Here is a 40,523-nt window from a genome sequence, read left to right as displayed (position 1 = left end):
GCTGCGGGCAAAGCATGACGAAGTCGGTTTGCCGGCCGGCGACCAGAATATGAGTCAGAATTGGAAACGGACGTGAGCGTGCCATTGAAATTGTGCATCAAGACGGTGCCAGCGCTGGCGGCAAGCCTGTTGCTGCTAGCCTGTTCGTCCTCGCTTCCGCCGATGGCGCCCGAGATTACGCGACTGAATCAGCAAATGCTGCCTCCGCCGGCGCGGGTCGATCTAACGCCCGATACCGACACATATCTGCTCGGCGCCTATGACGAACTACGGATCGACGTCTTTGGGGTCAGCGCGCTGAGTGGCCAAGTCATTCAGGTGGACACGAGCGGTAAGATCGCGTTCCCGCTGGCAGGAACAATCCAGGCAGCCGGAAAAACCCCCGCCGAGGTCGCGACGCTGATAGAGAGCCGTTTACGCGCCGCCTACGTTCGCGATCCCAAGGTCACCGTCAACCCGACCAAGATCGTCAGTCAGACTGTCACGGTCGAGGGGCAGGTCGGTGAACCCGGCATCTATCCGGTCTCGACCAGGATGACCTTGATGATGGCGGTCGCAGCAGCGAAGGGCACCACCGAGTTCTCCAAGCTGAGCGACGTGGTGATCTTCCGGACGGTGAACGGGAAGACGTTTGCCGGGCTCTACAATCTGAAAGCCATTCGGAACGGTTCCTACGAGGATCCGCGGATATACACTGGTGACATCGTAATGGTGGGCGAATCGCGCGGACGTCGTATCTTCAAGGACTTCCTGCAGATCGCACCCTTGCTGTCGACCCCCATCATCGTCGCGCTGCAACGGAACTGATCTCGTGCCGCACACCATATATTCTTTTAAAGCTTTCCGCTGACAGGTTTGATGACAAGATGAACAAGATCGTCAACATAGAGCCTGTGCCATCCGCCTACTCGTCGGGTGAAACGGCAGCGGAAAGCGCGCAGTCGCGCTTTCTGCCACCGGTCCTGCTCCAGTATTGGAGCAAGGTGCTTCGGTGGCGCTGGATCATTCTCGCAATCATCGGTGGTTTCCTGACGGCAAGCATCGTCATCACTCTGCTGACCGCGAAACGCTATACGGCACAGTCGCAGATTGAAATCAGTCGCGAGCAAAAGCAGATCACCAAGGTCGAAGGGTTGGACTCGCAGGAGGCTGATCGCGACATCGAATTTTATGCCACGCAATATGCGCTGCTGCGCACTCGCCCGCTTGCCGCACGGATTGCCAACGACCTGCGGCTTACCTCTAGTCCTGATTTCTTTGCTTCACAGGGTAAGGAAAGCCGATATGAGGAACTGAAAGAAAGCGGAAACACCGCTCGCCTCAACACCGAGACGGTGGATCTGTTGTTGCGCAATGTGGCGATCGATCCGGTCCGCACGTCGAGACTAGTGAACGTCCGCTTTACCAGTCGTTCTCCCGAGCTGTCGGCGGCGATCGCGAATGACTGGGTGAAGGCTTATATCGCCACCAATATTGACCGTCAGTTCGCCTCCACGGCGGATGCGCGACGGATCCTTGAGGATCGTCTAGGCGCGCTACGCGCGCGTTTGGAGCAGTCAGAGCGACAGGTAGTCAATTATGCAACAAACCGTGGGATCGTCACGCTCGATCAGGTGCGCGATGAATCGGGTCGTTCGCAACTGGGCCGCACGCTAACGGCATCTGATCTCGACGCCTTCAACACCGCACTAAACAAGGCGACCGAAGCTAGAATCCTCGCCGAGAGCCGCACAGGCTCCGACGCCAATGTCGCCGCCGAGCTCGCCAGCAATCAGGGACTAGCCTTCATTCGCCAGCAGCGCGCGGAAGCCGCCAGCGATCTGGCCCGTCTACTCGTGCAGTTCGAACCGGGCTATCCGGAAGCGCGGCAGGCCGCCCGGCGGGTTCAGTCGCTCGATAGTGCGATTGCGCGGGAAACCGCGCGTGTGACCGGTGCACGCGATCAGGAGTATCGCGAGGCTTTGCGCCGCGAGAACGATCTGCGCGCGAGAGTCCAGAAGCTGAAGGCCGGGCTCGACGCGCAACAACGCGCCAGCATCCAATATGCGATCTATCAGCGCGAGGCGGATACCAACCGTCAATTGTACGACGCGTTGTTGCAACGCTATAAAGAGATCGGCGTCGCCGGCACTGTGGCCGCCAGCAATGTCGCCATTGTAGAGCCGGCGGAAATCCCAACCCGTCCGTCGGCACCTAGCCTGCTAATCAACATGACCGTCGCCCTGCTGCTGTCGTTCGCCGTAGCGGCGGTAACGGTCTTCGCTCTCGATCAGATCGATGAGGGTATTCACGATCCGAGCGAGGTAAAAGGCCAGTTGGGCATCCCCCTGCTTGGCTATACACCGATGTTGCAGCAATCCGTGCAGCAGGAACTAGTCGATACGAAGTCATCGTTCTATGAAGCCTTTTTCACCGTGCGATCGAACCTTGGTTTCGCTACGGCTAAAGGCTTCCCCAAGTCCCTGATGGTCACCAGTACGCGCCCGGCGGAAGGAAAAAGCTCGAGTTCACTTGCGCTGTCAGTCGTCGTCGGGCGAACCGATCGCCGCGTCCTGCTCATCGACGCCGATATGCGCTCGCCCTCCATTCATTCGATGGTGGGAGGTGAGAACGACCGGGGCCTCAGTAACGTGCTAGCCGGACAGGTGGACTGGCGGACTCTCATTCAACCTACCCCCTACAAAAACGTCTGGCTGATACCGACGGGACCGACTCCGCCCAATGCCGCCGAATTGCTAAGCAGCCCCGGCCTTGAGCGCTTCCTGTCGGAAGCTGCCTCGGAATATGACCACCTTATCCTCGACTCGCCACCGGTTCTCGGTCTGGCTGATGCGCCGCTGCTGTCTCGTTCGGTAGAGGGCTGTCTACTGATTGTCGAAACGAAGGGCGTGGCGGTTCGCGCGATCATGAATTCGATCGAACGTCTACGCATGGCGCATGGCACGATCTTCGGCGCGGTGCTCACCAAGTTGCAGCATCGCGAAGGCTATGGCTACGGGCGCGACTATGGCGATGGCTACAGCTACGGCGGTGGCGATCGGGGCAAGAATGCCTGACGCGCCCGCCCGCCGGGGCCGTCAGCTACGCATCACGCCGGGTGCTGCCGTAACGGGCCTGACTACCATCATCGTCGCGCTCCTCGCGATGCGTGACGCGGCCGTACAGGTCACCGCCCGCCAATATCCCCAACTGGCTGTCAAGCTTGCGCCCGCAAATGCCACCGCCATCACGCGGATCTTCGATACAGCAATCCTTGGGCCGGAAGGACTATCGCAAAACAATCAACGCTGGGCTGGTGCGGCGCTCCAAGCGCTTCGCGCCGATCCGCTGAACGGCAGCGGCTTGCGACTGCTGGCTTATGTCGACGATCTGGAACAGAATGGATCGGATCGAGCGCGGACGCTCATGTTGCTATCGGAGCGTGCGTCCCGCCGCGACCTGCTGGCCCAGATCTGGCTGATTGAGGACGCCGTCAGACGCGGTGACATCGATGGAGCGCTGCAGCATTACGACCGCGCCCTTTCGGTCAGGCCCGCTTCCGCCGGGCAGCTTTTTCCAATTCTAGTCGCCGCGACCACGGAACCGGCGATCCGGCAGGCGCTTGTTCCCTACCTCCGTGCCAATCGCCCCTGGGTTCCCTCGTTCCTTTCGGTACTCGTCGAAAAGTCGCCCAATCCCGCCGCCGTCGCCGCACTGTTCCAACTGTATAGCGGTGCCCGGGCGGTGCCTTCGCACGCTGTATACGAAAGCACCCTGTTGAAGCGATTGGTATCGACCGGTGATCTGGCGACCGCTCGGAGCTTGGCTAGCCATATCGATCCGCGCCCGCAGATTTGGGCGTTCGGCTTCGACCCGGCAACGACGCAGGCGAGACTTCGGCCCCTTACCTGGGCGCTTTACGACGGCGCCGATGGAGCAGTCGTTCTTGATGAGAAGGGCGCGCTCGCGATTTCAGTCGGCCCAGAACGCCGGATCGTGGCCGCTTCGCGCATCCTTTCCGGCTTGCCGCGCAACGCTCGACTGCAGCTATCGCTGACCTATCCCGATCCAGCAGTGGCCCCCCTGATCACGTGGCGGGCCTATTGCCGCCATGTGGGACGCGGACCACAGCAATTCTGGGTACGCGATCTCCCGGCGACCGCGGGTAAGATCACAATGGAAGGGCGGATCACCATCCCCGACGACTGTCGCGGCGTGCAAGTTGACGTGGAGGCGACAGGGGCCAGCGGGACTTCCGATTCTAGGGCAGTTATCGACCGCGTTTCCCTCGCGGCGAGCTAAGCCAACCATGCTGCGTTTCGTGGATCCGGCGGTAGGCGTCGTCCGCTCGCTCGTCGGCGGCTACCGTCGTGAAATCGCCAACATGAGCTGGCTTTTCCTCGATCGGTTCGTGCGCGTCCTCGGCAATTTCATCATCGGCATTCTCGCCGCTCGCTTGCTCGGACCTGCCGATTACGGCGGCATCAGCTACGCCCAAGCACTGAGCGCTCTGCTTCTGTTGCTGGCCTCCCTGGGTCTCAACCAGGTCGTCGTCAAACGGTTGATCGACGACCCCGGCAGCGCCCGCGAAACGCTCGGCGCCGCCTTCGCGCTACAGACGATTGCGACGATCGCGACCATGACGGTCACCATAGCTATCGCGACCTTGAGCCGCGAAAGCGATCGTTACGCGATATTGGTGGCCATTGTCGCTATGGGGCTGATTCTTCGACCGACCGAGGTATTCCGCTACTGGTTCGAAGCGCATGTCAATGCCAAGCGCGCGGTGATCGCGGACAATATCGCCTTCTTCCTTTCGGCAATAGCGAAGCTCGGCGTTCTCTACGCTTTCCGAACCGTCGAGAGTTTCGCATGGACTCTGGTCGCGGAACAGGTGCTGATGGGTGCCTGCCTGGCAGTGGCATATCGCACCGATCGCCAACGTTCAGGACTCTGGACCGTGCGGGTCGAGGTCGTGCGGCGCCTCGCTATGGATGCGTGGCCGTTGTTCTTGTCGGGCATGGCGATCGTCATCTACATGCGGGTCGACCAGTTCGTTATCATGGCAACGCATGGCGCGGCTGAGACCGGCATATATGCCGCAGCGGTTCGCCTCAGTGAGATATTTTACGTCCTTCCCACCATCGTGGCGACCAGCTTTTTCCCCCGGTGGCAAGGCTTGCTCGCACAGTCGGGGACGGCTCACCATAGCGCTGTCCGCTCTGCCATGACAGCGATGGTCGTGGTCAGTGGCATGATCGCGCTTGTGGTTTCCCTCGCGGCCGGGCCGTTCGTCCACCTCCTCTACGACCGCCGTTATGACCCGGCCGTGCCGGTGCTGGCGATCCATATCTGGACGTCGGTATTTGTCAGCATGGGTATCTTGGGCAATCAATGGTATCTATCGCACAACCTACAGAGCCGGACGTTGCTGTTCACGCTGCTGGGGGCCGGGGCGAACTTCCTCATCAATCTCGCACTCGTCCCTTCGATGGGCGCGACCGGCGGCGCGATAGCTTCGCTCGGCGCGCAGATGATCGCGGCGTTCCTGGCGGACGCCTTCAGCGCCCGAACACGCCCCCTTTTCGCGATCAAGGTGGCGGCATTGTGTTGGCCGGTTACGGCATCCTGGCGGCGGCTGACGAGCCGGCCGGCTGCGGCCGACCAGCATGGATGAGCTCCCTATGAACCACGAAACACCCCCGATCCTCTTCATCATCTTCAATCGCCTCGATTCAGCGTTGCAGGTGCTGGACGCCATCGCCGCGGCGCGTCCGAAACGCTTGTATGTCGCTGCGGACGGACCTCGGGCGAATCGACCCAATGAGGCGGAGCTTACCGCGAAGGTACGCGACGCCGTCCTCGCCAGGATCGACTGGCCCTGTCAGGTGGAAACGCTTTTCCAGGAGCGCAATCTCGGATGCCGGCGGGGCGTCATCACTGCGATCGATTGGTTCTTCGATCGTGAGGCGGAGGGCGTGATCCTCGAGGACGATGTCGTGCCGTCACCCGATTTCTTTCCCTATTGCGGCGAGATGCTTGAGCGCTACCGCGACGATCCGCGCATCATGATGGTTTCTGGAACCAACCAGCTCGGCGCTGGCGTGGCGTCGTCGCATTACTTCTATTCCAGCCTTGGATCGATATGGGGATGGGCGTCATGGCGTCGCGCCTGGTCGCTTTATGATGAAGGTATGTCGCGTTGGGGACCCGACATGTCCGCCATGCTGATGAGGCGCCACGGCCAACAGACTGCCCGTTATCTGGCACACGTCTTCAACTTCCACGTGCGGAACCACGTCGACACGTGGGACACGCAATGGCTGTATACCATCCAGCATGCCGAAGGGCTGGCGGTAATGCCGGAGGCCAACCTGATCCGCAACGTCGGCATCATCGGCGCGCACTCCAACATCGAGACAAGCAACCATAATCTAGCCCACGGCGCCCTTACCTGGCCCCTTGCCCCGAAGAATTCGGAAAAAGCGGACAACGCAGAGTATCGCTCCCGGATGGTACGGGAGGTCTTCACCCCGACCATGACGATCTCGCGCGCATCCCATCTCGCCCGTACGTTCGGGCTCCATGGTATCGCACGTGCGGTCTACCGATGGGTGTGGCATCAGAAGCAGCATCGGGGTAGCTGAGGGGCCGTGTCGCACCCCCTCGTCAGCCGGCCTCGGAACCGAACGATCCATGATCACAGGTGACTAATGACCAAACGCGCCTTTATAACCGGGATAGGCGGTCAGGACGGATGGTATCTAACCCGCGTCCTGAACGAAAAGGGCTATGAGGTCCATGGCCTAACCCGTCGGCAACTAGATGACGAGGTGATCGGCGACGCCAGTCGGGGCCGTGAACGGCTGAATGCACATTTACATTTCGGCGATCTTACCGATTCGGGGAATATCGCGCGCCTGATTCGCGAAATCGAGCCCGATGAAGTATACAATTTGGGCGCTCAAAGTCGCGTGGCCGCAAGTTTTCACGCACCGCAGTATACGGCCAACGTGGATGGTCTGGGCACGTTGCGCCTGCTTGAGGCGATCCGGTCGTGCGGATTTGCGCAGCGCACCCGCTTTTATCAGGCTTCCACAGCGGAACTGTTTGGCATGGTCAAGCAATCTCCGCAGTGCGAGGCGACACCTTTCTATCCTCGCTCCCCCTATGCCACCGCCAAGCTATTTTCCTATTGGACGACAGTAAATTACCGCGAAGCGCATGGGATGTTCGCGTGCAATGGCGTCCTGTTCAATCACGACAGTCCCCGCCGCGGCAAGGAATTCGTCACACGCAAGATCACGTCCGGTATCGCGCGGATAGCGTGCGGACTGCAGCAGGCGATCGCACTCGGCAATCTCAATGCGAAGCGAGACTGGGGGCACGCAGCGGATTATGTCCGCATGCAATGGCTGATGCTGCAAGGCGATGAGCCCAAGGATTACGTCATCGCTACGGGGGAGCAGCATTCCGTGCGCGATTTCGTCACCTGGGCAGCGGAGGACGTCGGGCTGGAGATCGAGTTCGTCGGTGCCGGTGTCGACGAGCGCGGGATCGTGACCCGCGTACATGGGGAGGTCGCTGAGCATGTCGCGGTGGGACAGGCGATCGTCCACGTCGATCCCCGCTTCTTTCGGCCGACCGATGTCATCGATCTGGTGGGAGACGCGCGCCGCGCGCTGACCGAACTGGGGTGGGCGCCAGAGGTTTCCGCCCGGGCGATGTGCGCCGAGATGGTGCAACACGATGTAATGCTGGCGCGGCGCGACGCGCGCAATGCTACCTGGGAGCGCTAGAGATGAGCACGCAATTGGGTGAGCGGATTTTCCTGGCGGGACACCAAGGCTTGGTGGGATCGGCGATCGACCGGCAACTGCGCGCGCGCGGCATCGAGGCGATCACGCGAACGCGCGCGGAACTCGATCTGCTCGACCAAGCGATGGTTATGCGGTTCATGCGCGATGAAAGGCCTGACACAGTCATTCTCGCGGCTGCGAAGGTCGGCGGAATCCACGCCAACGAAACCATGCCGGCAACCTTCATTCACGACAATCTGCTAATGCAGTGCAATGTGATCCATCAGGCGTTCGCCGCGGGCGTCGAGCGCCTGCTGTTCCTCGGGTCTTCCTGCATCTACCCCCGCAACGCACCCCAGCCGATGCCGGAGGAGGCCTTGCTTACGGGCACGCTAGAACCCACCAACGAACCTTATGCGATTGCCAAGATCGCCGGCATCAAGATGTGCGAAAGCTACAACCGCCAATATGGCGTCGATTACCGCAGTGTCATGCCGACAAATCTCTACGGCCCCGGCGACAATTTCCACCCGGAAAACTCACACGTCCTACCCGCTTTACTCCGTCGTTTCCACGAAGCGGTCCGCGAAGGACGGAGCGACGTGACGATCTGGGGGTCGGGACAGCCACGGCGTGAATTTCTTCACGTTGACGACATGGCTGCCGCCAGCCTCTTCGTGCTGGCGATCGACAAGGCGTTGTATCAACGGCACACTTCCCCGATGCTCAGCCATATTAACGTCGGGACGGGCAAGGATATCGCCATTGCTGACCTCGCCGCCTTGATTGCAAACGTGACCGGTTTTACCGGAACGATCGCATTCGACCGGTCGAAGCCAGACGGCACGCCGAGGAAGCTGCTTGACGTCGCGCGACTGGAGGCGATCGGCTGGCAGGCTGCAATCCCGCTTGAACACGGCCTCCGCCAGACTTACGACTGGTTCAGAGAAAACCAAAGCAAGTTGCGGACCGCCTGACGTGGCCACGGCAATTCATGGCTCGCCGCCGTCGGCCGACAAATCGACCGCGCGTTGGCTAAACTTTCATAATTTTTTGCTGGCTTTGTGCATAGCGACGTTGAGCTATCGTCTTTATACGGTAATCATCGGTGGCGGTTGGGAAGATCGATCGCAGTTTTTCGGCGATGGCGAGATTCGCCCTAACCTTATAGACTTCATATACAACGAAATATTCGTCAACTATTTGATTCTTAGGGTGATTGCGTTCAAGTACAATCCTATCGTCTTATTGCTAGTCGTTTTATCGGCGTTTGCTTACTTTACTAGATTACCGATCACGCTTCTGTTCTTCGCGATAATATTTTCTCGATCGATATCTTTTCGAACGAAACTTCTGCTTGCTAGTATATCGTTGGCGCTCTCTTTTCTGGTCCTGTACCTGCGGTTCGGTGAAGATCTGCTGTACGCCGACACGTCATCCGTATTCTATTTGACCTACCCCCTAGTAGGTGTAGGGCGACTGTGGGGAACGACGCAGGAATATGGCACGACAGCACTCCAGTACTTATCGCTATTCCTTAAACCGTTAGACGCCGTTCTCTTTGTACTAGACTATATTGGTCAGCGCGCCGGTGAGCTCTCGACAGGTCGGCATGTAGGATTGGAACTCAGCCGGTTCGTATATATTCAGTCGCTGGAGGGTGCCTATAATGCATTCGGCACGATTCTATACCCCTTCATTCTTATTGCTGGCTGGATAGTTGGCCCAATCCTTTTTATATTTTTTATCGTTTTTCAGTATCTCCAATATCGATTCGTGACGCAGGATCGGCAACTTAGCCTACGCTATATTTATCTGTTAATGAGCACCGGAGTTCTATTCTCTTGGACATCGCCGTTCGTGTGGCTCGTTCCATTCATGTTCGCGAAGATCCGCAACCGATAGAGTCGATCAGGATGCCGTCAGCCTGCGGCCATTTCCATCCGGCACAAGGTCCCTCCGCATGCCCCAACTTGCTCTCGACTCCATCATCTTCGGACTACAGCGATTTGGAGGCATATCGAACTTTTGGCGGCGCCTGATTGAAGCTGCCGTTAACCACCCTAATATTTCTGCCGAACTTCTTATGCCGACAACCATTAGGGCGGCGGATCTGCCGCGTATGGCAAAGCATGAAATTTACCTCGACGACTTCCCCACTTCGCTGGCACGTTACCTCCCTGCGCGCGTATGGAACAGGAAGGCTATTTTTCACACCTCTTATTATCGGATCCCGCGCCGCGGAGTCGATCGGTACATCACGTCCGTCTATGATTTCACGTACGAACGATACTTTTCAGCGTTGCCAAAGCTTATACATCATCAGCAGAAGCGGATCAGTATAAGCTGCGCCGACTTGGCGGTCTGTATCTCAAGAGCTACGCGAGATGATTTGCTGAATCAATTTCCGAAGATCGACCCGGCAAAGGCAGTTGTTATACCGTTAGGGGTTGATACGACGCACTTTTATCCCGAACCAGGGCAGGTCCTAGCCGGTCCTTATGTTCTATTCGTTGGGCAACGAGCCGGTTACAAACGTTTCGATCTGGCAGCTTCCGCCGTAGCGCGCATCAAGGACGTATCATTAATGATCGCCGGACCGGCACTCACAGAGGAGGAAAAAACGTCGCTTGAGAAGGTGCTGCCTGGACGCTGGATTGAAGAGTCAAACGTCAGCACCACCAGGCTTCGTCAACTTTATAGCAACGCCTTCGCTTTTCTTTTTCCGTCGGATTATGAGGGCTTTGGTTTACCAATTCTCGAAGCGATGGCCTGTGACTGCCCGGTCATTGCAGCGAACCGATCTTCCTTCCCGGAGGTTGCGGGAGATGCTGCGTTGCTAGTCAGCAAACAAGACCCGGAGGCGTACTCCGAGCAACTGCGCTCGCTCGAGAATGCGGAGCTTCGAAGTCGATTGATCATTGCCGGTCGAAAACAGGCGGGTTGCTTCACTTGGGATCGCACTTTCGCCGAACTGTTCCATCTTTATGGCCTGCCTGATGACGGGGGTATGAGGTGATACATCTGATCTATCCCCATCGACCACGGATTTCGGCCCCCGATGTCATCGGAGCGACGTTGCTACGGGAACTGAGCAAGCAAAATGATGTCGTGGCGCACGATTTCGATCGGATGTATGCGATCGATCCTCGCCCCGGTGATGTGCTGATCGGGCATGCCCATCCGATCGCCACAACCGTATTCCGTCGTTCCGCGCGACGTGCCGGCTGGGGTCGGCGTATCCTGCTGGAACCTTTCAACGCGGACTGGCGGCAGGTCGGATTTATCGACGACGTGATCGATCGGTGCGATTTGTTTCTGGCAATCACGGGCCGGCACTGGTTCCGACACGATGAGGGTCCCACGGCACGATGGAAGCCGAAGATGATCCACGTGGACCTCGCGATTGATCGCGAGGCATTCCCAAGGGTTCGCGCGGTGGTTTCGCCACCCGGGCGGCGTAAGATCCTTTATATCGGGAATGATCACCCCGGAAAAAACCTCCCTTATCTTGATGCAATCGCGGGAGCGTGGGCGGGGGGAACGATCGACTGGATCGGGCGTGGTCCGCCGCTTCAACATGTCCGCTCGCTGGGATTTGTCGACTTCTCGTCAGAGGCGGGGCGACGAATCGTGGCCGACTATGACTTTCTCATCACCGTGGGCAAGGCGGATGCGAATCCAACGACGATCCTCGAAGCGATGAGTTGGGGCCTCACCCCTATCTGCACCCCCACCAGCGGCTATGTCGATGAGGAAGCTATCTTCAATGTGCCCAATGACGACGTTGCGGGCACTTGTGCGATCCTCGATGGCTTGCAGAAGATCGATGAAGCCGAACTGCTTCGGCGTCGGGCGATTGGCGATCGGCGGCTGGCCGAGCATTACCATTGGGACCGTTTCGTCGGGCAGGTACGCGACGCCATCGCGTCGCCGGCCTCCCCCCCGCTCCCCGCTCGAAACGCCTCCGCACCACCGATCCCGCGCGGATCGATCACCGCCACCGGAAAACTGGTCGGCAGGAATCTGATCTACGAGCTTGAGCATCGATGGCCGGCCCTGGGCCTGCACGGCAGCGTCCTGACGCGTGCGCGTAACTGGATGCGCCGCTGAGAAGCGCGTTTTTCGCTTCCCGCGTTACAGAAAGCATACTAGCCCAAAGCACGCATGATCCCGCGTTGGGGGAATTTATCAAGACCATGCAGTGGCCGGTTGTACAACGCCTCAAACGAAGTTGAGTGGAGAAAAATGAGCAAGGTTGCGCTGATAACGGGCATCACTGGGCAGGACGGATCATATCTCGCCGAGTTTTTGATGGAGAAGGGCTATGAGGTTCATGGCGTCAAGCGCCGCTCCTCCTCGCTAAACACGCAACGTATCGATCACATCTATCGGGATCCCCATGAAACGTCAGCCGGTCCGATCCTTCACTACGGCGACCTGACGGATTCCTCTAATCTCGTTCGTATCCTTGAGCACGTACAGCCGGATGAGGTGTACAATCTTGGCGCGCAAAGCCATGTGGCGGTAAGTTTCGAGGCTCCGGAATACACGGCCGACGTTGACGCGATGGGAACGCTCCGCTTGCTGGAGGGAATCCGTCTCTTGGGCCTGTCCGGGAAAACCCGGTTCTATCAGGCTTCGACGTCGGAGCTTTACGGACTGGTACAAGAGACACCGCAGCGCGAGACAACGCCTTTCTATCCTCGCTCGCCCTATGCGGTTGCCAAACTGTACGCCTATTGGGCGACCGTCAATTATCGAGAAGCCTATGGAATCTATGCCTGCAACGGCATATTGTTTAACCACGAGAGCCCCCGCCGTGGCGAAACCTTCGTCACGCGAAAGATCACGCGCGGTTTGGCAAATATTTCGCAAGGACTTGAGTCATGTCTGTATATGGGGAATATCGATTCTCTTCGTGACTGGGGTCACGCCAAGGATTTCGTTCGTATGCAGTGGATGATGCTGCAGCAGGACGCACCAGAGGATTTCGTAATCGCGACAGGGAAGCAATATTCTGTGCGCGAATTTTTAACATGGGCCGCGGAAGATCTTGGCATCACTCTCCGGTTTGACGGTCGTGACGAACAGGAATGCGGTATCGTCGAAAAGGTATCTGGCGATAAGGCCCCTGCCGTCGCACCCGGCGACGTGATCGTTCGCATCGATCCTCGCTACTTCCGACCAGCTGAGGTGGAAACGTTGTTGGGCGATCCGTCGAAAGCGAAGGCAAAACTGGGGTGGGAGCCTCAAATCACCGCCCGCGAGATGTGCGCCGAGATGGTCGCGCATGATCTAGACGCGGCAAGGCGCCAGTCCTTGTTGCGCGCTCACGGCTTTTCGGCCCCGGTCGCTCCATGACGACAGCCGTACATACAGGGACGCCGGGCGGCATAGATCAACCGATCCGTTGCCGTTTGTGCGGCGGGTCGACGGCACCTCGCTTCACGCTCGATCTGATCCACCGCCATCGAGTGCAATTCCATGAATGCGCGGATTGTGGCTCGCTGCAGGCCGATACGCCCCATTGGCTCGACGAGGCCTATTCGAATTCGAATCTGGCGCGGCTGGATACGGGCGCTGTCCAGCGCAACCTTACCAATCTTGCGGCGGTGTATGCCTGGACAAAGGTGACGGCCGCACGAACGGTCGTTGATATCGGGGGCGGCGACGGCCTGTTGTGCCGTTTGCTGCGAGATTACGGTATCGATGCGCGGATTGAGGACCGCTACGCTACTAACAGCTACGCGCAGGGATTCGACGGTGGCGAACGGCAGGTTCCAATCGTCTATACCGCATTCGAATTGCTCGAACACTTCGCAGATCCGGCGCGCGACCTTCACGCACTGTTCGACGCTCGCCCCGATTCGCTTGTTGTTTCGACCGCTCTCTATCATGGTCAGGGTGCGGACTGGTGGTATCTCACACCGGATTCAGGACAACATGTCTTCTTTTACACGCCCAAAGCGATGGAAATGATTGGCAAGCGATTCGGCTACGCGGTCGCCTTCATGGGCAATTACACCGTGTTCATGAGGGACGCGCGCCTTTCATCATTCAAGATGGCGCTGGCACGGATGGCGATGGGATCGATCGGAAGCCGGCTTTTGCGCAGCGCACTTATGCTCTTGCCGGCCCGGGGCGCGGTGAAGGATTTTCACTCCATCGCGGGCCGCGGCATTTGAACCTGGCAACAGTGTAGCGAAAGAGCATCGGCTAGCAGGCGTGCCCTCATCTACTCCGGCGCGCCTGCGAGGGCGCGGCCGCGACCAGAACACGCGGCGAGGCCGAACGTGGCGATGATCACTGCGAGCATGATCAGTCGCGCGTGAAAGAAGACGCCATCCACCATCGACATGATCAACAAGGTATCGAATGCCATGACGAAGGGCAGACGGTCCGTCGTCATCGTGCCCCGCCGGTTGAGCGCCCACCAAATCCGCCCAATCATGAACAGGGCCGCAAAGGCGGCGGGGAGACCCCAGGCTTGCAGCATCTGTAAAATCGCATTGTGCGGCTGCGCCACCACGGCGCCCTTGAGAGAAAAAAGCCAGATGAACGACCCGTCTCCCCAGCCAGTCAATGGCCGCTGCATGATGAGCCGCAGCGCAGCGGTCCAGATTTCGACCCGCCCGGCGGAATAGTCTGCTTTCAGGCTGTGTTCGACAATTCGGAATCCGAACGCGGGGTCGGGCGGCAGCATGAACGAACTTGCTGCACCGCCCGCAACGATGGCCATCACCACGGCGCAAACGACGCTCCAGCGAGGTAGCGGGCGACGGAAGAAGGCGGTGATTATCACGGCTCCCGCGACGCCGAATACCGCACTCCTGGTCCCTGACCAGCAGAGCAAGCACGCCGCAGCGGTGATCAGGAGCATATTGATACTCGATCTCGGCGTAACGTCGGCTTCGCGCCAGACCAAACCGAGCAACAACGTCAGAATGACGCCGATCTCCATCCCGAAGATCCTCACGCTCAGATATCCCGGCAGCGACGACGCCCAGATAACGGCACCATAATGGAGTGACGCTCCCGGCGGCGCGGTCAACAAATGATACGAGAGGAGTGGCAGGTACGCGGCATATCCAGCGCAGAGGATGAAGATAAACGTGCGCGCTGTGATGGGGCGATGTTTGTGGAGGAAGTGCCAGAGAGCAACCGCGAACAGGATGTGAATGGGCCACCCCGCGGCCCTGACCAGGGAATAGGTCAGAAAGCGGCTGTGCAGCAACGCGCCAATCCAAAAGGTAGCCAAGAAAAAGATCAGCGCACGGCGCGTCTGAACCGGTAACCGACGCAAAGATTGGCGATAGTCCATCCCATCTCGGCGAGCGCAGCAAATGGTAACGATCTCGAGAGCGAGGATCACTAGGTCGAGCTGACGACTGACCTCAAACCACGAAGGAAATACCTCATACTGGTATGTCCGGTAAAGCGCGCCCAACAGCAACGGCAATGATGCGAAAAGAACAGCGATAAATAGGCCACCCGAGCACCGCCCCAAGCGCGCACGAAATCTTGTCGCTTCCAGTGGTAATGTCACCATGGCACGCATGTTGCCATATGTGCCGATAAGAACTGGTAAACGAACATAAGGCATAATGGCGCGTATGCCGGCCTTCGTCGATGTTCGCCCCCTCCCACCGGTATCGCGCTGTGCATCGGCGCTGTGGGAGAAGTGGTGGCTGTATGTCGTGATCGTGGTAGCGGCGGTCCTTATTCGCGCTCCGACGTTCGGCAATCCAAACTACCATATAGACGAGGGCTTCTATCTGCTCGTCGGCGATCGAATGCGCGGCGGCGCACTACCCTATGTGGATATATGGGATCGCAAACCGTTCGGGCTGTTCCTGCTCTATTGGCTGATCGCGGTTGTCGGACGAGGCAACATGCTGGCGGTGCAGATTGCCGCGTGCATCGCCGCCACGGGAACCGCGATGGGGATCGCCGCGATAGCGCGGCGGTGGGTCGCCCCCCTGCCTGCGCTGTTGGCCGCGCTGCTGTATCTGGCCGGGCTGGAGATGCTGGCAGGCGGCGGGGGGCAATCGCCGGTCTTCTATAATGGTTTGCTGACCGCGATGGCTTGGGCAACGCTGAGTGCGGGGGCGGAGGCGACGCCAGACCGCGCGCGGCGACTGGCCGCCCGCGCTGCATTGTGCGGCGGGTTAGCGCTCACGATTAAACCGACCGCGCTTGCCGAATGTCTGTTCCTCGGCACACTGCTGGCGCGCCAAGAGTGGCGACGCGTACGCACTCCAGCGGCGTTGCTCCGCACTCTGACGTCCCTGGCGGCGCTGGGTATGGCGCCGACGCTGCTGTGCCTCGGCTTCTTCACGGCGCGGGGGTATGCGGGGGAATATCTGTTTGCGACGGTCGCCTCCAATTTCGCGAGAATGCCGATGGCGGGGACCGAGCGGTTGGCACTCGCGGCATATCTCGTGCCGCGAGTGGTACCGCTAGTGCTGCTCGCGCTGGCGGGCGCTGCGGTGCTAATGCGGCGGCGCGAACGCGCCGGGGCAGGGTTCGTAGTCGGCTGGGTCTGCGCGGCAGGTCTGGGCTTTCTGATGGTGCCCAATTTCTATGATCATTATGCCTTGCCGCTGTTGCCGCCGCTGGCGGTGGCCGCCGCGCCGATGATCGCGAGGCGTCCGCTCGGCAGTGCAATCGCCACCGGCCTAATCGGCTGGTCGCTGACGCTGGCGAGCTGGCCGGCGGTCGGGCGCACCATGACGGCGCAGGCGGCCATGGCGCGCGCGGTGCAGGCGATCGGCGCGGCTGGCGGCACACGGTCGCTCTACGTCTATGATGGGCCGCCGCAGCTCTATATGCTGACCGGCGCGCCACTGCCGACCCACCGGGTTTTCCCGGAACATCTGTCGACCGCCGAGGAGCAACATGCGACCGGCATTGACGCCACGCAGGAGGTCGCCCGGATTCTTAGCACGCGCCCGGCGGTGATTGTCACGACCCTGGGCGAGGGGCCGCGACACCCCAATCCGGCAAGCCGCCTGCTCATCCGGGCGGCGATTGCGCGTGATTACCGGCAAGTGGCGGTGGTGGCGCTGCCGTCGTTCGGAATGACGCAAACGATCGCAATCTTCGCGCAGCGGTCGAAGTAACCGATCAGGAACGCGCGCCCCTCAAACATGCAGTACGCGCCCGCTGTGCGGCAGAACGATCTCGGCGCGCAAGCCGCCCCTGGGCCGGTTGGACAGCGTCAGCGTGCCGCCCTCCAGCGATACCGCCAACTGAACGATCGGCAGCCCCAGTCCGAACCCCACGGTGTCGCGCCCGCGTGCCGGATCGAGCCGGACAAACGGCTCCAGCACATGCTCCAGCTCGTCGTCGGGAATGCCGGGCCCGTCGTCCTCCACCCGGATCGTGATGGTCTCGCCGCCCGGCAGCAGCGTGATCGTGACGCGTTCGCCATAATGCAGCGCATTGTCGACGAGGTTCATCAGCGCCCGCTTGAAGCCGACGCGCCGCACGCGCCATTCGCAATGATCCGGGCCGACATATTCGGCATCGCGCCCGCGATCCTGCGCATCGTCCGCCAGCGTGGCGCACATCACCGCCAGATCGACCGTCGTCGGCGTTTCCGGGTCGGCATCGCCCCCCCGAAACGCCAGCAGCGAGGTGATCATCGCCTCCATTTCCTCGACGTCACGCGCGATCGCCTCGCGCGTATCGGCCTGCGGCAGCGATTCGATCCGCAGGTGCAACCGCGCCAGCGGCGTGCGCAGATCGTGCCCCACCGCCGCCAGTGCCTGCGTCCGCCCCGCGATCAGCGCCTGAATGCGATCCTGCATACGATTGAACGCGACGATGACGCGACGCACCTCGCCGGGGCCATCCTCCTGCACCGGCACCACCGCCCCGCGCCCCACCTGCTCCGCCGCCCCCGCTAGCCGACGCAACGGCAACAGCACGCGCCGCAGCAGCACCCCGCCCAGCACCATCAGCGCGATCGCGGGCACCATCGCCAGCGCGATCCGCTCGAACGCCAGGTTGATTCCCGCGACCGGCTCCAGCGTGCGGAAATACAGCCAGCTGCCGTCCGCCAGCCGCACGCCCCCCGTCACCACCGAGCTTCGCCCGGGCGATTGCAGCCGCACGCGCAGGTCCGCGGTGCGCAGCGACGGTTCCCAGTCGAGGATCTGGCGCCGCATCTCGTTCAGCGCGGGGGCGATGCGCGGCGGCGCGGGCTGTGCCTCGCTCCATTGCAGCGCGTAGCGTTCGGTGGTCAGCTCGTCGGCCATCCCCGCCCGCTGCGCCGCGGGGCGCTCGTTCAGGAGGCGGCGGCTGATCACCAGATGCTCGGCCAATCGATTGGCCTCGTCATCCCGCACCGCGAAGCGGCTGGCGCGTTCGTACAGCAGCGTGCTGGCGCCGAATTCGATCAGCAGCGTCAACAGCAGGATCGCGAACACCTGCCCCACCAGGCCAATGGCCGGGCGGCGCCAGAATCTCATGCCCCGCGCCTCAGGCCCGCTCGACCGGAGCGTTGAGCATATAGCCGACGCCGCGCACCGTGACGATCGGGGCCGGCGCGCCCGCGCTGCTCAGCTTGCGCCGCAGCCGGCTGATCAGCACGTCGATCGACCGATCCGAACTGTCACCCAGCCGGGTACGGCTCAGCTCGATCAGACGCTCGCGCGCGATCACCCGCTGGGCGTGATCCGCCAGCACCACCAGCAGATCAAATTCCGCCCCGGTGAGATCGACGATCGCCCCGGTCGGCGACGACAGCTCGCGCCGCGGCAGATTCACCGTCCAGCCGTCGAAGGTCAGCATCCCCTGATCGCCCGCGCCCGCGCGGCGATCGAGCGCCGGGCGGCGCAGCACCGCGCGCACCCGCGCCACCAGCTCACGCGTGCCGAACGGCTTGGCGATATAATCGTCTGCGCCCAGCTCCAGCCCGACGACCCGATCGGTTTCACTGGCGCGCGCGGACATGAAGATGATCGGCACGTCGCTCTTCTGCCGCAGCGACCGGCACAGATCGATCCCGCTGGTGCCCGGCAACATGATGTCGAGCAGGACGAGATCGACCGGCCCGGATTCGAGCGCGAGCCACATTTCGGGCGCGGCGGAGGCAGGCCGGACCGAGAAGCCGTTTTCCTGTAGCGCGCGTGCGGTGAGCATGCGGAGCGAGGGATCGTCCTCGACGAGCAGGATCGTGGGGGCGGTCATGCCGATTCGACTAGGATGCGACTTGATCGCGGTCAACGTCGAGCTTCGCGACAAAAAGTGTCCACACCGCGGATTGGGGCTTGCGGCCCCCCAGGGCGGATGGTAGTGGCGCCGCCTCACCCGATCGGAGCCTCCTGTTCCGGTCTTCAGGCGCCAGAGCGGGCGTAGCTCAGGGGTAGAGCACAACCTTGCCAAGGTTGGGGTCGAGGGTTCGAATCCCTTCGCCCGCTCCAGTTGTCTCGCCGACATGGCGAGGCTGTCGCCATATTCCGCGCAGCGCCTGATCGGTACGGATCGCAGTTGACGACGGTGATGCCGGGCCGCGGATCGCATTGACAGCGATGGCGGCTGCCGCAGGGGCGCGACCGTGCTCTTCCAGGGTTCAGCACCGAACCACGCGGCCAGCGGCTTGATGAGCCTGTCGCTGGCTTCCTCATCCGATCGTAGAGCCGGAACGCCCGGCCCCCGAAGAACCACCGCGTTGCAATCGACAGATGCCCGCATCCGCGCGAAGGCGGCAGGAGATCGGATAACGCCGTTGAGATATTGCGGATAGATACCGATCTAGATGAAAACAATATTTCGAATGAACAGGCCAGAGATATCGGTTGTATCGAATAGCAAATACGGACCTATTTTACGTTCGGTAACATCAATAGACCACGTTTCTAATCTTAAATTCATTTTCACTGTTAGCCGAACATTCCCGTGTTTCACAGCATTGTCACGAATCTACTTTAGCGCGCCGGTCATTCATTCCAAGGGGGGTATGACATATGACGCGCGCTGGTTTGTTGGCGACGACGATGATGCTGGCGCTGACGGCGACGCTGTCGGCCTGCGATGACGGCACCAAGAAGGATCTGGCGGCGCAGACCGCGACCCCATCGCCGACGCCGACCCCGATCGCGGCGACCCGCACGATCGTGTTCGTCTGGGACGGGTTGCGTCCTGACGACGTCACCGCCGCCGACACCCCTAATCTGTATGCGATGCAGCAGGGTGGCGTGCAGTTCACCGACAATCATTCCACCTATCCCACGTTCACGATGATGAACGGCGCCAGCTTCGCGACCGGGTCCTTCCCCGGCACGACCGGCTTCTACGGCAACACCTTCTGGACGCCGCCGCAGGGCAGCAGCAACACGATCCCGGCGGGCAATGGCGCGGGTGGCACCGCGGCGGATTATGTCGATCCGGTCTTCACCGAGGATTATGCGATCCTCGACACGCTCAACGCTTATTACGGCAACCAGCTCCTGCTGGTGAAAAGCCTGTTCGCGACCGCGCAATCGGCGGGGATGACCACCGCGACGATCGGTAAGTCGGGCGCCGCCTATATCCAGGACCTGGGCCAGGCGAGCTATTTCGTCGACGAGAATACCGTGCGCCCCCGCTCGCTGGCCAGCGAGTTGCAGGCCGCCAACATCGCGCTGCCCGCGAACACCACCAAGACCTATGCCGATGTCACGCTGGCGGCGAGCAACGGCAATCCCACCGCGCGCGCCGGCTATGCCACGTTCAACACCACTGCCTTTGATCCCAACGGCACGCTGACCGTCGCCGCGCGCGATTCGTCGGACGTCAGCGGCGCGCCGGAGGATGCCGCCAACAAATACATGATGTCGGTCTTCACGAGCTATATCCTGCCGAAGAAGAATCCGATGCTCTCGCTGATCTGGTTCCGCACCCCGGACAATGTCGAACATGGCTATGGCCCGGGCACGGCCAATGTGAAGGCGGGGCTGCGCTCGCAGGACGCACGGCTGGGCGAGCTGATGGCGGCGCTGAAGGCGCAGGGGCTGGACAGCAGCACCAATGTCGTCGTCGTCTCCGACCATGGCCATTCGAGCGTGTCGGGACCGACCAGCCTGTACCCGTTGCGCGCGATCAATCCGGCCAGCGGCGGCACCGCCGCGACGCTGGGCGGCGCCAGCGGCACCGGCTATTCCTTCTCGGGGGACGTGCGGACCGCGGATCTGCTCACGTATCGCGGCATCGCCGCCTATGACGGCAGCGGCTGTACCACCAGTGCGATGTATGGCCTGCGCAGCGACGGTACGCCGACGGTGCCGGTGCGCAGCGACACCACCGGCGCGCTGTGCGGCGCCGCGAACACCAAATATCAGGCGGTCAGCGCGACGCTGTCGAAGCCCGTCGCGAGCTTCAAGGTGCCCGCCCCCGGATCCTTGCCCGCGAACGGCGTCGTCGTCGCGGCGAACGGCGGGTCCGATTATCTTTACGTGCCCAGCCACGATGCCACGCTGATCCAGCAGATCGTCTCGATCCTGCAGCGCCGCGAGGAATATGGCGCGATCTTCGTCGACAGCCGCTATGGCAGCATCCCCGGCACCTTCATGATGAAGGACGCCAATCTGGAAAACAGCACGCGGCGCAACAACGGCCAGCCCGATATCGTCGTCTCGTTCGCGTGGGACGAGAATACGACGATCCAGGGCAAGCCCGGGATCGAGTTCGAGAGCAGCGGCGGACAGCGTGGCATGCACGGCAGCTTCGGCATCACCGACGTGCACAACACGCTGATCGCGGCCGGCCCCAGCTTCCGCAGGAATTACGTCGTCAGCGGGCCGACCGGCAATGTCGACGTCGCGCCGACGATCGCCTGGCTGCTGGGCCTGTCGATGCCGCAGGCGGACGGACGTATCCTGAATGAGGCGCTTGTCAGCCCGCGCAGCGCCACCGCCCCGGCGGTGTCGCCGCGGGTGGTCAGCACCGCCAGCAACGCCACCGGCCTGTCGTTCGAACTGCCGACCGACCCCACCGGGGCGACCAAGGACAGCGCGCGCACCGGCGGCAGCTACACGATCCAGCTGGCGGTGAAGGACGTGACCGTTGACGGCAAGACCTATCGTTACTTCGATTATGCCCGTGCGATCCGCCAGTAAGCGGGTCGCGCCGGTCGCGGCGATGGCGTTCGCAATGCTACCCGGCACCGTGATCGCGGGCGCCGCGCCGATGGCGTTCGAGCGTGCCTTCCCCACCACCGCCGCGCCCGCGCATTTCCACGCGCGGATCGCCTATCGCGGGCGGGACGGCGTTCACCGCATCGAATTGTGGCGCGATGGCGCAACGCGATTGCGGCGCGACACCGATGCGCGGCTGATCACCGTCGCCACCCGGCGACAGCCGCGCGGCGCCGACTTCCGGCTCGATCTTCTCGACCGGCGGCGGCGGCTGCATACGATCATCGATCGGACCAGCCTGTATCAGGTCGGCCGCTTCACCGACTGGAACGATCTCGCCTTCGGCATGCGGCGACCCGCGGGGCGCTATCGCATCACCGCGCTCGCGCGGGTCGATACGCCGGTAACGGCGGTGGCGCCGTGCCGCTGGTTCGCGCTGGAAAGCGAGGGGCGGCGCACGCGGATCTGCTGGAGCGATGAGCAGGCGTTTCCGTTGCTGATGCTGGACGATCATGGCCGGCCGGTGTGGCGCGTCACCGCGCTGGATCGCGCGGTGCCCACGCCCGCGCTGTTCCATCCCGACGACACCGGCTATGTCCGCACCGACGCGGCCGCGGATATCGCGGGGGATTGATCCCCGCCGTGCCGGCCAGGGGGATGGAACGGACATGACGGCAGCGATCCGGGTAGGCATCGGTGGCTGGACCTACGAGCCGTGGCGCGGCACGTTCTTCCCACCGAAATGGCCGATCAAGCGCGAACTGGAATATGCCGCCGGGCACGTCACCGCGATCGAGGTCAACGGCACCTTCTATTCCTCGTTCAAGCCGGCAACCTTCGCCAACTGGCGCGAGGCGACCCCGGACGGATTCGTCTTCGCGTTGAAGGCATCGCGCTATTGCGTGTCGCGCAAGGTGCTGGCGGAGGCGGGCGAATCGGTGCAGCGCTTCGTCGCCCAGGGGATCACCGAACTGGGCGACAAGCTCGGGCCGATCCTGTGGCAAATGCCCGCGACCCGAAAGTTCGACGCCGACGATATCGCCGCCTTCCTGGCGCTGCTGCCCGCGTCGCAGGACGGCATCGCCTTGCGTCACGCGATCCAGGTCCGCCACGATAGCTTCGCCACGCCCGAGTTCGTCGCCCTGTGCCGCGCCGCAGGGGTGGCGATCGTCCATGGCGATTCGGCCGATTACCCGGCGCTGGCGGACATAGCGGGCGATCTTGTCTATGCCCGGCTGGAGGATGCGCGCGAGGAGGAACCGGCGGGCTATGCCGCCGAGGCACTCGATCGTTGGGCGGGCGTGGCGCGTCAATGGGCGGCGGGCGACAGCCCTGCGGGCCTGACCTATGTCGCCGACTCCGCGCCGGTCCGCCCGCGCGACGTGTTCGTGTTCTTCATCAATGGCGCCAAGGTGCGCGCGCCGCATGGCGCGATGGCGCTGATCGAGCGCGTCGGGCGCTAGAGGGTCAGCACGCCGCGATCACCCCAGTCGTTCGCGCAGATCCAGCATCGCCAGCGCCGCCCGGGCCGCGCCGCCGCCCTTGTCGAGCTGCGCCGGGTCCGCTCGGGCGATCGCCTGGGCTTCGTTCTCGGTGGTCAGGATGCCATTGCCGATCGCGACACCGTCCAGCGTCAGCGCCATGATGCCGCGCGCGCTTTCATTGGCGACGATCTCGAAATGATAGGTCTCGCCGCGGATCACCACGCCCAGCGCGACAAAGGCGTCGTAGCGTTCGCTTTCCACCGCCAGCGCGATCGCTCCGGGCACTTCCAGCGCGCCGGGCACCGTCAGCACCTCGGCGCTGTGCCCCGCTGCCTCGATCGCCGCCCGCGCGCCGGCGATCAGCATATCGTTGAGATGGTCGTAAAAGCGCGCTTCCACGATCAGCACATGCGCCATCAGTCGATTTCCCTCTCGCCGACGATCGACAGCCCATAGCCGTCGAGCCCGACCAATGTGTGATGCGTGTTGGTCAGCAGGATCATGTCGTGCACGCCGAGTTCGGCGAGGATCATCGCGCCGACGCCATAGTCGCGCAATTCCTCCATCGGCACATCGATCGGCTGGCCCGCCTTGCGCCGGACGGCGGTGGTGAAGGCATCCTCGCGCTGGCGATTGACGACGACGATCACGCCGGCGCCCTCTCCCGCGATGATCTCCATCGACCGCGACAGGATATTCGAGCGCTCGCTATCCTCGCCGAACATGTCGGCGAACGGCGACAGGGCGTGCATCCGCACCAGCGTCGGCCGCGCCGGATCGATCCGGCCCTTCACCAGAGCGATCTGCTCGGTGCCGGTGGCCTTGTTGCGATACGCGCGCACACTCCAGTCACCGCCCCAGCGGCTCTTGAAAGGAGCCTCGGACACCAGCTCGACGAGATGATCGTGGCGGCGGCGATAGGCGATCAGATCGCGAATCGTGCCGATCTTCAGCGAATGGAGTTGCGCGAACGACACCAGATCGTCGAGCCGTGCCATCGTGCCGTCCTCGTTCATGATCTCACAGATCACGCCCGAGGGATTGAGCCCGGCGAGCCGCGACACGTCGACCGCCGCCTCGGTATGGCCCGCGCGGACGAGCACGCCGCCGTCGCGCGCCACCAGGGGAAAGACATGGCCGGGAGTGACGATATCGACAGCGCTCTTGGTCGAATCGACCGCGACCGCGACGGTGCGGGCGCGATCCGCCGCCGAAATGCCGGTGGTGACGCCCTCGCGCGCCTCGATCGAGACGGTGAAGGCGGTTTCGTGCCGGGTGCCGTTGTTGCGACTCATCAGCGGCAGGCCGAGCGCGTCGACCCGTTCCTTGGTGAGCGCCAGGCAGATCAGTCCACGGCCGTGCCGGGCCATGAAATTGATCTTCTCCGGGGTGGCCATCTGCGCCGGAATGACCAGATCGCCCTCGTTCTCGCGATCCTCGTCATCGACCAGGATAAACATGCGGCCGTTGCGCGCTTCCTCGATGATCTCCTCCGGCGAGGAGAGATAGCCGTGGCGCAACCGCGCCAGCTCAGCGGACTTGACGGCCACGATAATGCTCCATCCGTTGCAGGTAACGTGCGAGCACGTCGATCTCGATATGCACCGCGGCGCCGGGCTCCAGCGCTCCCAGGGTCGTCACCTTCTGCGTGTGCGGGATCAGATTGATCGCGAAATGCGTGCCGTCGTCCGTATCGCGCACGTCGTTGACGGTCAGCGACACGCCATCGACCGTCACCGAACCCTTGGGCGCGAGGAAGGGCGCCAGGTCGTCCGCGACACGAAAACCGATCCGCTTCGAATCACCCTCGGCACTGACGCCGATCACCTCGGCGATGCCGTCGACATGCCCGGTCACGATATGCCCGCCCAGCTCGTCGCCGAGCTTCATCGCGCGCTCAAGGTTCAGCAGGCGCCCCTCGCTCCACTGCCCCTGCGCGGTGCGGCTGATCGTTTCCCCCGACACGTCAACCGCGAACCAGCCGCGCCCGGCGTCGTCCACGCCCTTGTCGACGACGGTCAGGCACACGCCCGAGCAGGCGATCGACGCCCCCATGTCGATCGTCGCCGGATCATAAGCGGTGTCGATCACGAGGCGCGTATCGCCGCGCTGCTCCACGTGACGGATGGTGCCGATGTCGGAAACGATGCCGGTGAACATAAACCCTCTCAAACGGCCTCGTAGACCTCGACGCGATCGCTGCCAAGCTGGCGCGCGTCGCTCAGCCGCCAGCGGCCGTGCGCCTGTCCCAGATCGGACAGGCCGATATCGGGCAGGGTGCGGCCGCCGCCGATCAGGATCGGCGCACGATACAGGAGCAGCCGGTCGACCAGCCCCGCGCGCAGGAACGCCGCCGCGGTCACCACCCCGCCCTCGATCAGCAGGTGATCACCCGTCAGGCGCGCGATCTCCTCGGGCCGGGCGATCGTGTCGACACCGTCGACCGGGCGCGACGACAGCACGACACGATGGGGTGCCAGCGCCTCCCGTCCCGGCAGCCGGACATCGAGCCGCGGGTGATCCGCGTCCCAGGTCCCGCGCCCCACCAGGATCGCCTCGTGGCGGCTTCGCTCCAGATGCGCATGGGCGCGGGCGGCGTCGCCGGTGATCCACTGGCTACGCCCGTCCGCCATCGCGACCGCGCCGTCGAGCGACAGCGCTAGCTTGAGCGTCACGAACGGGCGGGCTTTGGCGCGCCGTGTCAGGAAACCCGCCATCGCGCGCCGCGCTGCCGCTTCGCCCACGCCGACGTCCACCATGACGCCCGCCCCGCGCAGCCGCGCGATCCCCGCGCCATCGGTGCGCGGATCGGGATCGCGCAGCGCCACCACGACGCGCGCGACCCCCGATTCCCGCAGCAGGTCGGCACAGGCCGGCCCGCGCGGGCTGACATGGGCGCACGGTTCCAGCGTCACATAAGCGGTGCCGTCGCGCGCCCGTTCGCCGGCGGCGGCGAGCGCGAGCGCCTCGGCATGCGGCCGCCCGCCCGCCTGGGTCCAGCCACGCCCGGCGACGCGACCGCTGGGATCGATCACGATGCAGCCGACATTGGGATTGGGCGCGGTACGCGCGCGGCTCCGCTGCGACAGCGCCAGCGCCGCCGCCATCCATGCCTCGTCATCGTTCCGCGTCAGCGTCAGATCCCCATCTTCGTCAGCCTGTCGTCGAGGCGCTTGAATTCGGCCTGCGTCTCCGCCTGCTGCTTGCGGAGCTTCGCCTGCTCGATCTCCTTCTTGGCCTGATCGATCTTCTGCTGGGCGATGATCTGCGCATCGGTGCGGTCGAGCCGCCATTGCTGCACATAGACGATGTCCGGCTTATATTCCTTCTCGGCGTAGGAATCGTGCGCGAAGGCATAGATGAGGAAGCCGGTGATCGCGATCGCCGCCAGCAGGAACCACCAGTCATGGGCCTGCCGCGTGCTGAGGAAATAGCGCAGATCGGTATAGGCGCGCGTCGGCGACATGCGGGCGAAAAAGTTCATCGCGGCCATATAGGCGTTCAACCCGCCGCGTTCGAGTCCAGCCGCGCCACCGCTCGCTCGCGACCGATCAGCGGCAGTAGCGCCGCCATGTCGGGGCCGTGATCCAGCCCGGTCAGTGCGCGCCGCAATGGCAGGAACAATGCCTTGCCCTTGCGGCCGGTTGCTTCCTTCAATGCCTGCGTCAACGTGTGCCAGGGATCGCCCGACCAGTCGATCGAGCGCGCCAGCGCGGCGGCGTGCCGCAGGTAATCGGCGTCCTCGCCGGGCGCCGGCGCCGCGACCGGACCCTCGACGACATGCCACCATTCCGCGGCACCCGCGACTTGCTCCAGATTGGGGCGCACCGCCTGCCATGCCGCCGCGTCCATGCCGGCAGGCAGGCGATCGACGACGCGCTCAAAGGGCAACTGGTGGACGATCCGGGCATTGACCTGCGCCAGTTCCCGCTCGTCGAACTTGGCCGGGGCGCGGCCGAAATGCGCGAAGTCGAAGGCGGCGATCAGCGGCGCCGGATCGACGTGCGGCTCGACCGGCTGGCTGGTGCCCAGCCGCGCCAGCAGCGCGACGATCGCCTCCGGCTCGATCCCCTCGCCGCGCAGCGCGTCGATGCCGAGGCTGCCGAGCCGTTTCGACAATTTGCCTTCCGCGCCGGTCAGCAGCGCTTCATGGGCGAATGCCGGTGCGGCGACGCCCATCGCGGCGAACATCTGCAGTTGCAGCGCGGTATTGGTGACGTGATCCTCCCCCCGCACGACATGCGTCACCCCCATGTCGCGATCGTCGATCGCGCTGGGCAGCATATACAGCCACGAACCGTCCGCGCGGCGGATCACCGGATCGCTCATCGTCTGCGCCTCGAAGCGCTGCGGCCCGCGGATCAGATCGTCCCAGACGATCGGCGTGGCATGGTCGAGCCGGAAGCGCCAGTGCGGCTTCACGCCCTCGGCCTCCAGCCGCGCACGGTCTGCGTCGGTCAGCGCCAGCGCGGCGCGGTCGTACACCGGGGGCAGGCCGCGCCCGCGCAGGATCTTGCGCTTCAGGTCGAGTTCCTGCGCGCTTTCATACGCCGGATAGATATGCCCGGCCGCACGCAGCTCCGCGAACACCGTCTCGTAACGCGCGAACCGCGCCGATTGACGTTCCTCGTGGTCGGGATGCAACCCCAGCCAGGCAAGGTCCGCGCGGATCGCGTCGACGAAGCGCTCCTCGCTGCGTTCCGCGTCGGTATCGTCGATCCGCAGCAGGAACTTCCCACCCCTTGCGCGCGCGAACATCCAGTTGTGCAGCGCGGTGCGGATATTGCCGACATGCAGCGTGCCGGTGGGCGATGGAGCGAAACGGGTGATCACGGTCATTCCGCGCGCTTACGCTCCCCCCCTTCCCCTAGCCAGCCCCCGCGCTTAAGGGCGGGGGCCGAAAGGGTGTTTCCATGAAATTGATGACCGGCAATTCCAATCTGCCGCTGGCGCGCGCGATCTCCGCCTATCTGGAGGTGCCGTTGACCGAGGCGCTGGTGCGCCGTTTCGCCGACGAGGAAATCTTCGTCGAGATCATGGAGAATGTCCGCGGCGAGGATGTCTTCGTGCTGCAGTCGACCAGCTATCCCGCGAACGACAATCTGATGGAATTGCTGATCATGATCGACGCGCTGAAGCGCGCGTCGGCCAAGCGCATCACCGCGGTGGTGCCCTATTTCGGGTATGCCCGACAGGACCGCAAACCCGGCCCGCGCACCCCGATCTCGGCGAAGCTGGTCGCGAACCTGATCACCACCGCCGGCGCGGACCGCGTGCTGTCGGTCGATCTCCACGCCGGCCAGATCCAGGGCTTTTTCGATATCCCCACCGACAATCTGTTCGCCGCCCCGGTGATGAGCGCGGATATCCGCTCACGCTTCGGCGAGAAGAACCTGATGGTCGTCTCGCCCGACGTCGGCGGCGTGGTGCGCGCCCGCGCACTGTCCAAACGGCTCGACAACGCGCCGCTGGCGATCGTTGACAAGCGCCGCGAGCGTGCCGGTGAATCCGAGGTGATGAACATCATCGGCGACGTCGAGGGGCGTTTCTGCATCCTGATCGACGATATCGTCGATTCCGCGGGCACGCTGTGCAACGCCGCTGCGGCGCTGAAGGAAGCCGGGGCCGAGGATGTCGTCGCCTATGTCACCCATGGCGTGCTGTCGGGCGGCGCGGTCGCGCGGGTCGAGGGCTCGGCGCTGCACGAACTCGTCATCACCGATTCGATCGGCAATCAGGAGGCGATCAAGGGCGCACACAAGATCCGCCACCTGACGATCGCGCCGCTGCTGGCCGAGGCGATCCGCCGGATCGCGGATGAATCGAGCGTGTCGTCGCTGTTCGACTGACGCGGGTGGCCATCGATGCCGGGTGTCCGCACGGTCACGCCGGCGTCGGGGCCGGGAACCTTATCGATCGCCCAGCGCGACGATATGATCGAACACCGCCGGATGCAGTGGCCGGCTGAACGCGCAACCGTAGCGGGACTTGTCGCGCCATGCGACGACCGCCTCCAGCGCGGCGAGCCCCGGCAGCGTCAGCCACACCGTCGTGCCGGGCCATAAGGTGAAGCTGGTCTGCGCGCGAAAACCTGTCTCCGACAGGTCGACCACGTCGATCTCGAATCGGGTCGTCCCGCGGTCGCGCAGATGCGCGCGCATCTTGACCGCCTTTCGCAAGGCGTGACGATGCTCCTCGGCGTCGGACGGCAGCGGGAGGGGGACGGCCTTTTCCATGACCGCGGATGCTGCCAGCAGAAGGTTAATCTTCGATCAACGCGGGATCGCCGGTGGCGTGATTCCGGCACGCCGCGCCCTTGGGCGCGCGTACACCGCTGCGGTGACGGCGCTTCAGCTCCGCCTTCAATTCCTCCGGGCGCGGCGCGATCAGGAAACCGAAGCTGACATTGCCCTCGCGCGTTTCCACCACATGGTGCAGCCGGTGCGCTTGCACGATCCGTTTCATATAGCGGGAACGCGGCAGGTAGCGGGTCGGGATGCGCTGATGCACGATGATATCGTGAAAGCCGAAATAGATCGCGCCATAAGCGGCGATGCCCGCACCGATCCAGGTGAAGCCCGGCCACCAGCCCAGTTGCACCCCGCCCAGGATCATCACGAACGACGGCACCGCGAAGATCGCCGCATACAGATCGTTGAGTTCCCATTGGCCTTCGCGCGCGCGGTGATGGCTTTCGTGCAGGAACCAGCCCGGCCCGTGCATCACCCAGCGATGCATGACATAGGCAAACCCCTCCATCAGCACGACGGTGGCAACGAAAAGCGAGAGAGCGGCCCAGAAGGACATGGTCGCAGCCATATAGCCATCACGCGCGCGCCTCGCTACGTCGCAGTGCATCATGACCGACGACATTCGTACCGCCGCCCTAGATTCCAAGGCCTGGCCCTTCGAAGAGGCGCGCAAGCTGCTGAAGCGTTATCCCGACGGCAAGCCGCATGGCGCGCCGATCGTTTTCGAAACCGGCTATGGCCCGTCCGGCCTGCCGCATATCGGCACGTTCAACGAAGTGCTGCGCACCACGATGGTGCGAAACGCCTTTCACACCTTGAGTGACCAGCCGACCCGCCTGATCGCGTTCAGCGACGATATGGACGGTCTGCGCAAGGTGCCCGACAACGTGCCGAACGGCGCGATGCTGACCGAGCATCTCGGGCGACCGCTGACGCGCATCCCCGATCCGTTCGGCAAGTTCGACAGCTTCGCCGCGCACAACAATGCGATGCTGCGCGACTTTCTGGACCGTTACGGCTTCGACTATGAATTCGCGTCCTCGACCGATTATTATACGTCGGGCCGCTTCGACGACGCGATCCGCGGGGTGCTGCGCCACTGGCAGGGCGTGATGGACGTGATGCTGCCGACGCTGCGGGCGGAGCGGCGAGCGACCTATTCGCCGGTGCTGCCGATCAGCCCGATCGACGGCGTCGTGCTGCAGGTGCCCGTCGAGGTGATCGATGCCGAGGCGGGGACGATCGCCTTCACCGATCCGGCGAACGGCGAGCGCGTCGAGCAATCCGCGCTGGGCGGCTTGTCGAAGCTGCAATGGAAGGTCGACTGGGCGATGCGCTGGGTCGCGCTGGGCGTGGATTACGAGATGGCCGGGAAGGACCTGATCGACTCGGTGGTCCAATCGTCGAAGATCGCGCGCGTGCTCGGCGGGCGACCGCCCGAGGGATTCAATTACGAGATGTTCCTCGACGAGAAGGGCGAGAAGATCTCGAAGTCGAAGGGCAACGGACTGTCGCTGGAGCAATGGCTGACCTACGGCCCCGAGGAAAGCCTGGCCTTCTATATCTATCGCGAGCCCAAGAAGGCCAAGCAGCTGCACATGGGCGTGATCCCGCGCGCGGTGGACGATTACTGGCAGTTCCGCGGCCATTACGCGGATCAGGCGGTCAAGGAGCGACTGGGCAACCCGGTCCACCATGTTCATGACGGGAAGCTGCCGGACGGTGACTTGCCGGTCACTTTCGGCCTGTTGCTCAACCTGGTGGGGGTGATGGGCGAAGGCGCGACGCGCGAGCAGGTGTGGGCGTATCTCGCCAATTACGTCGCCGACGCCACGCCCGCGCGCTACCCGGAGCTTGACCGGCTGATCGCGCATGCGCTCGCCTATCACCGCGATGTGATCGCGCCGACGCTGTCGCGTCGCGCGCCCGAGGGCGTGGAGATCGACGCACTGCGCCGGCTCGACGCTGAACTGGCCGCGCTGCCCGCCGATGCCAGCGCCGAGGATATCCAGAACATCGTCTATGAAATCGGCAAGAGCCGGTTTGATGAGAACGGGGGCTTCGCCGAACTGCGCGACTGGTTCAAGGCGTTGTACGAAACGTTGCTCGGCTCTTCCCAGGGGCCGCGCATGGGCAGTTTCATCCGGCTGTACGGGATCGACAACACCCGGAAGCTGATCGCGGACGCCCTGCGCTAAGGACCGCCGCCGCCGCGATGGCGGGCGGCATCGCCCGCATCAGAACAGCGCGTCGTTCCCCGCGTCGGCGGGCGCGACCGGCGGCGCGCCCGGCGCCGGCGACACCGTCACCGGAGAGACGGCACGCGGTGCGATCGCCCCGGTGATCGCCGCCGCCTCCAGCGTGTCGAGCGCGCGGCGCGTATCGACCCAGCGCTGCGCCGCGGCGGTCCAGTTCGCCGCCTCGCCCGCGCCGGGCAGCCGCTTCACCTCCGCCAGCGCCGCCTCGACATTGCCCTGCTCGATCAGGCGACGCGCGCGGGCGATCCGGTCGGACGGCAGCGGCGACGGCGTACCGGCCTTGTGGACGACCACCAGATTGCGCAACTCGCTGCCGATCCCCGCCCACCAGTCGGTGCGGGTATTCAGCAGCGTCGGCGCGGCGACGTTCAGCCCCTCGCGCAGATCCTCGATCGTCACCGGCGCACGCGCGTTGCGGATCACGACGTTGACGTCATTGGGCAGGGTCGGGCCGAATCGCTCCCGCAACTGCGCTTCCAGATAGCCGAGCCCGACGCCGCGATCGATCGCGCGGCGCGCGGCGAAGGCGACCAGGATCGCCTCGGCCCGCCCCGCACGACCCGCCGCCACCGCGCTGTCGGCATCGGTGCGCGCGGTGCGCGCCTCCAGATTGGCGATCTGCGCGGCGAGCGCGGCCTCACGCAGCGCCAGCGTGGTCGCGTCGGTGATCGCTGCGGTCGGCGAGGGCGCGGGGGCCGGCGCGCCGCCGGACGCGGGGGCCGGCTTGGTACGGATGAAGAAGCCGGGCGAATTGCGCACTGCATAGGCCATCAGCCCCAGCCCGACGATAAAGGCGATGATCGCGATCGTCACGACCGGCCCGATCCGCGATCGTGGGGCGCTGGGTCCGGGGCCGGTGGCGTCGCTCATTCCCGGCCTTATCCTCGCGCGCGCCTCACGGGTCAATCGCGACGCGCGCCGCGCCGTCGATCATCGCGGGATCGCTTGCGTGCGCCGCGATCGCGACGTCATGCCACCCCGTCCCGGCCGCTGCTGCCACCGGATCGCTGATCGCCACCAGCCGCGTCGACGCGCGCGACCCGCCGGCCATCAGCGCGGCAAACCGCGTCGCGGCACGCGCGGAGTGCAGCAGCACCACCTGCCCCGCCGCGCGCGCCGCCGCCGCCGCCGAATCGATCGCCACGGCCTCGCTGGCGTAGACCGTCACCGCCGTCACCCCGGGCAACGCGATCCGGTCCCGCCCGGCAAGATGCAGCAGGCGGGGAAAGCGCCCCGCCTGCGCCACCGCCTGTGCCGCATCGCCGCCGCCGGTGATCGCGACCGTCAGCCCGGCCTGTCGCGCCGCCGCCGCGGTCGCCGCGCCGACCGCGACGACGGGCAGGCCCGCCACCGCCGCCAACGCCGCCCCGCCGTGCCGTGCCGCATTGGCGCTGGTCAGCAGCAGCGCGTCGAACGCCATCGGCTCGGGCGCGGTCCAGGGGCATGCGCGAACCGTGAAGAGCGGCAGCGGTTCGGGCGTCAGTCCGCGCTCCGCCAGCGCGGCGCATGTCCGCGCATTGCCCGGTTCGGGCCGCAGGACGACGACCCGGCGCGCCATCGTCAGCCGAACAGCGCGCGCACCACCGGCGGCGCGCGATCAAGCAGGTCGAGCGCCAGCCGGGCGCCCAGCGTCACCGGATCGTCGCCGCGCGCCTCCCCCTCCACCGACGCCGCGCCGTCCGGGGAGAGCAATTGCGCGCGCAGCAGCAGCTCGCCCGCATCATATTGCGCCAGCGCGGCGACCGGCGAATGGCAATCGGCCCGCAGCCCGGCGAGCAGCGCCCGCTCCGCCGCCACCGCGGCATGCGTCGCGGCATGATCGATCGCGGCGACCCGTTCACGCGCCGCGCCGTCCGCCAGCGTCTCGATCCCCACCGCCCCCTGCGCCGGCGCCGGCAACATCCGCTCGAGCGGGATCGCCACCCCGGTATCATGGCGCCCCAGCCGCTCGAGCCCTGCCGCCGCCAGCAGCGTGGCATCCACTTCCCCCGCCGCCAGCTTGCCCAGCCGGGTGTCGACATTGCCGCGAAACAGCAAGGTCGACACGTCGGGGCGGATCCGCTTCAGCTGCGCGCTGCGCCGCGGGGAACTGGTGCCGATCGTCGCGCCATGCGGCAGCGCGTCCAGCGAGTCGGCCCCGATCAGCCGGTCGCGCACATCGGCGCGGGGCAGCATCGCCGCGATCGCGATCGCATCGGGGCGCAGCGTCTCGACATCCTTCATCGAATGGACGCAGGCATCGACCTCTCCCGCCAACAGCGCGCGGTCGAGCTCCTTCGTCCACAGCGCCTTGCCCCCGATCTCGGCCAGCGCGCGATCCTGCACGCGGTCGCCGGTGGTGCGGATGACGACGATCGCGACATCGGCCCAGCCATGCGCCGCCATCAGCGCATCCCGCACCATCCCGGCCTGGGTGAGAGCGAGCGGAGAGCCACGGGTTCCAAGCCTGAACATGGCGATACGCCTTGCCGGCTTCGACGGAGCCCCGCAAGCGCCTCCCCGCGCCACGGCACAGGCGCTGACCGTTTCCCTTTACCCGCGCACGCCCTAGATACGCCTGATGCTGATCCTCGGGCTCGAATCCTCCTGCGACGAAACCGCCGCCGCGCTCGTCACGCAGGAGCGTCAGGTTCTGGCCCATCGCCTCGCCGGTCAGGAAGCGGCGCACCGCCCGTATGGCGGCGTCGTGCCGGAAATCGCGGCGCGCGCGCATGTCGAGGCGCTGGAGCCGTTGATCGAGGCGGCGCTCGCGGATGCGGGGATCTCGATCCATGATATCGATGCGGTCGCCGCCACCGCCGGCCCAGGGCTGATCGGCGGGGTGATGGTTGGGCTGGTGACCGGCAAGGCGATCGCGCACGCCACCGGCAAGCCGCTGATCGCGGTCAACCATCTGGAGGGGCACGCCCTCAGCCCGCGTCTCGCGGATCCGGCGCTCGACTTTCCGTATCTGTTGCTGCTGGTGTCGGGCGGGCATTGCCAGTTGCTGCTGGTCGAGGGGGTCGATGCCTATCGCCGGCTGGGCACGACGATCGACGATGCCGCCGGCGAAGCGTTCGACAAGACTGCGAAGATCCTCGGCCTCGGTTTTCCCGGCGGGCCGGCGGTGGAGCGCGCCGCGGCGACCGGCGATCCCCGCGCGGTGCCGCTGCCACGACCGCTGAAGGGTTCCGCCGAGCCGCATTTCTCCTTCGCCGGGCTGAAGGCGGCGGTGGCGCGCGCCGCGCCTGACCATGCCGCCGCCGATATCGCCGCCTCCTTCCAGGCGGCGGTGGTCGACTGCCTGATCGACCGCACCCGTCGCGCGCTGGTCCGCGCCCCGCAGGCGTCCGCGCTGGTGGTGGCCGGCGGCGTCGCGGCGAACGGCGCCGTGCGGGCGGCGCTGCACGGGCTGGCGGAGGAACATGGCCTGCGCTTCGTCGCGCCACCGGCGTGGCTGTGCACCGACAATGCCGCGATGATAGCCTGGGCGGGAGTGGAGCGGTTCGCCGCCGGGCTGACCGATCCGCTCGACACCGCCGCGCGGGCGCGCTGGCCGCTCGACCCGACCGCCGAAAAGGTGCGCGGCGCCGGGGTGAAGGCGTGACCGCGCCACTGGCGGTGATCGGGGCGGGGGCCTGGGGCACCGCGCTGGCGCAGCTAGCGGCGGGCAACGGTCACCCCGTCCTATTATGGGGGCGCGATCCGGCGCTGGTGGCGGCGATCAATGCCGAACATCGCAATATGCCTTATCTGCCGGACGCGCCGCTCTCGCCGCTGATCGAGGCGACGACCGATCTGGCACGGGTCGCCACGGCACGGTTCAACCTGGTGGTCACCCCGGCGCAGGCGATGCGCGGCGTGCTGGCGGCGCTGCCCGCGCGGGGCCAGTCGCTGGTCGTCTGCTGCAAGGGTGTCGAACATGGCACACATCTGTTGATGAGCGAGGTGGCGACGGCGGCGCACCCCGGATCGCCCGTGATGGTGCTGTCCGGCCCGACCTTCGCGCACGAGTTGGCACGCGGGTTGCCGACCGCGATCACGCTGGCCGGGGACGCGGGGACGCCGCGCGGCGAGCTGGCCGCGCTGATCGCGGCGCCGCACTTTCGGCCGTATGTCGCCGACGACGTCATCGGGGCGGAGATCGGTGGCGCGGTGAAGAACGTGCTGGCGATCGCCTGCGGCGTGGTGGAGGGTGCGGCGCTGGGCCAGAATGCGCGCGCGGCGCTGATCGCGCGCGGCTTCGCGGAAATGACCCGCTTCGGCCTGGCGCGCGGCGCGCGGGCGGAGACGCTTGCCGGGCTGTCGGGGTTGGGCGACCTGGTGCTGACCTGTTCCTCCACCGCGTCGCGCAATTACGCGCTCGGCATGGGGATCGGACGCGGGGAGCACGCGCGTGAGCTGCTGGCGAACCGCCGGACGGTGGCGGAGGGTGCCGCGACCGCCCCCGCGCTGCGCGATGCGGCCCGCTCGCTCGGCGTTGAAATGCCGATTACCGCGGCGGTATGCCGGCTGCTCGACGGCGCGGCGGTGCGCGAGGTGATCGGCGCGTTGCTGGCGCGGCCCTTGCGCGAAGAGTGATCATCGGGGTCGCGACCGGCCCCGACCGGCGATCAGAAATCGATCGCGATGCCCTTCAGCTCCCAATCGCCGAAGCGAACCGGATCGCGGCCGAGCGGATCCGTCTTCGGGCGCTCGACAGATTCGGGCGTCGGCACCGGGGTATTCGGCGTCAGATACGCCGGCGGCGTCACGTGATCGGGGCGCTTGCCCATCATGGCTCTCCGATTGAACCCTGTTCGCGCGGTGCACATATGGAGCGGCATGAACGGCTTCAAGACGACGATGCTGCTGGCCGCGCTGACCGCGCTGTTCATGGCGCTGGGCTATACGCTGGGCGGCGGCGGCGGTGCGATCATCGCCCTGCTGGTGGTGGCGGCGATGAATCTCGTCACCTTCTGGAACGCGGACCGGATCGTGCTGGCGATGCATCGCGCGCGCGAAGTGGACGAGGGCAGCGCCCCCGAACTGGTATCGCTGGTCCGCGAACTGGCGCGGCGCGCCGGGCTGCCGATGCCGCGCGTCTATATCGTCGACGATCCGTCGCCCAATGCCTTCGCCACCGGGCGCGACCCGCAGCATGCCGCGGTGGCGGCGACGACCGGGCTGCTGGATCTGCTCGACCGCGACGAGATCGCCGGCGTGATGGCGCATGAACTGGCGCATGTGCGGCATCGCGACACGCTGGTGATGACGATGGTCGCGACGATCGCCGGCGCGATATCGATGCTGGCGCAATTCGGGCTGTTTTTCCGTGGCGGCGGTGAGCGCCATGGCCCCGCCTGGGCCGGCCTGCTGGCGGTGCTGGTCGCGCCGTTCGCGGCGATGATCGTCCAGCTCGCGATCAGCAGGACGCGTGAATATGCCGCCGATCGCGCCGGTGCGGCGATTTCCGGCAATCCACGCGCGCTGGCCGCCGCGCTGGCGAAGCTGCAGCGCGGCGCGGAGGCGATCCCTGGCGTCGCTGCGACACGCATTCCCGCCGCGCAGCAATTGTACATCGTCCCGGGTCGCTCCGCCGACAGCCTGTTCGCGACCCATCCTGCCACCGCGAACCGGATTGCCGCGCTGGAGGAGATCGCGCAGGAGATGGGGATGATCGCTTCCCCCGAACCGACCCGGCGCCCGTCGTCGGGCACGCCGTCCGTCCCCGTCACCAAGCGCCGCGCCAGCGCCCTCGATCCGCTCGCCTGAGGTGGCCCGCGATATGGCCCGCGCGGGCGAGCCGCTCGGCACTGCCGCGCGCCGTGCCGCGCTGCGATTGCTCGATGCCGTGCTGCGTCGTGGCGAACCGCTCGAAGCCGCGCTGGCGCAGGCCACCCGCGCGTTGCACGGCGGCCCGGATCGCGGGCTGGCGCATGCGATCGCGGCGGAGACGCTGCGACGGCTGCCCGATCTCGATGCGCTGATCGATTCGGCGACGCGGCAGCGGCTGCCCGACGATGCCAAGGCGCGCTTTGCGCTACGCATCGCGCTCGTCCAGGCGCTCTCGCTCGGCACGCCGCCGCATGCCGCGATATCGACGGTGCTGCCGCTGGTCGATGGCGGTCCGCGCAAGCTGGTGCATGGCGTGTTCGGCACGCTGATGCGCAACGGCGCGACGCTGCCCGAGGTGCCGATGCTGCCCGGCACGGTCGCCGCGCGATGGCTTGCGCATTGGGGGGAAGAGGCGACCGCCGCCGCCGCACGGGCGATCGCCGCGCCCCCGCCCATCGATCTGACGCTGCGCGATCCCGCATGGCAGGGTATCGATGCGCCCATGCTGATGCCGGGGCACCGCCGCGTGCCCGCCGGCAGCGATGTCGCCGCGCTGCCCGGCTTCGACGAGGGGGCGTGGTGGGTGCAGGACATCGCCGCGTCGCTGCCCGCGCGGCTGATCGGGCGCGGCACGGGCGTTGCGCTGGACCTGTGCGCCGCACCGGGCGGCAAGACACTCCAGCTCGCCGCGCAGGGCTGGAACGTGACCGCGGTGGAAGTATCGGAAAGTCGCGCCGCGCGACTCCTCGCCAACCGCGAACGCACGCGCCTGTCGTTCGACCTGGCGATCGCCGACGTGCGGCACTGGCAGCCCGCCGCCCCGGCACAGGCGGTGCTGGTCGACGCGCCGTGCAGCGCGACCGGCATCTTCCGGCGCCACCCCGACGTGCTCTATCGCGCGACCGACGCGATCGTCGCCGATATGGCGCTGTTGCAGCGGCAGATCCTGACGCGGGCGGCCGGCTGGGTCACGCCGGGCGGCGTGCTGGTCTATGCCACCTGCTCGCTGGAGCCCGAGGAGGGCGAGGCGCAGATCGAGGCCTTTCTCGCCGATCACGCCGATTATGCGATCGAGGCACCGCATACCGACGATCTGCCCGCCGGAATCGTCGCGCATGAACGCGGGTGGGTTCGCACGCTGCCCGGCGCCCTGTCGGCGGATGGCGGGTGTGACGGCTTCTTCATTGCCAGGTTGCGACGCGCTTCCGCCTGAGCATCATCCGCGCTAACGAGAGTGCGTCATGGCCAAACCCGTCCGCATCGCCCCTTCGATCCTGTCCGCCGATTTCGCCAAGCTGGGCGACGAAGTCCGCGCCATCGACGCCGCCGGCGCCGACTGGATTCACGTCGACGTGATGGACGGGCATTTCGTGCCCAATATCACGATCGGCCCGGCGGTGGTGAAGGCGCTGCGCCCGCACACGACCAAGCCGTTCGACGTCCATCTGATGATTTCGCCGGTCGATGCCTATCTTGATGCCTTTGCCGAGGCGGGGGCCGATACGATCACGGTCCATGTCGAAGCGGGGCCGCATATCCACCGCACGTTGCAGCATATCGCCTCGCTGGGGAAACGAGCTGGTGTGGTGCTGAACCCCGGTACGCCCGCCAAGATGCTGGATTATCTGGTCGATATGGTCGACCTGATCCTGGTGATGAGCGTGAATCCCGGGTTTGGCGGGCAGCATTTCATCGCCAGCCAGCTGCGCAAGATCGCCGCGATCCGCAAGCTGATCGATCAATCGGGCCGCGACATCGATCTGGAAGTGGACGGCGGGATCGATCCCGACACGGCCCGCCAGGCGATCGAGGCGGGCGCCGATGCCCTGGTGGCCGGCACCGCCACCTTCCGCGGCGGACCGGCGCAATATGCCGAGAATATCCGGGTGTTGCGCGGGGGATGAACGACGCGGCGCCGGACAGCATCGAACAAGGGCGGCGCCTGATCAAGGTGACGCCGAATGCCGCGCAGTCGCTGACGCACCGCGTGGCGCATTATTTCGAGCGGCTGACGTGGCGCACGCCGATCCACGACCGGCGGCTGGATGGCCGTCACCCGGTGCGGCTGATCGCCACCCCGGTCGATCCGCTGCCCGGCGACCCCGCGATCGGCGAGGCATTGCTGGATGGGCGCGTCATCGTCGCGTGCGCGCAGCGCGGGCTGGCGGAGATCGACTGGGCGGCGCTTGACGCCAATCCGGTGCTGGCCGCCTATCTGCATGGTTTCGATTGGCTGCGCGATCTGGCGGCGGTGGGTGATCGGGCGCGCGTCGCGCCGGTAGCGGAGATGCTGGCGACGCGCTGGCTGGCGGCGCATGGCGATCGCGTGTCGGAGGCCGCCTGGCACCCGGCGCTGGCCGCGCGGCGGCTGATGATGTGGACATTCCACGCGCCGCTGCTGCTGTCGTCGACCGACCTGATCTTTCGCTCGCGCATCCTGAACGGCATCGGCCGCGCGGCGCGGCATCTGGATCGCACCGCCGACAAGGCGCCGCCGGGCGCGGAACGGATCGGCGCCTGGGCGGCGGTGATCGTCGCAGGCTTGCTGATCCCGCAGGGGGAGATCCGCCTGGAACTGGGCGAGGAAGGCTTGCAGCGCGCGCTGGCGGCATCGCTGTCGCAGGATGGCGGCGTGGTCAGCCGATCGCCGACGGCGCTGCTGGAGGTGGTGGCGACGATCGCGATGCTGCGCGCCGCTTATGATGCCCGGCGGCAGATGCTGCCCGATACGGTGGCGGCGGTGCTGACGCACGTCACCCCCGCGCTGCTGGCCACGGTGATGGGCGATGGCGGGCTGTCGAGCTGGCAGGGCGGCGCACCGATCGACGGGCAG

The 40,523-nt window shown here is 65.0% G+C and carries 38 protein-coding genes, 1 tRNA gene and 1 pseudogene; 25 read left to right on the top strand and 15 right to left on the bottom strand.

Annotation, left to right across the window (positions count from 1 at the left end):
- Positions 1 to 72 precede the first annotated feature (72 nt).
- The 12 genes from ACFDSW_RS01815 (at position 73) to ACFDSW_RS01760 (ending at position 13,966) form a co-directional block, all read left to right on the top strand.
- Positions 73 to 807: a polysaccharide biosynthesis/export family protein gene (locus ACFDSW_RS01815; protein WP_375248560.1), complete on the top strand. Its 735-nt coding sequence runs from the start codon at positions 73 to 75 to the stop codon at positions 805 to 807.
- 59 nt (positions 808 to 866) lie between these two features.
- Complete coding sequence (locus tag ACFDSW_RS01810) at positions 867 to 3,056, top strand: GumC family protein (protein WP_375248559.1); 2,190 nt, start codon at positions 867 to 869, stop codon at positions 3,054 to 3,056.
- Positions 3,049 to 4,281: a hypothetical protein gene (locus ACFDSW_RS01805; RefSeq protein ID WP_375248558.1), complete on the top strand. Its 1,233-nt coding sequence runs from the start codon at positions 3,049 to 3,051 to the stop codon at positions 4,279 to 4,281. Before ACFDSW_RS01810 ends, ACFDSW_RS01805 begins: the two co-directional genes overlap by 8 nt.
- Positions 4,282 to 4,288: 7 nt before the next feature.
- The gene (locus ACFDSW_RS01800; protein WP_375248557.1) at positions 4,289 to 5,656 is read left to right on the top strand and encodes a flippase; all 1,368 of its coding nucleotides are present in this window, start codon (positions 4,289 to 4,291) and stop codon (positions 5,654 to 5,656) included.
- Positions 5,657 to 5,663: 7 nt separating this feature from the next.
- Positions 5,664 to 6,626, top strand: coding sequence for a hypothetical protein (locus tag ACFDSW_RS01795; RefSeq protein WP_375248556.1), 963 nt, complete (start codon positions 5,664 to 5,666; stop codon positions 6,624 to 6,626).
- 66 nt (positions 6,627 to 6,692) lie between these two features.
- Positions 6,693 to 7,778, top strand: a complete 1,086-nt coding sequence (gene gmd, locus ACFDSW_RS01790; protein ID WP_375248555.1) for a GDP-mannose 4,6-dehydratase — start codon at positions 6,693 to 6,695, stop codon at positions 7,776 to 7,778.
- 2 nt (positions 7,779 to 7,780) lie between these two features.
- Positions 7,781 to 8,755, top strand: coding sequence for a GDP-L-fucose synthase family protein (locus ACFDSW_RS01785; RefSeq protein WP_375248554.1), 975 nt, complete (start codon positions 7,781 to 7,783; stop codon positions 8,753 to 8,755).
- Position 8,756: 1 nt separating this feature from the next.
- Complete coding sequence (locus ACFDSW_RS01780) at positions 8,757 to 9,683, top strand: hypothetical protein (protein WP_375248553.1); 927 nt, start codon at positions 8,757 to 8,759, stop codon at positions 9,681 to 9,683.
- Positions 9,684 to 9,741: 58 nt separating this feature from the next.
- Positions 9,742 to 10,797 (top strand): glycosyltransferase family 4 protein, encoded by a 1,056-nt coding sequence (locus ACFDSW_RS01775; protein WP_375248552.1) that lies wholly within the window; start codon positions 9,742 to 9,744, stop codon positions 10,795 to 10,797.
- Positions 10,794 to 11,891 carry a hypothetical protein gene (locus ACFDSW_RS01770; protein ID WP_375248551.1) on the top strand — a complete coding sequence of 366 codons (1,098 nt, stop codon included), beginning with the start codon at positions 10,794 to 10,796 and terminating at the stop codon, positions 11,889 to 11,891. The genes ACFDSW_RS01775 and ACFDSW_RS01770 overlap by 4 nt, the downstream gene beginning before the upstream one ends.
- Before the next feature lie 135 nt (positions 11,892 to 12,026).
- A complete protein-coding gene (gmd, locus tag ACFDSW_RS01765; RefSeq protein ID WP_375248550.1) occupies positions 12,027 to 13,142 on the top strand; it encodes a GDP-mannose 4,6-dehydratase in 1,116 nt (371 codons plus the stop codon).
- Positions 13,139 to 13,966: a class I SAM-dependent methyltransferase gene (locus tag ACFDSW_RS01760; RefSeq protein ID WP_375248549.1), complete on the top strand. Its 828-nt coding sequence runs from the start codon at positions 13,139 to 13,141 to the stop codon at positions 13,964 to 13,966. The genes gmd (ACFDSW_RS01765) and ACFDSW_RS01760 overlap by 4 nt, the downstream gene beginning before the upstream one ends.
- A 50-nt stretch (positions 13,967 to 14,016) precedes the next feature.
- On the opposite strand, the gene ACFDSW_RS01755 is transcribed toward ACFDSW_RS01760, so the two are convergent.
- Positions 14,017 to 15,384: an O-antigen ligase family protein gene (locus ACFDSW_RS01755; protein ID WP_375248548.1), complete on the bottom strand. Its 1,368-nt coding sequence runs from the start codon at positions 15,382 to 15,384 to the stop codon at positions 14,017 to 14,019.
- Between the two features lies 1 nt (position 15,385).
- Here ACFDSW_RS01755 and ACFDSW_RS01750 point away from each other — a divergent pair, with 1 nt between their 5' ends.
- Positions 15,386 to 16,903, top strand: coding sequence for a hypothetical protein (locus ACFDSW_RS01750; RefSeq protein ID WP_375248547.1), 1,518 nt, complete (start codon positions 15,386 to 15,388; stop codon positions 16,901 to 16,903).
- Between the two features lie 21 nt (positions 16,904 to 16,924).
- Here ACFDSW_RS01750 and ACFDSW_RS01745 read toward each other — a convergent pair whose 3' ends face one another.
- Together ACFDSW_RS01745 and ACFDSW_RS01740 are read right to left on the bottom strand one after the other, a co-directional pair.
- Complete coding sequence (locus tag ACFDSW_RS01745) at positions 16,925 to 18,256, bottom strand: ATP-binding protein (protein ID WP_375248546.1); 1,332 nt, start codon at positions 18,254 to 18,256, stop codon at positions 16,925 to 16,927.
- Between the two features lie 10 nt (positions 18,257 to 18,266).
- Entirely contained in the window at positions 18,267 to 18,977 is a 711-nt protein-coding gene (locus ACFDSW_RS01740) for a response regulator (protein ID WP_375248545.1), read from the bottom strand.
- Positions 18,978 to 19,135: 158 nt separating this feature from the next.
- Here ACFDSW_RS01740 and ACFDSW_RS01735 point away from each other — a divergent pair.
- The 4 genes from ACFDSW_RS01735 to ACFDSW_RS01720 all read left to right on the top strand — a co-directional run bounded on the left by ACFDSW_RS01735 (position 19,136) and on the right by ACFDSW_RS01720 (position 23,364).
- Positions 19,136 to 19,210 (top strand) — tRNA-Gly (locus ACFDSW_RS01735).
- 543 nt (positions 19,211 to 19,753) lie between these two features.
- A complete protein-coding gene (locus ACFDSW_RS01730; protein ID WP_375248544.1) occupies positions 19,754 to 21,883 on the top strand; it encodes an alkaline phosphatase family protein in 2,130 nt (709 codons plus the stop codon).
- Positions 21,861 to 22,535: a hypothetical protein gene (locus tag ACFDSW_RS01725; protein ID WP_375248543.1), complete on the top strand. Its 675-nt coding sequence runs from the start codon at positions 21,861 to 21,863 to the stop codon at positions 22,533 to 22,535. Before ACFDSW_RS01730 ends, ACFDSW_RS01725 begins: the two co-directional genes overlap by 23 nt.
- A 34-nt stretch (positions 22,536 to 22,569) precedes the next feature.
- Positions 22,570 to 23,364, top strand: coding sequence for a DUF72 domain-containing protein (locus ACFDSW_RS01720; RefSeq protein ID WP_375248542.1), 795 nt, complete (start codon positions 22,570 to 22,572; stop codon positions 23,362 to 23,364).
- Positions 23,365 to 23,382: 18 nt separating this feature from the next.
- Here ACFDSW_RS01720 and ribH read toward each other — a convergent pair whose 3' ends face one another.
- Genes ribH through gltX form a run of 6 tightly spaced genes read right to left on the bottom strand, consistent with a single transcriptional unit; the run spans position 23,383 to position 28,224 of the window.
- Entirely contained in the window at positions 23,383 to 23,802 is a 420-nt protein-coding gene (ribH, locus tag ACFDSW_RS01715) for a 6,7-dimethyl-8-ribityllumazine synthase (protein WP_375248541.1), read from the bottom strand.
- On the bottom strand, positions 23,802 to 24,935 hold the full coding sequence (gene ribB, locus ACFDSW_RS01710; RefSeq protein ID WP_375248540.1) for a 3,4-dihydroxy-2-butanone-4-phosphate synthase: 1,134 nt from the start codon (positions 24,933 to 24,935) through the stop codon (positions 23,802 to 23,804). Before ribB ends, ribH begins: the two co-directional genes overlap by 1 nt.
- On the bottom strand, positions 24,916 to 25,545 hold the full coding sequence (locus ACFDSW_RS01705; RefSeq protein WP_375248539.1) for a riboflavin synthase: 630 nt from the start codon (positions 25,543 to 25,545) through the stop codon (positions 24,916 to 24,918). The genes ribB and ACFDSW_RS01705 overlap by 20 nt, the downstream gene beginning before the upstream one ends.
- Positions 25,546 to 25,553: 8 nt before the next feature.
- Positions 25,554 to 26,492 carry a bifunctional diaminohydroxyphosphoribosylaminopyrimidine deaminase/5-amino-6-(5-phosphoribosylamino)uracil reductase RibD gene (gene ribD / locus ACFDSW_RS01700; RefSeq protein WP_375248538.1) on the bottom strand — a complete coding sequence of 313 codons (939 nt, stop codon included), beginning with the start codon at positions 26,490 to 26,492 and terminating at the stop codon, positions 25,554 to 25,556.
- Positions 26,493 to 26,521: 29 nt separating this feature from the next.
- Positions 26,522 to 26,869 (bottom strand): hypothetical protein, encoded by a 348-nt coding sequence (locus tag ACFDSW_RS01695; protein ID WP_375248537.1) that lies wholly within the window; start codon positions 26,867 to 26,869, stop codon positions 26,522 to 26,524.
- A 17-nt stretch (positions 26,870 to 26,886) separates the two neighbouring features.
- Positions 26,887 to 28,224, bottom strand: coding sequence for a glutamate--tRNA ligase (gene gltX, locus ACFDSW_RS01690; protein ID WP_375248536.1), 1,338 nt, complete (start codon positions 28,222 to 28,224; stop codon positions 26,887 to 26,889).
- 74 nt (positions 28,225 to 28,298) lie between these two features.
- Between gltX and ACFDSW_RS01685 the strand changes: the two genes are divergently transcribed.
- Entirely contained in the window at positions 28,299 to 29,234 is a 936-nt protein-coding gene (locus ACFDSW_RS01685; protein WP_375248535.1) for a ribose-phosphate pyrophosphokinase, read from the top strand.
- Between the two features lie 60 nt (positions 29,235 to 29,294).
- Here the strand turns inward: ACFDSW_RS01685 and ACFDSW_RS01680 are convergent, their stop codons facing one another.
- Positions 29,295 to 29,621 (bottom strand): PilZ domain-containing protein, encoded by a 327-nt coding sequence (locus tag ACFDSW_RS01680; RefSeq protein ID WP_375248534.1) that lies wholly within the window; start codon positions 29,619 to 29,621, stop codon positions 29,295 to 29,297.
- Positions 29,622 to 29,646: 25 nt separating this feature from the next.
- On the bottom strand, positions 29,647 to 30,192 hold the full coding sequence (locus tag ACFDSW_RS01675; RefSeq protein ID WP_375248533.1) for a sterol desaturase family protein: 546 nt from the start codon (positions 30,190 to 30,192) through the stop codon (positions 29,647 to 29,649).
- Positions 30,193 to 30,244: 52 nt separating this feature from the next.
- Between ACFDSW_RS01675 and ACFDSW_RS01670 the strand changes: the two genes are divergently transcribed.
- A complete protein-coding gene (locus tag ACFDSW_RS01670; protein ID WP_375248532.1) occupies positions 30,245 to 31,834 on the top strand; it encodes a lysine--tRNA ligase in 1,590 nt (529 codons plus the stop codon).
- Positions 31,835 to 31,873: 39 nt separating this feature from the next.
- Here ACFDSW_RS01670 and ACFDSW_RS01665 read toward each other — a convergent pair whose 3' ends face one another.
- From ACFDSW_RS01665 to hemC, 3 genes are read right to left on the bottom strand one after another with little or no spacing between them, the layout of a single operon-like run.
- On the bottom strand, positions 31,874 to 32,764 hold the full coding sequence (locus ACFDSW_RS01665) for a hypothetical protein (RefSeq protein WP_375248531.1): 891 nt from the start codon (positions 32,762 to 32,764) through the stop codon (positions 31,874 to 31,876).
- A 25-nt stretch (positions 32,765 to 32,789) separates the two neighbouring features.
- Positions 32,790 to 33,452, bottom strand: a complete 663-nt coding sequence (locus ACFDSW_RS01660) for a uroporphyrinogen-III synthase (protein WP_375248530.1) — start codon at positions 33,450 to 33,452, stop codon at positions 32,790 to 32,792.
- A gap of 2 nt (positions 33,453 to 33,454) precedes the next feature.
- Positions 33,455 to 34,348 carry a hydroxymethylbilane synthase gene (gene hemC / locus ACFDSW_RS01655; RefSeq protein ID WP_375248529.1) on the bottom strand — a complete coding sequence of 298 codons (894 nt, stop codon included), beginning with the start codon at positions 34,346 to 34,348 and terminating at the stop codon, positions 33,455 to 33,457.
- Between the two features lie 103 nt (positions 34,349 to 34,451).
- On the opposite strand from hemC, the gene tsaD reads away from it, so the two are divergent.
- Both tsaD and ACFDSW_RS01645 read left to right on the top strand, forming a co-directional pair.
- Positions 34,452 to 35,480: a tRNA (adenosine(37)-N6)-threonylcarbamoyltransferase complex transferase subunit TsaD gene (gene tsaD, locus ACFDSW_RS01650; RefSeq protein WP_375248563.1), complete on the top strand. Its 1,029-nt coding sequence runs from the start codon at positions 34,452 to 34,454 to the stop codon at positions 35,478 to 35,480.
- Positions 35,477 to 36,454, top strand: coding sequence for an NAD(P)H-dependent glycerol-3-phosphate dehydrogenase (locus ACFDSW_RS01645; RefSeq protein ID WP_375248528.1), 978 nt, complete (start codon positions 35,477 to 35,479; stop codon positions 36,452 to 36,454). The genes tsaD and ACFDSW_RS01645 overlap by 4 nt, the downstream gene beginning before the upstream one ends.
- Before the next feature lie 32 nt (positions 36,455 to 36,486).
- Here ACFDSW_RS01645 and ACFDSW_RS01640 read toward each other — a convergent pair whose 3' ends face one another.
- The gene (locus ACFDSW_RS01640) at positions 36,487 to 36,648 is read right to left on the bottom strand and encodes a DUF1674 domain-containing protein (protein WP_375248562.1); all 162 of its coding nucleotides are present in this window, start codon (positions 36,646 to 36,648) and stop codon (positions 36,487 to 36,489) included.
- Positions 36,649 to 36,697: 49 nt separating this feature from the next.
- Here ACFDSW_RS01640 and ACFDSW_RS01635 point away from each other — a divergent pair, with 49 nt between their 5' ends.
- The 4 genes and pseudogenes from ACFDSW_RS01635 to ACFDSW_RS01620 form a co-directional block, all read left to right on the top strand.
- Entirely contained in the window at positions 36,698 to 37,627 is a 930-nt protein-coding gene (locus ACFDSW_RS01635; protein WP_375248527.1) for a M48 family metalloprotease, read from the top strand.
- 13 nt (positions 37,628 to 37,640) lie between these two features.
- Positions 37,641 to 38,903 carry an RsmB/NOP family class I SAM-dependent RNA methyltransferase gene (locus ACFDSW_RS01630; protein ID WP_375248561.1) on the top strand — a complete coding sequence of 421 codons (1,263 nt, stop codon included), beginning with the start codon at positions 37,641 to 37,643 and terminating at the stop codon, positions 38,901 to 38,903.
- A gap of 28 nt (positions 38,904 to 38,931) precedes the next feature.
- Positions 38,932 to 39,594: a ribulose-phosphate 3-epimerase gene (gene rpe / locus ACFDSW_RS01625; protein ID WP_375248526.1), complete on the top strand. Its 663-nt coding sequence runs from the start codon at positions 38,932 to 38,934 to the stop codon at positions 39,592 to 39,594.
- Positions 39,591 to 40,523 (top strand): annotated as a pseudogene (locus ACFDSW_RS01620) (heparinase); the annotation flags it as partial. The gene rpe and the pseudogene ACFDSW_RS01620, both read left to right, overlap by 4 nt.

Origin of the sequence: Sphingomonas sp. (assembly GCF_042091075.1) — a bacterium.
Lineage (GTDB): Bacteria > Pseudomonadota > Alphaproteobacteria > Sphingomonadales > Sphingomonadaceae > Sphingomonas.
Note: the sequence above shows the minus strand (reverse complement) of the source record. Positions and strands in the feature narration are given on the sequence as shown.

Bases quoted from the DNA above. Each gene is read 5' to 3' on its own strand.
- ACFDSW_RS01810 (WP_375248559.1), top strand. From the start codon at position 867: ATGAACAAGATCGTCAACATAGAGCCTGTGCCATCCGCCTACTCGTCG.
- ACFDSW_RS01805 (WP_375248558.1), top strand. From the start codon at position 3,049: ATGCCTGACGCGCCCGCCCGCCGGGGCCGTCAGCTACGCATCACGCCG.
- ACFDSW_RS01800 (WP_375248557.1), top strand. From the start codon at position 4,289: ATGCTGCGTTTCGTGGATCCGGCGGTAGGCGTCGTCCGCTCGCTCGTC.
- ACFDSW_RS01795 (WP_375248556.1), top strand. From the start codon at position 5,664: ATGAACCACGAAACACCCCCGATCCTCTTCATCATCTTCAATCGCCTC.
- gmd (WP_375248555.1), top strand. From the start codon at position 6,693: ATGACCAAACGCGCCTTTATAACCGGGATAGGCGGTCAGGACGGATGG.
- ACFDSW_RS01785 (WP_375248554.1), top strand. From the start codon at position 7,781: ATGAGCACGCAATTGGGTGAGCGGATTTTCCTGGCGGGACACCAAGGC.
- ACFDSW_RS01775 (WP_375248552.1), top strand. From the start codon at position 9,742: ATGCCCCAACTTGCTCTCGACTCCATCATCTTCGGACTACAGCGATTT.
- gmd (WP_375248550.1), top strand. From the start codon at position 12,027: ATGAGCAAGGTTGCGCTGATAACGGGCATCACTGGGCAGGACGGATCA.
- ACFDSW_RS01760 (WP_375248549.1), top strand. From the start codon at position 13,139: ATGACGACAGCCGTACATACAGGGACGCCGGGCGGCATAGATCAACCG.
- ACFDSW_RS01755 (WP_375248548.1), bottom strand. From the start codon at position 15,384: ATGCCTTATGTTCGTTTACCAGTTCTTATCGGCACATATGGCAACATG.
- ACFDSW_RS01750 (WP_375248547.1), top strand. From the start codon at position 15,386: ATGGCGCGTATGCCGGCCTTCGTCGATGTTCGCCCCCTCCCACCGGTA.
- ACFDSW_RS01745 (WP_375248546.1), bottom strand. From the start codon at position 18,256: ATGAGATTCTGGCGCCGCCCGGCCATTGGCCTGGTGGGGCAGGTGTTC.
- ACFDSW_RS01740 (WP_375248545.1), bottom strand. From the start codon at position 18,977: ATGACCGCCCCCACGATCCTGCTCGTCGAGGACGATCCCTCGCTCCGC.
- ACFDSW_RS01730 (WP_375248544.1), top strand. From the start codon at position 19,754: ATGACGCGCGCTGGTTTGTTGGCGACGACGATGATGCTGGCGCTGACG.
- ACFDSW_RS01725 (WP_375248543.1), top strand. From the start codon at position 21,861: ATGCCCGTGCGATCCGCCAGTAAGCGGGTCGCGCCGGTCGCGGCGATG.
- ACFDSW_RS01720 (WP_375248542.1), top strand. From the start codon at position 22,570: ATGACGGCAGCGATCCGGGTAGGCATCGGTGGCTGGACCTACGAGCCG.
- ribH (WP_375248541.1), bottom strand. From the start codon at position 23,802: ATGGCGCATGTGCTGATCGTGGAAGCGCGCTTTTACGACCATCTCAAC.
- ACFDSW_RS01705 (WP_375248539.1), bottom strand. From the start codon at position 25,545: ATGTTCACCGGCATCGTTTCCGACATCGGCACCATCCGTCACGTGGAG.
- ribD (WP_375248538.1), bottom strand. From the start codon at position 26,492: ATGGCGGCGGCGCTGGCGCTGTCGCAGCGGAGCCGCGCGCGTACCGCG.
- ACFDSW_RS01695 (WP_375248537.1), bottom strand. From the start codon at position 26,869: ATGAACTTTTTCGCCCGCATGTCGCCGACGCGCGCCTATACCGATCTG.
- gltX (WP_375248536.1), bottom strand. From the start codon at position 28,224: ATGACCGTGATCACCCGTTTCGCTCCATCGCCCACCGGCACGCTGCAT.
- ACFDSW_RS01685 (WP_375248535.1), top strand. From the start codon at position 28,299: ATGAAATTGATGACCGGCAATTCCAATCTGCCGCTGGCGCGCGCGATC.
- ACFDSW_RS01680 (WP_375248534.1), bottom strand. From the start codon at position 29,621: ATGGAAAAGGCCGTCCCCCTCCCGCTGCCGTCCGACGCCGAGGAGCAT.
- ACFDSW_RS01675 (WP_375248533.1), bottom strand. From the start codon at position 30,192: ATGTCCTTCTGGGCCGCTCTCTCGCTTTTCGTTGCCACCGTCGTGCTG.
- ACFDSW_RS01670 (WP_375248532.1), top strand. From the start codon at position 30,245: ATGACCGACGACATTCGTACCGCCGCCCTAGATTCCAAGGCCTGGCCC.
- ACFDSW_RS01665 (WP_375248531.1), bottom strand. From the start codon at position 32,764: ATGAGCGACGCCACCGGCCCCGGACCCAGCGCCCCACGATCGCGGATC.
- ACFDSW_RS01660 (WP_375248530.1), bottom strand. From the start codon at position 33,452: ATGGCGCGCCGGGTCGTCGTCCTGCGGCCCGAACCGGGCAATGCGCGG.
- hemC (WP_375248529.1), bottom strand. From the start codon at position 34,348: ATGTTCAGGCTTGGAACCCGTGGCTCTCCGCTCGCTCTCACCCAGGCC.
- ACFDSW_RS01640 (WP_375248562.1), bottom strand. From the start codon at position 36,648: ATGGGCAAGCGCCCCGATCACGTGACGCCGCCGGCGTATCTGACGCCG.
- ACFDSW_RS01635 (WP_375248527.1), top strand. From the start codon at position 36,698: ATGAACGGCTTCAAGACGACGATGCTGCTGGCCGCGCTGACCGCGCTG.
- ACFDSW_RS01630 (WP_375248561.1), top strand. From the start codon at position 37,641: ATGGCCCGCGCGGGCGAGCCGCTCGGCACTGCCGCGCGCCGTGCCGCG.
- rpe (WP_375248526.1), top strand. From the start codon at position 38,932: ATGGCCAAACCCGTCCGCATCGCCCCTTCGATCCTGTCCGCCGATTTC.